The following is a 54,707-nucleotide window of genomic DNA, read 5'->3' as shown; positions in this document are numbered from 1 at the left end:
ACTGCAGTTCGGCGCGCCACCGAATCACCGAACCGAAGCAGAGGGGTCCGGTTTCGGCCAGTTGTGCTGTTCATGTATACGCGCATTCACATCTTCGGAATGCTGGCCGCACATACTGTCGGATCTATGGCAAGGAGAAGGTCATGCGTCGAATCGCAGCCATCGGCACCGGAGCGGCACTGCTCATGGGAGCGGGGCTGATCGCCGCGCCGTCAGCCTCGGCGATCTCCTACTGCGTCACCAACCAGGGCCAGAACTGGGGCTCTGTCAACTGCCAGACCAGCGCCCCGAAGAACCACTGGCAACTCGTCCTGATCTGTGAAAGCGACAGCGTCAAGGGCATCCGGCAGACGATCAACGGCCGCTGGCACACCGGCGACGGCTCCGACATCCTGTACTGTTCCACGGGCTACAGCGCCGCCCTCACCAACGTCAACAGCGACAACTGACCGATGGGGGTGCGGGCCTGAGCGGCTTCCCGGGCGGTCAGCGATCGCGGGCCGGCGCGTCGCGCAGTCCCTCCTCGAAGGCCGAGTACGGGTACTGGTCGGTGCCGAATCCGGGCATTTCGAGCTTCTTGAGCTGCCCGCCGACGACGTGGGACACCAGCGGCACGGGCAGGGCGTCCGGCCAGAGGCCGGTCCGCTTGCCCTCGGAGAGGACCCGGCGGAACGCGCCGGTGGATCCCCGCAGGCTGCGGCCGTTCGCCTTCAGCTCCTCTGCGGCGCACTCGCCGTCGCCTTCGACGACCTGAAGCAGGATCTGCTGCGCCCGGGGCGGCAGGCGGTCGTAGTACGAGCGGGCCCGCTCCGGTGTCCAGCGGTCGTCGGGCAGCGCGGTCACGACGGCGTCCGGCATGGTGGCGAAGGCGAGCAGCTTCTCCAGCGCCTCGGGGGTCGGATTCTCCACGGTGATCGTGATCCTCATGGTGCAACACCCTTGCAGCCTCGGATCCTGAACACAAATAACCGTAGTAGATGTGTTGCAGACACGAAGGTCCCTTCGAATTGTCGAAGGGACCTTCAGTGCGGTTGTGGGGCCGCTCCGCGACGCTTCACGCGCGTCGAGCAGAGCCGGTGACCTCCCAAGCCGCCTCGATCATCCGGAAGATCTCGTCCACCGCGGCCTCCGGATCGGCCGCCTCGCGGGCCAGCGTGTAGGCGTCGATCGCGAACCTCGCGATCGCCCGGCAGGCCGTCGTGGTCTGCGGCAGGCCGAGGTCGGTGGCGATGGCCGTTGCCAGCGAGTCCGCGTGGCGCAGCCTCATCGACTCCTCGTACTCCCGCAGGGCGGGTGATTCCTCGATCATGCGCCAGATCGGGGCGGCGTCGTCCGCCGTGCAATGGAGCACCAGGGCGTGGACCTCGCGGCGCAGCGCGGGGATGAGCGGCTCGTGCGGCGTCCGGGCGGTGGCCGCCCGGGTGAGGCGCTGCTCGAAGTCGTCGTCCCGTTCGAACACCAGGGCCTCTTTCGAGGCGAAGTGGGAGAAGAGCGTGGTGACGGCCACGTCGGCCTCGGCGGCCACGTCCCGGATCCCCACCGCGTCGTACCCGCGCTCCAGGAAGAGCCGCAGGGCGGTGTCGGCGATCTTCTGGCGGGTCGCGGCCTTCTTGCGTTCGCGGCGTCCGGGCGGCACGGTCATGCGATCACGCTAGCAGATACATAGCTGGAACTGTTCCAAAACACTAACCGTTAGTGTTATCGTCGGCCGCATGAAGAACATGAAGAAGGTGAGCTTCGCCGAGTTCGGCGGACCGGACGTTCTGCAGCTCGTCGACGCCGAGCGGCCCCACCCGGGCCCCGGTCAGATCCGCATCGCCGTACGGGCGGCGGGCGTCAACCCCGTCGACTGGAGGATCCGCGAAGGCCAGATCCTCCAGGCCCATCCGATCGAGTTGCCCTCCGGCGTCGGGCAGGACGCCTCGGGGGTGGTGGACGAGGTCGGCGAGGGCGTCGAAGGGGTCGAGGCCGGCGACCACGTGTTCGGCGAGGGCTCGAGCACCTACGCCGAGTTCGCCGTGCTGTCGGCCTGGGCCCGAATGCCCGAAGGGCTGACGTTCGAAGAGGCGGCCGGCTACCCCTCCGTGGTGGAGACCGCGCTGCGGATCATCCGTCAGGTCGGCGTGCGGCCCGGGCAGACGCTGCTGGCCAGCGGCGCGTCCGGGGGAGTCGGCTCGGCGGTGCTGCAGATCGCCCGCGACCGCGGCATCACGGTGATCGGCACGGCCGGGGCCGCGAACCAGGACTACCTGCGCAGCCTGGGCGCCGTCGCCACGACGTACGGCGAGGGCTGGGTCGAGCGGGTGCGGCAGCTCGGCCGGGTCGACGCGGCGCTCGACCTGGCCGGTTCAGGTGTGATCCGCGAACTCGTCGAGCTGACGGGGGATCCGCAGAAGGTGATCTCCATCGCCGATCTCGGGGCGCCGCAGTTCGGCGTCCGGTTCTCCGGCGTGGCCGGGAGCATGCCGGAAGCGCTCGCCGAGGCCGTCGACCTCATCGCGCGGGGCAGGCTCCACATCCCGGTCGAGAAGTCGTACACGCTCGCCGAGGCCGCGGCGGCACACATCGACAGCCACGCCGGCCACACCCGCGGCCGCCGGGTCGTGCTCGTCTGAGCCGCCTTGTTCCCGGCCTGTGGGCAGCCGTCCGCGCGGTGCCGGACCGGGTCGCCCCGGATCGCACAGCTCACAGTTGCGCCTCCGCATCGGGAACTCGTGCAGCGCCCCTGCTGGCAACGCAGTTGACACAGGAACGCGACGACCGCCCGGCGGCGATTTGAAGGAGAGTGCCCACGGGCGGGGCCTGTCGGCCGCGTTCGCCGCCTTGTAGTCGTCCAGCGGGTTCCAGGTGACGAGGTCCCGCTGCAACTCGGATTCCGAGGGGCCGGTTACGACCTCTCGGTGCTCACGCTTGGGGGCGTGTCGCGCCATCGCTCTGTCCTCCTTCGCCGAGGGCGGCTGTGGGGCGGGTCGGCCCTCGGAACTCCCGCGACACCTGGGGCTTGCGCGCTTCGGCGTCGCGATCGCTACTCTGCGTCTATGTCCGCCGAGCCGTTCATCAACGACGACGACGATCATGATGCGTGCTGGATCTGCCCCAGCCTCCGGCTCCCCGCTGGGGCGTTCGATGTGCTCGAACGCCCCAGTAGGGATTACCCGTTCAACCCGGACGACGGCTTCCGGTACAGCCGGGAGGGAATCCCGGCCTGTGTGCACGGAGACCGCATCGGGCTGCTTCCCGGCCGGTACGCGAGTGCCGGCCAGGAGCTACCCGAGGGCTAGAAGGTGATGGCGTGCTCTCGCCCGCTGCGACCGAAGCCGATGGAGTTGTACTTCTCGGCGAGGATGGCCAGGCGGCGGTCCACCTCGGCCTTGTCGAGCCAGTAGCGGGTGGGCGGCTCGGTGCCCCACGCGGCCAGGTACGCCGCGTGGGTGTACTCGCCGCCGGTGTAGTCGGTGTGTTCCTGGTCGGTCTGGTGGATCAGCGTGAAGCCGGTCCGCTCGGCGATGCGGCCGAGCAGCTGCGGCTGCGCGATCATCGCGTGCGTCATCTCGTCCACGGGGACGGGCAAGGCCAGCTCGGCGTCGGTCTCGCTGCCGGTCAGCTCGTAGGCCGCCGCCTTGAGCGCGATGGCGCGCAGGCCCTCGGCGAACAGTGGAACCTTGTCGGTGTCGAGGTTCCACTGGCTGATGGTCGGGAACCCGGTGAAGCACTGCCAGTCACTGGAGTACTCCAGGGTCGCCGCCTCGAACGCCGAGAACTCGGGGTCCGCGGTGATGGCGGCCAGGATCTCGCGGGCGCGCTCGCCGACCTTGTCGGCCGCAGGCATGGTGCTGGTGGACATGCTGGTCCTCCTGCTGGGTGGTTGAGGCTGCCGCACGGGGATCTGCGGCAGGGCATCACGGCTGTTCGCAGGAGGCGGAGTTGGCACTAGGCTTCCGCTGCCACCCCGCGATGCCGTAGTCATGAAGTTACGTTCGGTGAATCCAGGGTGCGACGGACTGCCAGTACGAGTTACCCGGACGATCGAGGCCAAGGGGGCCCGGAATGGCTGCTCGGACACCACCGAGGCGCACCGAGACGCTGACTGGCAGTCAGTCCGCGCTCGTTCGGGTTCCCGAAGGGGTGATCTCCGGCTTCCTGCTCAAGGTCATCCGGGAGCAGATCCCGAGGACTCAGGACGAGTTGGCCGTGGACCTGGGCATCGACAAGAGCACTGTCCAGGGCTGGGAGTCCGGCCGTCGGCCACTCTCCTCCACCAGGGCCGGGAACCTGGTGGTGCTGCGCCGGAAACTGATCCTGCTCGGCGCGCCGACCGGGCTGGTGGACCTGATCAGCCTCGCGATGGACGCAGACTTCGTCCTCGGCGAGATACTGCGGTCCCGGCCCACGAGGGCCGAGGTTTTGAGGCATCCGCTGGCCGGGTGGGTGCTTACCCGGGACACCACGCACATGATCGGCTGGGCCATCAGCGGGGTTCTGCCCGGCGCGGTGGCCGCCGAGTTGAGCATCCCTGCCGCACGACGCGGGCCGGTCTCCACTGCGCCGCTCCTTGGGCAGGACGTGCGTTCGTGCTTCTTCGACAACCTCCGGCACACCGCCGACGTGGTGGAGGCCGGGGGTGAGGAGACCGCCCTTCTCCGGAGACAGGTCTGCTACCTGTCCTCCTACGACCGGGCGCGCGATGTGGCCGAGTGGTTCAGCGGGATGCGGCGCCGAGGCCGGATTCCCTCGGCCGGTTCGGGGTGGTCACCCCGCTGGGCCGAAGCGCGGTCGGTCGCGGCAGCACTGGCGCGACAAGGGGACCCCGAACTGCTCCGGGACTTCATCGCCCGCTCGATCACCGACAACGATGACTTCGAAGCCGCGAACCTGAACTACTGGGCTCACTGGCTCGGGCTCGACTCACGTCCCCAGACCAGTGATGACTTCATGGCCGAGCAGGACTGCCCGGCGTGGGACGCCTCCACGCTGCTGCGACAGCTCGCCATCCGGCTGGATCGCGCGGGCGAGTACACCGACCTGTACGTCCATTCGATCTGGGCACTCATGCTCACCCGACGCGGCCTGGCCGATGCGGACCCCCGGACAGCCCGCGAGCTGGCCGCACGAGTGCGCACGCTGCTTGACGGTGACGGCCTTTCGCGGCAGTCCCGTCGAGAGCTGGAGTCTGTGCACTACGGTCTGCGGGTAGGTGGGTCCAGCAACTACCGATCCGACAGCGAAGGACAGCTATGACGGACGACAAGCAGGCGAAGGGCACCGCGAGTTACCTGTTCGAGGCGGGCATGCTCAAGCGGGCGAAGCGCCAGGGCTGGTGGATCGCTGGAGTCAAAGACCCCGAGTCGGTCGCGGAGCACTCGTTCCGCACGGGCGTAGTCGGCGCGGTGCTCGCGATGATGGAGGGTGCCGACCCGGCCAAGGTCGCCCTGCTGTGTCTCTTCCACGACACCCAGGAGACCCGGGTCAGCGATATCCCGCACGTCAGCCGGCGCTACCTCACCGCCGTCTCGAACGAGCGAGTGACCGCTGACCAGGTCAGCGCCGCTCACCCGGCCGTCGTTGCCGGGGTCCAGGCCATCGTGGAGGAGTACGAGAACGCCGAGAGCTTGGAAGTCACCGTCGCCCATGACGCGGACAAGCTGGAGTGCCTGATCCAGGCCGTGGAGTACCGCGAGCAGGGGTACCAGAACGTCCAGCCGTGGATTGACAGCAGTCTCGGCAGCCTCAAGACCGAGTCGGCTCGCACCCTTGCGGAGGCCGCACTGACCATGACGTCCTTGGAGTGGCAGAGGATCCACCTCGGGTGACGCTGCAGACGTCCGTCTACTCGTAGCGGTGGCGGGAGATGGAGTAGCCGTTCTCCCTGATCTCCTCCATCTCCGACGCGAAGTCGTGGTCATCAAGGGCGAAGTCCAGGCGACGGTCGTGGCCGGCCCCGGCCCCGGCGACGCTCCAGCGGCTGGCGGAGATCCTGGGCCTGGCCCGCTTCATCGCCGAGGGGCTGCCGGCGATCTCGCACCGGGGCTGCCCGTTCATCAACTCCATCGCCGAACTGCCCGACCGCTCCGACCCGACACGGCAGGTCATCGAGGAGCACAAGGCCGGCCAGCTGCGCAGGCTGGTCGCCATGTGCGCCGAGGCCCGGCTGCCCGACCCGGCGCAGACCGCGGCCGAGATCACCTTCGTGCTCGAAGGGGCGCAGGTCTGCGCGCAGAACGGGAGCGTCGACCAGGCGGGGGAGCGCCTGATGAGGATCGTCGAGGGGATCGTGTCTAGAAGCTGAGCAGGCCGATGACGCGGCCGTCGTGGTCCACCACCGGCCACGCGTCCAGGCTGCGGGAGCGCATGGCGGCGGCCGCCGTGGTGGCGGGCATGTCGGCGGTGGCGAACGGGGCGCGGTCGAGGACGATGTCGCGCACCGGGGTGCGCTCGGTGTACCAGGACCGGGCCTGGAACGGCGCGAGGTGCAGGCGGGTCAGCAGCCCGGCGCAGCGGCCGTCGTCGTCGCGGACGAGCAGGTGGTCGCTGCCGGAGCTCTTCAGGATGTCCATCGCGGTGTCGACCATGACGTCGTCGCTGATCTGCAGTTCCGGGCGGCTCATGAGGTCGCCGACCGTGGCGGTGCTTGCGGGGTGTCCGGGGGCGATGGTCATGGGCGGGCTCCTTCGTGTCGCTTCCGCCGGGGTCGGCGGTGATCGGGGCACTGGCGGAGGGGCGGCTGACTGCGTACATCGGAGCGGACCGGGGTGCCGCGGAGGCCTGGGGGGCCCGGGGGCCCGGGGGGTTGCGCGGGCCCGGCCCGCACCGTGAGCCGGGCCCGCCGACGTGCTACGCGGCGAGGGTGGCGCGCCTGGGCGCCCGGCGACGGCCCGAGGAGCCCTGGTTGTCGCGGCCGGCGGCCGCGCGGGTGTCGCCGCCGGTGGGGGCGGGGCGTCCGCGGCGGCCGCGGTTCGTGGCCGCGCTGCGGCGCGGACGCTCGACGACGGGGTCGGCGATGACGACGGGCACGCCGGTGGGGACGCGGGCGCCGGTGATGCGGGTCAGGTCCTCGTCGCCGGCGAGGACCCTGGTGGTGACGGGGGTGATGCCGGCGGTGGTCATCAGCCGGGCCATCTGGCGGCGCTGGCTGGGCAGGACGAGGGTGACGACGGTGCCGGACTCGCCGGCCCGGGCGGTGCGGCCGCCCCGGTGGAGGTAGTCCTTGTGGTCGACCGGCGGGTCGAGGTTGACGACCAGGTCGAGGCCGTCGACGTGGATGCCCCGGGCGGCGACGTTGGTGGCGATCAGCGCGGTGACGTGGCCGGTGCGGAACTGCTCCAGGGTGCGGTTGCGCTGGGGCTGGGACTTGCCGCCGTGCAGGGCTGCGGCCTTGACCCCGTTGGCGAGCAGGTCCTCGACCAGCGCGTCGGCGCGGTCCCGGGTGTCGGTGAACATGATCACCCCGCCGTCGCGGGAGGCGATGTGGGCGATCGTGGCGTTCTTGTCGTGGTTCTGCACGTGCAGCACGTGGTGTTCCATGGTGCTGACCGCTGCCGCGGACGGGTCCACCGAGTGGGTGACCGGGTCCTTGAGGAAGTGCCGCACCAGGCGGTCGACGTTGCGGTCCAGGGTCGCGGAGAACAGCATGGTCTGGCCGCCTTCGGCGACCTGTTCGAGGAGCTCGGTGACCTGGGGCAGGAAGCCCATGTCGGCCATCTGGTCGGCCTCGTCCAGGACGGTGACGCCGACCCCGTCCAGCTGGCAGTCGCCGCGCTGGATCAGGTCCTTGAGTCGGCCGGGGGTGGCCACCACGACCTCGGCGCCCCGGTTCAGCACCTGGGCCTGGCGGCCGATCGACATCCCGCCGACCACGGTCGCCATCCGCAGCCGCACGGAGTGGGCGTAGGGGGTGAGCGCCTCGGTGACCTGCTGTGCGAGCTCACGGGTGGGGACCAGCACCAGGGCCAGCGGGCGGCGGGGTTCGGCCCGCTGCCCCGCGGTGCGGGCCAGGACGGCGAGGCCGAAGGCGATGGTCTTGCCGGAGCCGGTACGGCCCCGGCCGAGCACGTCGCGGCCGGCCAGCGAGTTGGGCAGCGTCGCGGCCTGGATGGGGAACGGCGAGGTGACGCCCTGGCGGGTCAGCGTCTTCAACAGGGCCGCGGGCATGTCGAGTTCGGCGAAGGACTCGACGGCCGGCAGGGCGGGAGTGGTGCTCACCGGCATCGCGAACTCGCCCTGCGGGGAGGAGTCCTGGCGGGGGCCCCGGCCGGAGGGGCGCCGGCCGCCGGCCGGACGGGAGCCGTAGAAGGAACCGCCGCCGGAGCGGGAGCCCGAGGCGGCGCGAGAGCCGGCGCCGGAGCGGGAGTTGGCGTTCTGGTACGAGGAGCGACTGGAGCGGTTCACGTGGAAACCTTCCTCAGGGCGGCGCGTCACGAGGAAGGTCCCGTGGCGCGGGGCGCCGACGGAGACCGCAAGGGAACGGGCCGGAAGTGTGACGGGCGGAGCGTGGACGGTAGAACCGTGCGGCACGTCGCCTACGGTCGGCGCTCACCCCGGAGGGGCGGGAGCGAACGGCCTCGAACCGTGAGTTGTCACGGCAGGGCACCGATCCGGACGCGGCGCTGTGAGTCTCGCGTGGGGGGGGATGGCCGCCGGTGGCGGAGCCAGGGGCCGAAACGGCCGGGAATGCGTCCGTGACGCAATGCCGAGGGGCCCGCACCGGGCATCGTGTACGCGGTGCGGGCCCCTCGCTGCTAGGCGGGTGCCGTGGCAGAAAAACTACAGCGGGCGAATGTTCTCGGCCTGCGGGCCCTTCTGGCCCTGCGTGACGTCGAACTCGACCTTCTGGCCCTCGAGCAGCTCACGGAAGCCGTTGGCGTTGATGTTCGAGTAGTGGGCGAAGACGTCCGGGCCGCCACCCTCCTGCTCGATGAAGCCGAAGCCCTTTTCCGCGTTGAACCACTTCACGGTGCCATTAGCCATAAAAATAATCTCCTTCAAAGGCTGTCCGAAGCCCGCACCATGCAGGCCTCGAGTCGCCGCGATGAGCACCCACCCGGGGAAGAGCCGGGAAACAAAAATGCGCCTGCAAAACATCAGCAGGCGCACACAAAGTCCATGGGAACCACTACTGCAACTCGTACGACTCTAGCAGGCTCGGGCCCGCCATGGGCGAATATGGCACCCCGGGTTTCACGGGAGCCTCCCCCGGGGCTGTCGGATTTCAGAAAAGACCGCCCTTGTGCTCTCCGGCGCCAACGGCAGGAAGTGTCAATTCTGCCGCCGCGGACGACCTCGGACGACGGACGCGGACGAGGGGTCCGGACCCGTGCGCGGCGGGCCTGCCACAAGGCTGTCGCAGGGTTGTGACACGGCGGGGCCCGTCTCCCAAGGAGTTCCTCATGACGCGCACGTAACGTCGCGCACGACATGGCGGAGAAGCGGGAGGCGATGGAGATGCGGAAACTGGGGCACGGAACGCGGCTGATCGGGGTGAGCGTGATAGCCGGGATCGTGGCGGCGGGCATAGCCCTGCCCGCGGTGGCGGCCGCCGGGCTCGGCGCCCAGTCGGCGGCCGACGACTTCCAGAACCTGCCCGACGACTTCAAGACCCCGCCGCTCTCACAGGCCTCGACGATCCTCGACGCGCAGGGCGGCACGATCGCCACCGTGTACGACCGCGACCGCACCGTCGTCCCGGCGGACCAGATGTCCCCGCTGGTGAAGACCGCACTCGTCGACATCGAGGACAACCGGTTCTACGAGCACGGCGCGATCGACCTCAAGGGCGTGCTGCGCGCCCTGGACAAGAACGCCACCTCCGGCGGCACCGCGCAGGGCGCGTCCACCCTGACCCAGCAGTACGTGAAGAACGTCTTCGTCGACGAGGCGGGCGACGACCCGCAGAAGGTGGCCGAGGCGCAGCGCCAGACGATCGGCCGCAAGATCCAGGAACTGAAGTACGCGATCAAGGTCGAGGAGACCCTGAGCAAGGACCAGATCCTCACCAACTACCTGAACATCACCTTCTTCGGCGAGAAGGCCTACGGCATCGAGTCGGCGGCGCGGCGCTACTTCGGCGTGCACGCCAAGGACCTCACCCTGCCGCAGGCCGCGCTGCTCGCCGGACTGGTGCAGTCGCCCACCGGCTACGACCCGACGGTCAACCCGACCGCGGCGAAGGACCGGCGCGACACCGTGCTGCGCAAGATGGCCGAGTACGGGCACATCACCAAGGAACAGGCCCAGCAGGCCATCGCGACCCCGCTCGGGCTCAACGTCCAGGCGCCGCAGCAGGGTTGCATCCTGGCCAAGCAGGGCGAGGGCTTCTTCTGCGACTACGTGCGCCAGACGGTGCTCACCGATCCGGCCTTCGGCAAGTCGGCGGCCGAACGGCAGGCGGTGTGGAAGCGCGGCGGCATCCAGATCCACACCACGCTCGACCCCAAGGCCCAGGCCTCGCTCTACGCCTCCGTCACCGCGCACGTGAACGCCGGCGACCAGGCGGCGACCGCGATGAGCATCGTCGAGCCGGGCACCGGCAAGATCCTCGCGATGGGTCAGAGCCGCCCGTACGGCGTCGACGGCAAGCAGCACCAGACCCAGATCAACTACAACGTCGGCAAGGCCATGGGCGGCGGGCTCGGCTTCCCGACCGGCTCGACGTTCAAACCGATCGTCGCCGCGGCGGCCCTGGAGAACGGCATCTCGCCGAGCCAGAGCTACACCACCGACTACAGCATCCCGTGGCCGGCGATGACGGACTGCTCCGGTGGCCGGTTCCCCTCCGCCGGGCAGGTGCACAACGACAGCCAGAGCCTCACCGGCCAGTTCGACATGAAGACGGCCATGGCACAGTCGGTCAACACCTACTTCGCCAAGCTGGAGGGCGACGCCGGGCTGTGCAACGTCGCCCGGATGACCAACGAGCTCGGCATCACCCAGCAGGCGGGCGGCGAGAAGCTCCAGGTCGTCCCGTCGATGACGCTCGGCAGCAACGACCTGACCCCGCTGGAGATGGCCGGCGTCTACGCGGCCTTCGCCGCCCACGGCACCTACTGCGCACCGACCGCCATCGCCTCGGTGACCGGCCCCGACGGCAAGCAGCTCGCGGTGCCGCAGGCGAACTGCTCCGCCGTGATGTCGACCACGACCGCCGACACCGTCACCGCGATGCTCAAGGGCGTCGTCGAGGACGGCACCGGCCAGACCGCCGGCCTCAGCAGCCGCGACAGCGCCGGCAAGACCGGCACCACCGACGCGAGCCGCCAGGTCTGGTTCGTCGGCTACACCCCCGAGATGGCCGGCGCCACCGTCGTCAGCGACACCGACAACCCCAAGCCCCTGGACGGCCAGCGCATCGGCGGCACCGTCGTGGGCCAGGCCTTCGGCGGCACCCTGGCCGGCCCGATCTGGCGCGACGCCATGAACGGCGCCCTCGCCGACACGCCGGCGGGCACCTTCACCCCGGTGCAGCTGCCGTAGCTGCGCGGGACGAGCGGTGCACCGGGATCCGGGGTCGCGCCGACGGAACTCGGCGCGGCCCCGGAGCCCGGCGGCTGGGGGCTGGGGGGCCGGGGCCGCTCAGCGGCCGTGTCCCTCCAGCGGCTCGCCGGACAGGCGCTGCGCCAGGTAGACCGGCAGGACGGCCAGGACGATCAGCACCGAGGCCACGACATCCACCACCGGGCCCTGGTTGGGCCGGGCCAGGTTCTCGAAGATCCACAGCGGCAGCGTCCGGGTGCCGGGGCCCGCGGTGAAGGTGGTCACCACGATCTCGTCGAAGGAGAGCGCGAAGGCCAGCAGCGCCCCGGCGAGCAGCGCGCTGCGCACGGCCGGCAGCGTCACGTACCAGAAGGTCTGGAAGGTGTCCGCCCCGAGGTCCGCCGACGCCTCCTCGACCGACGGCGCGATGCGCCGCAGCCGCGCCGATACGTTGTTGAACACCACCACGATGCAGAAGGTGGCGTGCCCGACGACCACGGTGAACAGGCCGAAGCCCACCCCGAGCGGGGTCAGCACGGTGCGGAACGCGGCGTTGAGCGCGATGCCGGTGACGATGCCGGGCAGGGCGATCGGCAGGATCAGCAGGAAGGAGACCGACTGCCGGCCGAAGAACCGGTACCGGGTCGCGGCGAAGGCCGCCATCGTGCCCAGGACCAGCGCCACCCCGGTGGCTCCGAGCCCGGCCTTCAGCGACGTGGCCAGCGCCTCGCGCAGCCCGGTCTCCTGCCAGGCGGCCGTCCACCAGCGGGTGCTGAAGCCGGACGGCGGCCAGGCGAAGGAGCGCGAGGCGTTGAAGGAGTTCACCAGGACCAGCAGCAGCGGGGCGTAGACGACGGCGAACCCCAGGGCCGTCGCCGTCCGGAGCAGGATCCGGGCACCGCGGGAGAGTTGCATCAGGGCCTCGGCCTCACAGACTGTCCAGCGCGCCGGTGCGGCGCACGGCGAGCAGGTAGCCCACGATCAGCAGCACCGGGACGCAGGACACCGCGGCAGCCAGGGGCAGGTTCAGCGTCACGTTGGACGCGATGACGTTGCCGAGCATGGACGTGGTGCCGCCGACGATCTGCACCGTCAGGTAGTCGCCCAGGCTCAGCGAGAAGGTGAAGACCGACCCGGCGATGAGCGCCGGCCTGGCCAGCGGCAGCACCACCGTGCGCAGGGTCCGCCAGGGGCCGGCGCCGAGGTCCGCCGCGGCGGCGAGCAGGCTGTCGGGCAGCTGCCCGAACGCGGTGCACAGCGGCAGCACCATGTAGGGCAGCCACAGGTACGCGAGCACCATGACCACCGCCGGCACGCCGAAGCCGGGGGAGTGCCCGCCGAAGGGGGCGGTGACCCAGTCCAGGACACCGCCGTGGCTGAGCATCACCCACCAGGCGTAGGCCTTGACCAGGTAGCCGGCCCACAACGGCGTCAGCACCGCCACCAGCAGCAGGCGCCGGCTCCCGGGCCGGGCCACCCGGGCGATGAAGAAGGCCATCGGGAGGGCGACCACCGCGTCGATCACCGTCACCGACACCGCGATGCCCAGCGTGCGCACGGCGACCGTCCGGTACTGCGGATCGGTCAGCAGCGACCGGAAGTTGTCGAGCGTCCAGTGCTGTTCGACGGCGGAGGTGAACGCGTTGGTGGTCCAGAACGCGGACAGCAGCAGGACCGCCAGCGAGCCGAGGTACGCCAGCACCAGCCAGGTCATCGGCGCCGCCAGCAGCGCCGCGAGCCGCAGACCGGGGCGCCGGTCCAGCAGCCCGGCCAGCCGGCGCATCGGGGTGCGTGTCGGAGCGCGCGTGGGGGTGTGCGCCGGGGTGCGTGCCGCGGCGGGGGCGCTCACGAGCTCTTGATCCCGTTCCAGGCGGTGACCCACTGGGCGTACGCGGTGCAGTCGTCGCGGCCGCTGCCGTCGGCGCACTGCGCGGTGGGCGTGGTCCAGTAGTAGACGTCCTTCCACCAGTTCTCGTCGGTGGCGTGGTAGTCGGCGCAGAAGCCCGGCTTGTCGGTGATCTGCGCGCAGGCCTTGGAGTTGGCCGGGGCCTCGCCGAAGTACTCGGCGACCTGCGCGTTGGCCGACGGCGAGACGATGTAGTCCATCCACGCGTAGGCGCAGTTGGGGTGCTGGGCGTGCGCCGAGACCATCCAGGTGTCGGACCAGCCGGTGGAACCCTCGACGGGCAGGACCGCCTGCGTCTTCACCCTGCCGTCGGCGGCGACCGCCTGCTGGATCACCTCCCAGGTGGTGCCGATCAGGGCGTCGCCGGAGTCGAACGCCGCCTGCTCCTTGGTGTAGTCGTTCCAGTAGGAGCCGATCTGCTTCTTCTGGACCTTGAGCAGCGCCACCGCGGCGTCCAGTTGGGACGAGGTCAGGGCGTAGGGGTTCCTGATGCCGAGCTCGGGCTTGGTCCTCATCAGGTAGAGCGCGGCATCCGCGATGTAGATCGGACTGTCGTACGCGGTGAGATGCCCGGCATAGGGCGAGTCCGGGGTGAAGACCGCACCCCAGGAGGTCGGCGCGGGGGTGACCTTGTCGGTGTTGTACATCAGCAGGTTGGCGCCGCGCCCGTGCGGGATCCCGTACGGCACGTCCTTGACCGAGTTCCACGGGCGGTTCTTCAACCCGGGGTAGATGTCGGCGTAGTTGGGGACGAGCGCGGTGTTGACCGGGGCGACGTCGCCGCCCGCGATCAGGCGCAGCGTCGCGTCACCGGAGGCCGAGACGGTGTCGTACTGGCCGGTCTTCATCAGCGCGACCATCTCGTCCGAGGTGCCCGCCACCTTGAGGTTCACCTTGCAGCCGGTCTGCCGGGTGAACGGGGTGACCCAGTCGACGGCTTTGTTGTCCTGCCCGTACTCGACGTAGCCGGCCCAGGCGACGATGTTGACGGTGCCCTCGCCCGGGCCGAGGGACTTCTGCGCGGGGATGTCCGGTGCGGTGAACCCGCTGCCCGTGCCGCCGCTGCCACCGGAGTTCGACGCGCACGCCACGGGCAGCAGCAGGGCGGCCGCGGCCGCCAGGGCGCTCAGGGGGCGGCGGCGCAGGGTTCGGCGGTGTAGGGGGCGGGGGCGCGTGGTGCTCATGAACTCGATCGCTTTCGTCAAGGGTTGGGGGTCAGGAGTTGTCGAGGCGGACGGTGTGCTGTCGCCGCCAGGCCAGGAGGACGCTCGCCCCGCGGCGGCGGGAGACGTCGGCACCGGAGGCGTCGAGACCGGAGGCGTCGGTACTGGAGCCGTCGAGGCCGGAGCCGTCGAGGTTCTGTCGGACGGCCACCAGCCGGCCGCCCGCCGCCAGGTCGACCAGGAAGCGGGTCTGCGCGCCGGCGTAGACGACCTCGCCGATCGTCCCGGTGACGCCGTACTCGTCGGGCCCCGTCAGGTCGTCCGGCCGGGCGATGCGGATCTTCTCGGGGCGCACCGAATACGTCCCGGGCCGGCCGAAGACCTGCTCGGCGCAGGCGCCCCGGAGCAGGTTCGAGGTGCCGACGAAGCCCGCCACGAACGCGGTGGCCGGCCGCTCGTACACCTCGGCGGGAGTGCCGACCTGCTCGATCCGGCCGGCGTTGAGGACCGCGATCCGGTCGCTCATCGTGAGCGCCTCGTCCTGGTCGTGGGTGACGAGGACGAAGGTGATCCCGGCCTCGCGCTGGATCTGCTGGAGTTCGAGCTGCATCTCCAGCCGGAGCTTCAGGTCGAGGGCGCCGAGCGGCTCGTCGAGCAGCAGCACGGACGGGCGGTTGACCAGCGCCCGGGCCAGCGCGACCCGCTGGCGCTGCCCGCCGGAGAGTTCGGCCGGGCGCCGGTCACCGAAGGAGGGCAACCGCACGCTCGCCAGCGCCTCGGCCACCCGCGCGGCCCGCTCCGCCCGCGGCACCCGCTTGACCTTCAGCCCGTACTCGACGTTCTGCCACACCGACAGATGCGGAAAGAGGGCGTAATCCTGGAACACCGTGTTGACGTCGCGGTCGAACGCGGGCAAGCCGGTGACGTCGACCCCGCCCAGCAACACCCGGCCGGCGCTCGGCGCCTCGAAGCCCGCGATCATGCGCAGCACCGTCGTCTTGCCCGACCCGGACGGCCCGAGCATCGAGAAGAACTCGCCCGGCCTGACCTCCAGATCGATCCCGTCCACGGCGCTGACCACGCCGAACGCCTTGCTGACCCCGGACAACGCGACCGCACCGGGTGCGGGCGGACGGCCGGCCGAGCGGCCCGACGCACGCTCCGAAGGGTTGGGGGAGGGGGTGGCGGATGGACTGGGAACTGGGCTGGATGTCATCCGCACCTCGGTCTCGCGATTTCTGCTGTCGGATCCGCGGGACTGCTGAATCCTCTGAATCTTCGACTGAAGCAGAAAAGCCACCGGCCCGGGTGGTGGCGGCCCACCGGCCTCGGGGGCCGTCAGCGCGATGACGGTGACGTGGCGGTGGCATGGCGGTGGCGTGCCGGTGACTGTCAGCCCGATGACGGCGAGGTCCGGCACCTTCGAGAGGTCCGGCCTCGTCTCCCCGCACCTCCCCTCTATCGCCCGAATTCACGTTCACGTCCAAGGAGCGCACATGACGATCACCATCCGACCGGGAAGCACCGTGATGTTCACTGGCGACTCGATCACCGACTGCCAACGGCAGCAGAGTGAAGATGGTCTCGGGCACGGCTACCCGCTGCGCGTCGCGGGCGAGTGGGGACTCCGGTACCCGGACCGGCCCGTGACCTGGCTGAACACCGGGAACGCGGGCGACAAGGTGATGGACCTCGAAGCCCGCTGGCACACCGACGTACTCGACGCCCGCCCGGACGTGCTGTCGATCCTCGTCGGAGTCAACGACATGGGCTGGCACACGCTGGACCCGGCGGGGCGCGTGATCCCCGCGGACGAGTTCGAATCGGGCTACGACCGCCTGCTCGCGCCCCTCGCCGCGGCAGGCACGCAGCTGATCCTCATCGAGCCGTTCCTCCTGCCGATCCACGGCGTCATCGAGGCCGGCGCCGCCCTCATCGGAGAGCACCAACGGCAGCAGTGGCGCACCGACCTGGACCCCAAGATCCAGGCCGTGCGCAAGCTCGCCCGCACCTACGGCGCACACCTGCTCGCCGCCGACGGCATGTTCGCCGAACTCGCCACCACGGCCGGCCCGGAGCACTGGTCCGAGGACGGCGTCCACCCGACGCCCGCCGGCCACGCCGCCCTTGCGGCAGCCTGGCTACGCCTGGTCGCCTGACCGGGCCCGCGCCCACCCGCGCCTCGGCGACCATCCGCTACCCATCTGGTGAGGAAGCTCAGTCGTCGAAGACCTCCACCACGGGCCGTCCCAGGTCGTAGGCGCCCCAGCCCGGGTCCCCGGTGCCGGCGAACGAGACCCAGGCACCGTGGACCCGGGCCGCGAGCCCCGCCGGGGCGGGTTCGGGGCCGAGCAGCCCGGTCTCCCCGTGCAGCCACGGTTCGTCGGCGACGTCGAACACGAAGGGCAGTTCGACGGTGTGGGCGGCGCCGAGCCGCCCGCCCAGGGCCGTCGAGCGGTACCCGAACGAGTAGCGGTGCGTACGGCCGCCCGAGATCCGGGCGTGGGCCTGCGCCAGACGTTCCGTACCGGCCTCGAACAGGGCCTGCCCGAGCACGGCGGAGCGCAACTCGCCCGGTGTCATGCCCGGCCGGGCCGCGCGGTGCGCGGCGAGGGCGGCCTCCGGGTCCGCGTGCACCCGGGCGGCGACGGCGAGCACGTCGGCGTCCGTGGTGGACTCCAGACCGCCCTGTGGGACGACGTAGAGGTGCCCCTCCTCGGTGTTGGTGCCGATGAGCAGATCGACGTCGGCGGCCGGGCCGTCGGCGAGGGCGTCGGCGGGCTGCGCCGACAGGACCAGGCTGAACGGGCTGAGCCCGGCCAGCGGGTCCGAAGCTGTGCCGGTCCGCAGGTCCAGGCCGGCCAGCGCGGGCAGGACCGCCACGAAACGCTCGTCCGGGACCAGGGCGAACGCCTCCACGGTCGGCTCGACGCCCAGCGCGCCCGCCACCGCGGCGGTGACCCGCTGCGCCTGCTCCGGCGTGAACGCGCCGCAGCCGTTGCCGCTCTGGACGATCGCCCGCCGGAACAGACCGGCGGCCGCCGGAGCCGCGAGCAGCGCGCCGACGAGCGTGGCGCCCGCGGACTGGCCGAAGACCGTGACGTTCCCCGGGTCGCCACCGAAGGCCGCCACCGAGCCCCGCACCCACCTGAGCGCGGCGAGCACGTCGAGCAGCCCGCGGTTGGCCGGAGCACCCGCCAGCTCCAGGAACCCCGGCACGCCGAGGCGGTAGTTCACCGTCACGAGGACGACGCCGTCGCGGGCGAACGCGCCGCCGTCGTAGAGCGCCGCCCGGTTCGAGCCGGTGACGAACCCGCCGCCGTGCACGAAGACCATCACGGGGCGCCTGCCCCCGTCGGCGGCCGGCGTGTGGACGTCGACGGTCAGGTACTCCTCGCCGGGCACCCAGCCCGGCCCGAAGTAGGGGCTCATGTCGAGCCGGCCGAAGTCGCGGGCCGGCTGGGGAGCGGTCGGCGAGGGCCTGCTGCCGTCACGGACACCCGACCAGCCCGGGTGCGGCACGGGCGCGGCGAACCGGCCGGCACCGACCGGCGCCGCCGCGTACGGGAGGGCGCGGAAGCGCTCGCCGGACTCGTCACGGACGCCGCGCACTGCGCCCGCCGGGGTTTCGACGACCGGATCTGCCTGTCGGGGCACGGGATGACTTCCTCTCTGGAAGGGAACGAAGGGGACATCGATCGGGGGATCTCCGGACAGGACGCCAGGGGATCAGGGCGCCGCGAGACAGGACCAGGAGATCAGGACGTCAGGAGATCCGGGAGAAACCCGCCCACTCCTTGACCGCGAACTTCGACCCGCTGCGCGCGACCTCCAGCGCCCCCCGGCCGCCGAAGTGCGCCGGGAGGACGAGCGCGTTGCTCTCGGCGGCGCGGCCGAGCAGCTTGCGCCGGGTCGCGCGGGACTCCGCCGGGTCCTCGCAGAAACAGGAATTGGTCTCCGGCTCCGCGATCTGCAACGCGGTGTGCACCAGGTCCCCGACGAACAAGGCCTGGTCGCCGCCGGACTCCAGGGTGAGCACGGACGAGCCGGGAGTGTGCCCGGGGGCGAGATCGAGCCGCAGATTCCCGTCGATCCGGTACGTCCCCTCCCACAGGTGTGCCAGCCCCGCCGCGTGGACCGGCGCGACGCTGTCCTCGAACACGTTCTGGTTCCCGCGGCCGAACACACTCTTGTGCCTGTTGGCCGGGTCCCAGAACTCGAAGTCCCGCCGGGGCATCAGATACGTGGCGTTCGGGAAGGTCGGCACCCAGTCCCGGCCGTCCAGGCGGGTGTTCCAGCCCACGTGATCGATGTGCAGATGGGTGTTGACCACGACGTCGACGTCCTCGGGCCGCACCCCGGCGGCGGCGAGGTTGTCGAGGTAGCCCGTGTCCAGGCGACTCCACACCGGTGCGTAGGGGCGGTCCTTGTGGTTGCCCGCGCCGGTGTCCACGAGGATCGTGCGCCCCTCGCTGCGCAGCAGCCAGGTCTGGATCGCCGTACGGCACTCGCCCGTCTCCGGGTCCCAGAAGTCGGGCACCAGCCAGTCGCGGTGCTCGTCCCACGAGCCGTCGGGGCTGTCCGGGAAGAACTGGCCCGGCGCCAGCCCGGCCGAGCCGTAGAACTCCTTGACGCGGGTGACGGTGACGTCGCCCAGGGTGATCTGTTCGGGGTCCTGGCCCATGCTCTGATCCATGTGCTGATCCATGCTCTGGTTCACGTTCTGATCCATGCGGTCCGTCCTCGGGTCCGGGGCGCTCGGCCGAACGGGCGGCCGACTGAGACCGATCCTGGACACCCGGACGGGCACCAACCACTCCCGGCTTGTCCTACCCCTCGCAGGGTGTGGCAGGGAGCGGGCCGCCCACCGAATACTGGGGTGATGAACGGACCAGGCCCACTCGGTGCCTTCCTCCAAGCCCGTCGGGCGCAGCTGCGGCCCGAGGACGTCGGCCTGCGCGACCTTGGACCCCGCAGACGGGTGGCCGGGCTCCGGCGCGAAGAACTGGCCCAACTCGCCGGCGTCAGCGTCTCCTACTACACCCGGCTGGAACAGGGCCTGTCCCGCGGGGCCTCCGCCGAAGTCCTCGACGCCATCGCCGGCGCCCTCCTGCTCGACACCCACGAGCGCGCCCACCTCGACCGGCTCGCCGACACCGCCCGCCACACGCCCCGGCCACGCCGTCCACGGCCCGAGAAACTCGCCGACGAAACCCGGGACCTCCTCCGCGCCGTCGACGGCGTCCCCGCGATCGTGCTCGGCCGCCGCACCGACGTCCTCGCCTGGAACACCCTCGGACACGCCCTGCTGGCCGGCCACCTCGACGTCCTCAGCCCGGACGACCCGGCCCGACGCCCGAACATGAGCCGGATGCTCTTCCTCGACCTGCACTGCCGGGAGCTGTACGCGGACTGGGGACGCAAGGCGCGCGCGGTGGTCGGCAACCTGCGCATCGCCGTCGGCAGACATCCGGAGGACGCGCTGCTCGCGGGTCTGATCGGCGAACTGACCATGAAAAGCCCGGAGTTCGTCGCCCTGTGGGCAGACCACCGCGTGGTGCCGTGCGACGCCTCGTCCTACGAGCTGCACCACCCCGTCATCGGCACGGTCACGGTGACCCAGCAGACCCTGTCCATCGCCCGCTCACCGGACCAGTCGCTCATCGTGTGCACCACCCCCGCCAACTCCCCCTCCGAGCAAGCCCTCACCCTCCTCCGCCAGGCAGCCGCCAGCCGGGCGTGGCACGCCTGGGGCGCTGGCGCTCCCCAGGCGTAGGCCGGGCAAGCGCCGCGGCCCCGGGCCTGCGGTAACGGCGCCGCCCCGGCCTCCGCTGCGCGGGGCGCAGAGGGGCTCGCGGTCTTCCCCGAAGCGTCCGTGATCTCCCAAGCCTCCAGCACCGACACGGCCAGGCAGAAGCGGGCCCGCAAGCGCTCGCGTAAGGCCGATGGCACGAGAAGCGGACCTCGAAGGCGCGCAACGACCTGAAGCCCTCCTGCGAGCGATGGCAAGAGTTCACCAACCGCCACCCTCGGCGACAGCAAGAGACATCACCGGGAGGCCGACGCCCGCACGAGGACGCCGACCGTGAACAGAGTGGAGCAATCCCCGCGAGCGCAGGGCCGATGTGCTGTCGAGGAACACCGGCGTAGGGCCTGGAGAGCAATCCCCGCGAGCGCGGGGCCGATCGAGCGGACGGGGCTCGTCCTGCAGCCCCTGCGGAGCAACCCCCGCGAGCGCGGGGCCGATGCGTCGCTGGCGTCCGTCGTGCGGTGGTCACGGGAGCAACCCCCGCGAGCGCGGGGCCGATCGCGTAGGCGAACGAAACGCCGATGCTTGCCTGGAGCAACCCCCGCGAGCGCTGGGCCGATTCGCTCCGCTCGTGCTGCCACAGGGTCTGTGGAGAGCAACCCCCGCGAGCGCGGGGCCGATTGCTCATCGAGGGCCGGGCGTGGCTCGCCCGCGGAGCAACCCCCGCGAGCGCGGGGCCGATCGGACCGCCCGCCGTAACCAGTGGGGCGACACCGAGCAACCCCCGCGAGCGCGGGGCCGATGGCGGATGCCGGTCCATCCGGATATCCGGACGCGAGCAACCCCCGCGAGCGCGGGGCCGATACCGGATGGGCTCCGCTGGGAGTCGGGATGGTGGAGCAACCCCCGCGAGCGCGGGGCCGATCCAGGTGCGTCAGCGCGTGCCAGGCCGGAGACGGAGAAACCCCCGCGAGCGCGGGGTCGATGTGGAGGGGTTGGTTGGCCCCATCCGTCCCAAAGAGCAACCCCCGCGAGCGCGGGGCCGATGAGTAACGGCGGGCCAACTTCCGGACCGAGGCGGAGCAACCCCCGCGAGCGCGGGGCCGATTCCCGGGCGGCGCGGGTGAGGTAGGCGGCGAGGGAGCAACCCCCGCGAGCGCGGGGCCGATTTCGGCGGCGTCCTGGGTGGTCCAGAGGGTGGGGAGCAACCCCCGCGAGCGCGGGGCCGATGTACGACGCCGGGTTCGGCCAGGTAGTGCATGGGAGCAACCCCCGCGAGCGCGGTGCCGATACTTCCTGACCTGCAGTGATTAGCGGGCGAGGGGCCTGATTGATTCAGTTCGATCGCTAGAGGCGCCGTCGAGCAGCCGATGCGTCGCTGCCATCTCTCCTTGCCCCAGGGCTGGTTGTCAGTGTCGTTGCCTACGCTCTCGAAGCGTACTCGCACGTGGAGGTCAAGACGATGGCTGAGGATTGTTGGCAAGGGAAGATGATGCGAAAACAGAACCGCGACAGTCGACCGGCTCGCGGTAGCCCCCTCGGGGAGCCAAGCGGCATGGTCCTGCGACGGCCTCCCGGAGGCCGCCGGGCAGGGCCCCGGCGCCTCCGAGGGGCGAGGTCAGTGGTCGATCGAGTCGATCAGCTCGCGGGCGCCGTTGCGGATCAAGGTGGCGGCGACCCCCACGCCGAGCGCTTCCGGGCTGAGCTGGCCGGCCGATTGGCGGGCTTCCAGCACGGTGGCGCCGTCCGGGGAGAAGACCATCGCGCGAAGGCCCAGGTGCCCGTCCTCGAAGGCGCGGGCGAACCCGGCGATCGGGCTGTTGCAGTGCCCGCGCAGGGCGTTGAGCAGGGCCCGCTCGGCGGTGATTTCCCGCGTCGTGGCGCGGTCGCCGAGTGGGGTGAGGAGGTCGATCAGGTCGGCGTCATCCTCGCGGCACTGCAAGCCGAGCACGGCTGCCCCCAGTGGCGGGCACATCTGCTCGACGGTCAGGACCTCGCTGACCCGGTGTTGTTCACCGATGCGCTCCAGCCCGGAGGCGGCCAGCACCAGGGCATCGACCTCCCCGGCGTCCAGGACCGCCAGCCGCAGGTTCGCCGTCCCCCTGATCGGCACCAGGTCCAGGTGGGGGTGGCTGCGGGTGAGCTGGGCGACACGCCGCACCGCCGAGGTGGCGACCCGGGTGCCGGGCGGCAGCTGGTCGAGGGTGAGGCCGCCCGGGTGGATCAGGGCGTCACAGATGTTCGCCCGCTCGGGGTGGGCCGCGAAGACGGTGCCCGGGGTGACCAGCGGGTCGCCTGCTACGTCCTTCATGCAGTGCACCGCGAGGTCGCACACCCCGCTCAGCAGGGCTTCCTCGATGTCGCAGGTGAAGGCGCCCTTGTCGTGCAGTTCGGCCTGTTCGCCGGGCTCGCGGTCGCCGGCCGCGACGAACGGCACCAGCTTGGTGGTCACGTCGGGGTGGAGTGCGGCCAGGTCGGCCCGGACGCTTGCAACCTGGGCTAGCGACATGGCCGAGGCGCGGGCGCCGATGCGGATCGTGCGGCGGGTGGACGGCATTCGATCTCTCCAATCACGACTCCGACAAACCGTCGGAAAAAGGTAGGCCCGTGTTCGAGTAGCATGCGGTCAACATCTCTTCAGGTGCCGGGAGTTCGGGAATGCGGACGCTGATTGTCGGATCGCGGGCCAGTCACCTCGCGCGAGCGCAGGTCAGGGAGTTCCTGGCGCCGTTGCGGGACCGCTTCCCCGACGTCGAGTTCCGGCACCAGGTGATCCTTGAAGGCGGTGACCGGGACCGGAAGACGGCCCTGTCGCAGGTGTCGGCCCACTCGGGCGGCTCCGCGTTCTCCACCGAGCAGGAAGCCGCGCTGGTGCGGGGCGAGGTGGACGTGATCGTCCACTCGTTGAAAGACCTGCCGACCAGCAACCCGCCCGGCCTGGTGCTGCTGCCCCCGCCTGGCCGTGAGGACGTGCGGGATGCGTTGTGCGGCTCGACGCTGGCCGACCTGCCGCAGGGTGGCCGGGTCGGCACGTCGGCGGCCCGTCGGATCGCCCAGCTGCTGCACGTCCGCCCGGACCTGGTCTTCGTGCCGATCCGCGGAAACGTGCCGCCCCGGCTGAACAAGCTCAAGACGATGAACCTCGACGGCGTCGTTCTGGCGGCGGCCGGGCTGGTGCGACTCGGCTTGGACGGCGCGATCGGCGAGTTGCTGCCGCTTGACCAGTTCCCCCCGAGCCCCGGTCAGGGGGCGCTCGGGATCCAGATCCGCGAGGACAACGAGCTGGCCCGCGAAATTCTGGCCGACACCGGCGACCTGGTAGTGGACGCGGAGGTTCGGGCCGAGCGGGCAATGCTCGGCGAACTGCACGGCGGGTGCTCGGTTCCGGTCGGCGCCTACGCGAAGGCCGCTGGCGACACGCTGTCGCTGCACGCGCAGGTCACCTCCCTGGACGGGACGAACCAGGTCGAGGCCAGCTTCTCCGGCCCCGTCTCGGAGCCGGAGAAGCTGGGCATCCAGGTGGCCGGCCTTCTCCTGGACCAGGGCGCCGAGGCGATCCTGTCGGAGATCCGCCCGGCCGCTTAGCCGGCCAGCAGCCGCGCGAGGTCAGCAGCGGCATAGGTGATGATCCGCTCGGCACCCGAGCGCTTGAGCATCATGAACAGCTCCAGCAGCGGGCGGAAGTCCCGCCGCCCGGTGCCCGGATCGAGCGGGGCGAGCCGGGTGTACTCGCCGGAGACGGAGAACGGCATCAGCGGCGCCGCGGTCTTCTGCTTGAGGGTGGTGAGCACATCCACCGAGAGCATCCCTGGTTCCAGCAGCAGCATGTCGGCCCCCTCGCCGACGAAAGCCAGACCGGTGTCCACCGCGGTTTCCGGCTGGCGCGGGCTGATCTGGAACGGTCGGTGGGCACCGGAGGCCGGGGTGGCCCGCATGGTGGCCCGGTAGCCCTCGTAGAGGGCGGAGTCGAAGATCAGATGGGGCATGGTCGCCACGTCGCGGTGGCCGTTCTCGTCCAGGGCTTGGCGCACGCAGGAGGTGGTGCCCCGGACCATCGCGGCCGGTCCCACGATGTCGGCGCCGGCCTCGGCCTGGATGACGGCCTGGGCGGCGATCATCGCTGCTGTGCGGTCCAGGTCGATCCGGCCAGCGCTGGTCAGGTGGCATTCGCCGGTGTCGGTGTGGCCGCACAGACAGTTCTCGGTCATCACCGCGATGCCCGGCTCGGCGTCCTTTGCGGCTTGGATGGCCCGCACCATCAGGCTGTCGGGTGCGACGGCGCCGGACGCCTCGGCGTCGCGATGCAGGCTGTTGGCGAACACCTTCACCGAGCGGACGCCCAGGGAGGCCAGGTCACGCACCGTCTGCGGGATCTCGGCGACCGTGACGGTCGGCATCGGCCGGTCGGCGTCCTCGCTGTCCTCGCGGACCAGTAGGACCATCGACAGGTCGGCCGCCGTGAGCGAGGGGCCCTCCAGGAAGCTGCGGACGGCCGCCCGGCCGTGCAACCGGGCGGGGTCCGTGATCGCTGTGCTGTGCTGGGTGGTGGTCATGTCGTCCTCTCGATCATGGCTGTGGGCAAGGGCGTCAGCGGGTGCCGGTGCCGGTGCCGGTGCCGGTGCCGGTGGCGGCCAGGGCGGGCGGGTGAATCGGCGGGCGGCGGTGGCCCGATAGGCGGCGGGCCACTGCGCGGGCCGCCCTGCGGGGGTGGACGAGGAGCTGGCGGCGGGTGAGCGGCTGCTCGGGCAGGGCCACCTCGGCCCAGACCTTCTTGCCGCGTACGGTGTGTTCGGCCCCGTGGGCGAGGGCCAGGCGCTCGACCAGGAAGATGCCCCGGCCGGCCTCTGCGTCCGGGCCCGAGACCTGGTGGCGGGGCAGGGCCCGCGAGCCGTCGTAGACCTCGATGATCAGGCGGCGCAGGTCGAGGTTGGCGTGCACCCCGACGGTGAGCATCGCTCCGCTGGTGTGCCGCACCGCGTTGGTGACGAGTTCCGAGATCACGGTGTCCAGGGCCAGGCGGCTGTCGTTGTCCGTGCGGACCCCCCACTGTTTGATCAGCCGGCCGAGCCGCTGGCGGCTCATGGGGACGGAGACGGGATCGCGGACCAGGAAGAAGCTGCTGTTGCACACGCGCATGTCGAAGGAACCCTTCGGGGCGTCAGGCCGGAGCTGGGGGCTTGGGGGTGCCGTGCGGAGGGAAGGGCCTGATCTCGCCCGATCTCTACTCGGCTGGTACACAGTCAACTACAGTCCGTAGTGGTGCCGGTGGTGCCAGCAGGGGGTGCATTTCTCGCACGGGGGGCCGCTTTGGGGGGCCAGGATTGGGCACCAGTCAGTCAAAGGCTTGGGGGACGGGCATGATGGCACCAGACGGCATCGGCGCCGTGCTGAGGCGGATCCGGGAGACCGCCGAACTCACCCGCGACGAGCAGGCCCTGCTCTTACAGGACGCTCAAGGCGGCACGTGGTTCGACCCGGAGAACCTGAAGCGCTGGGAGACCGAGCGACGTCTGCCCACCCCGAGGTGGCACCAACTGCTGGCCGACGGGTACGGGCTCTCGGTGGAGGAGGTCACCCGAGCAGTGGCCACCTCGCGGCGCTGGCGCAGGCTCCACCAGCAGCCGGTCGAAGACGAAGGAGAGGAGGGTACGGCGGTGAATCGACGACAGTTTCTCGGCGCGGCGGCACTGGCGACAGGTGTCGCCGCGCTGCCCGGCATCGCGGAGGCGCGAGAGGGGATCGACGCCGGACTGTCCGGCTCCGACGCTGGCGACCTCGCCTACCTCGACGGGGCGTTCGAACGCCACCGCGGCGGCTACCACGGTCGGGCGCCCGGGGCCGTGCTGACACAGATGCGCCAGGACCTCGGTCTCCTGCAAGACGTCCTCAGCCGCCCGCACCCCGCCGGCACCCGTACCGACCTGGCCCGCACCGCGGCTGGGATCACCGGACTGGTTGCGATCATCCAGCACGACCGGGGTGACCAGCGCGACTCCCACGGCTGGTTCGCCACCGCCGAGAAGGCCGCCCGCGAGTCCGGTGATCGGCACATGCTGGCCTGGGTCCTGGCCCGGCACGCGATGGTCCCGCTGAACTACGGCGCCCCGAACGCTGCCGCGAACCTGGCTATCTGCGCTCGTCGCGAGGCAGGCCGAACCCCCACGGCCGCCGCAGCTCTGGCCGCCGCCGTCACCGCGCGCGCCCTGGCCTCCATCGGTGACCACCGAGGGGCCCTTCGCGCGGTCGCGGACGCCCGTAACATCGCCGAACACCTAAACTCCGCGCAGGCCGCCGACACCTGGTTCGGCTACCCGCTCCAGAAGCACCACGTCCACCTGTCCCAGGCGTTCACGCTGATGGGCCGCACCCGCGAGGCGAACGCCGAACAGGAGGCAGCCCTCGCCCTCACCAAATCGCCGTCCGTCATGACCCGGGCCCTGCTGACCATGGACGCCGCGACCTGCCTGAGCATGGACGGCGACCCGGCCGCCGCCGCTGACATGGCCGTTGGGGTCTGGCAGCAGCTGCCAGCAGCGTTCCGGGACGGGCTGGTCCGGTCCCGCGCCGAGGCCCTTCACCGCACCCTCGCCGGCCTCGCCCACGACCGACTCGGCGAAGCTCTCGCCAGCTGACCGACCCGGATCCGGTGGGGGCGGGCGCCGGAGGAGCCCCCACCGGGGCTCCCGCGCGGCCGGAAGCCCAACACCTCCGATGGAAGGACACTCGCGCCACCGTTCGGCCAGACGCAGCGAAACGGGCGCGGCACCGCCGCATCGGCCGAAGGCCGATGCACCACCTGCGGCGGGCAGCTGAGAGGACGCCAGCCGCATACCGTGTGAGAGATGCTGGCCGCCCCCAAGAACAGCCGCTCCGCATCCCCCGATTCGCGGGTCTCAGCCCAACCGCTCTCCAGCCGGGTCATCATGACTGCATGCAAGTTGAAGCGATATCAGCGCTTGCAGCATCAGGGGCCGCGATCCTCGGGGTGCCCGCTGCCTTGATCGTCGGCCTGCGGCAGACTCGCGCTGCCCAGCGGACTGCCGAGGTCGCCTCGCAGGCGGCCCACGATGAATGGCGCGGCAACACGCGACGAGAAGCCGCGATCACGTTCGTCCTTGCGGGGGAACAGCAGCTGGAGACGATCAGGGTTCTTAAGATCGCTGAGAAGACATTTGATTTGGACGAGGTCGCGCAAATGTGGCGGGAGCTGCTGAATGCTCTGGCTCTGGTGCGGATCGAGGGTCCGGAACCGTTCTCAGCGAAGGCTTCCCAAGCCTGGAAGACCTTGAACTCGGTCACGCTCGACGTGGTTAGCGCCCATAGGCGTCTAACTCCCGTGCTGTTATTGCGATCTGCGGCTGCCCAGGGAGACCAAGCCGCGAAGATGGTCCTGAAAGAAATCAACCGCCCTCGGGAAAATCCCGTGCCCGCAGCAGTCTGGGCGGCACTGAGGGAGAGTCAGCTGTTCTCTCCTAAAGAGAACCTCAGTGCTGGCTCGGCGTGCTAGGTGGGACGGCCCTGGACCGCGGCCGGTGGTCTCCTTTGGCGACTCGTACGCCCAGTTCCGCAGGGAACTTGTTGAATTCAGCGACTCAATTCACGAACAGTTTGACGCGCCCACGCCTATTTTGTCGTCTCGTTGGGCCAGCATCATCCGGCGAAGGAGTGAGCACGGCGAACTGCTGTGGTCGTCTGAGTGGGAGGTCGCGGAGCAACCCCCGCGAGCGCGGGGCCGATGGATGCACCGTCGCCCTGCGCCACTACGCCCAGGAGCAACCCCCGCGAGCGCGGGGCCGATATCTCGGTGCCGTGCGCCCGGATGTAGTCCTTGGAGCAACCCCCGCGAGCGCGGGGCCGATCGCCGTCGCACAGGTACAGCGCCGCCGCCATCGGAGCAACCCCCGCGAGCGCGGGGCCGATCCGCCGCCGGACGACATCCCGGCGGAGTTGGAGGAGCAACCCCCGCGAGCGCGGGGCCGATACTTCCTGACCTGCGGTGATTAGCGGTCGAGGGGCCTGGTTGATTCAGTTCGATTGATAGAGGCCTAGTCGAACAGTCGATGCGTTGTTGCCATCTCTCGTTGCCCCAGTGCTGGTTGTCAATGCTGTGGCCTACCTCTCGAAGCGTACTCTCACGTGGAGGTTGAGAGCATGGTTGATGACCCGTTGGCAGTGGTATCCGCCCGAGGTCAGGAGCTGGTTGGGCGCGTTGTGAGGTAAGTTCGCCGGCCAGAGTGAGGGCGGCGGTCGATGCCGGGTACCGTCACGGTATGACGACCAGTGGCTTCGTTGTGGTGACGACGACCCATGACGACGAGACGAAGGCCCGTGAGCTCGCCTCGGCGGTGATCCGTGACCGCCTGGCCGCGTGTGCGCAGGTCTACCGCATCCAGTCCGTCTACTGGTGGGACGGCGCGGTGCAGGACTCCGCCGAGTGGCGGATCGACTTCAAGTCCCGGGCGAACCTGGCTGATCGGCTGTGCGCGCGCATCGTTGAGCTGCACTCCTACGACACACCGGAGGTCGTCGGGGTGCCGGTGATCACTGGATCGGCGGCCTACCTGGACTGGGTCGCCGCAGAGACGCGAAGCTGATCGGCAGTTACTCCAAGAAGGCCCGGATCTCGTCTCGAAAGGCCTGGGCCGCAGACGATGCCGGGAGCTGGTCGGCCAGTGCGGACAGCCGTACTCGACCCATGGTCGTCTCGGCTTCGAGCGCGGCGGCGAGGGCCCGACGGCCGACCTCGACGGCCTGGTCGACGGCACCCGCCGTGAGGTAGTCGGCCGCTACGTCTCCGAGCACTGCGACCCTGATCTTCCGATCGTCCTCGCCAGCGCGCTTGGCGGCCGAGCCCCGTCGGGGAGCAATCCCCGTCGCGAGCGCGGGGCCGACAGGACAAGCAGGTCGAGGCCCACCAGGACCGGGAGCAATCCCCGCGAGCGCGGGGCCGATACTCTCTTGACCTGCCTAAGCAGGTTCTCTATGGAGCAACCCCCGCGAGCGCGGGGCCGATGAGGCCTCCGCGACCCACGCCGCGACCGCACAGGAGCAACCCCCGCGAGCGCGGGGCGATTCCTCGTAGGCCTCGTGGACCTGAGTGTCCATCGAGCAACCCCCGCGAGCGCGGGGCCGAGGGACCACTGCCCGCCCCAGCCGCGGGCGGTCAGGAGCAATCCCCGCGAGCGCGGGGCCGAGCAGGTCAGGGCGACCCGCTCGGGGCCGCCGGTCACCGACACCGAGCAATCCCCGCGAGCGCGGGGCCGAGGCTTTCTGACCTGCGGTGATCAGCGGCCGAGGGGCCTGATTGATTCAGTTCGATCGGATGACAGCCCGACGGAGAGCTTATGTATGACCGTCATATTTCTTTGCTCCGAGGCCAGTTGTCAGTGCGGTGTCCTACGCTCTCGAAGCGTACCTGCACGTGGAGGTTGAGATGATGGTTGAGGATCGTTGGCAGTCGTACCCGCCCGAGGTCAGGGGCTGGCTGGGTGCGCTGTGGGGTAAGTCCGCTGGGCGGGCCGGGGGGACGGCCAACCTTCTGCTGTCGCACATGCTGGACACTGCGGCGGTGGCAGAGATCGTCTGGGACCGCTACCTGCCGCCGGTGACGCGGTGGCGTCTGGATGCTCTGGCGGGGGGAGTGGGTAAGGGGCGGCGCCTGTTCGCCTGGTTGTGCGGGATTCATGACTGCGGCAAGGCCACCCCGGCGTTTCAGCATCTCGACGCCGCCGGCGAGGCCGCGGTCCGTCAAGCGGGGCTCACCTGGGACAAGTACGCCGTGAAGGGCTCGTCTTGGCGGCATGACAAAGCCGGTGGCCGGGTGCTGAGGGCGCTGCTCACTGACGCGAAGTGGTCGCAGGAACAGGTCGGTTGGGTCTGGCCGCTGGTCGCCGGCCACCACGGGCTGATCCCGACGCTGGGGCAGCTGAGTCCGCCGAAGAAGAACGAAAAGCTGCAGGGCGGTAGCCGGTCTTGGAAGCTCGCGCAGTCGGCGTTGGTGGAGGTTTTCTCGCGGGAGCTCGGCTATGAGGGGGAGTCGCCGCTGGCCGCGGTGGAGCCGGTGCTGGTGCCGAGCCGTGCGGCGCAGCTTCAGCTGTCCGGCTTCGTGGTGATGGCGGACTGGATCGCCAGCGACGAGCGGCACTTCACGGGTGTGTCCGACCTGGCGAAGGTGTCGATGCCTCAGGCGCGGCAGCGGGCTGCGGCGGCGTGGTCGAGGCTCGAACTGCGCGGTGGATGGGGAGTGTTGGCGGTGCCCGGTCCGGAGACGTTCCGGGACCGGTTCGGCCACGGGACCAGGCCTTCGCAGGAGTTGGTCCTCGACGTGGTGCGCCGGATGGGCGGGCCCGGGCTGGTGATCGTCGAGGCGCCGATGGGGGAGGGGAAGACGAAGGCGGCGCTGGCGGCGGCCGAGCTGATGGCAGCGCGTCACGGTGCGGACGGGGCGTTCCTGGGCATGCCGACCCAGGCGACGGCGGACCCGATGTTCACCCAGGTCAGGTCGTGGCTGCGCGAGGTCGGCGATGGGCTGGAGGGCCAGGTCGCGCTGCTGCACGGCAAGCGGATGTTCAACAAGGAGTGGCGCGGCCTGCTGGAGGGCGCGGGGGAGTGGGGGCAGGACGCCGACGACCGCTTCTCGTCAGTGGGGGAAGACGAGTTCGGCATGCAGACCGACTGCTTCGACGGTTGCGCGGACGGGGAGCGCAGAGCCCCCGCCGAGTGGTTTCTCGGCCGTCGCCGAGGGTTGCTGAGCCCGTTCGCGGTCGGCACCATCGATCAGCTCCTGTACGCCGCGACCCGTACCAAGCACGTGATGCTGCGGATGGCCGGGCTGGTGGGCAAGGTCGTGATCCTCGACGAGGTCCACGCCGCCGATGTCTACATGTCGCAGTTCCTGCTGGAGGGCCTGTGGTGGCTCGGGCAGGCCGGTGTGCCGGTGGTGCTGCTCTCGGCGACGCTGCCGCCGGAGCAGCGGCGCCGCTTGGTCGCGGCCTATCTGGCCGGTACGCGGTCGGCGGAGGCCTCGGCGGCGCTGGAGCTTCCCGAGCCGGAGGGCTATCCGAGCGTCACGGCGGCCTGGGCGGGGCCGGACGGGCGGCCGGAATTGTTGGTGGAGAGCACCGCATCCTGGCGTGAGGACCTTCAGGTGCGGGTCGAGGTGCTCGACGAGCCTCCGACGCGGGCCGACGCCCAAGTCGCGCAGGATGACGCCGTGGTCGACTATCTGAGGGAGCGGCTGGTCGACGGCGGGTGCGTCCTGGTCATCCGGAACACCGTGGCCCGCGCCCAGTCGACGTTCGAGGCCCTCCAGAAGGAGTTCGGCGCCGATGTCCGGCTCCTGCACGGGCGCCTGCACGCCGGCCACCGGGCGGACCGTACGCAGGAGGTGCTGAAGCTCCTCGGACCGCCGACCGAGGGGTCCGGGCGTCCCGGCAGGCTGATCGTCGTCGCGACCCAGCTCGCCGAGCAGTCCTTCGACGTCGACGCCGATCTGTTGATCACCGACCTCGCTCCGATGGACCTGCTCCTCCAGCGCATCGGACGCCTCCACCGCCACGGCGGTGTGCAGCGTCCCCGCCGGCTGTCCCGGCCCACCGTGGCCATCACCGGCGTGCACCTCGACGTTGACGGCGCGCCTCAGATCCTGCGCGACTCCGAAGGGATCTACGGCCGCTACCTCCTGCTGCGCACGGCCGCCGAGGTCGAGCGGACGGCGAAGGCCGACGCAGGCGCGTGGAGCATCCCCGGCCAGGTGCCGGAGCTGGTCGCCCGGGTCTACGGCACCGATCCCGTCGTGCCGGTGGAGTGGGGCGGGGCCGAGGCGCAGGCGCGGCAGGACTGGGAGAAGCGGCAGGCCAAACGCCGCGAAGAGGCCGCCCAGTACGTCCTGACCCGCTCCGGGGAACACGGATCGCAGACTCTGGCCGGTCTGCACTACGGCGCCCACGGCACGCTGGCAGAGGGACAGTTCGAGGCACTCGTCCGGGACGGGGACCGGAGCGTGGAGGTCGTGCTGGTGCGCCGCACCGGGGAGGACTTCCACGCGATGACAGGACGCAAGCTCGGCCCCAACGGGACGGTCGCGGCCGAGATGGTGGACGACGTGCTCTCCGGGACGGTGCGCCTGCCCACCAAACTGACAAACGTGGCCGAGCAGGCGCTCGGTCCGCTGTCGGGCTGGCGCGACCATCCATGGCTGCGATACAGCCTGGCCCTCGAACTCGACGAGCACGGTGCCGCAGCCCTCGGTGACTTCCGGCTGCGCTACGACGACCTGCTCGGCCTCGTGGTGAGCGGAGGGCCCCAGCGCGCCCCAGTAGCGATAAAGGTGAGGGGGTGAGTCGGACAGAAGTCGACCCACCCCCTCAACCCCGCGACCGCGGGGCCGACTTGCGGCCTGCCTGGGCCGAAAAACACGGCCACGGGCCATCCCCGCGCACCCAAGCAGGCGGGGCCGGGGGCAATTCAAGCATTCACCCCACAACAGGCATCCGCCGGTGCCACGATGAACCAGCAACAAGCTAAACATGGCTAGTTGGGAGATCAGCGCGTGCCTGGGTACAACCTTGTCGACGAACCGTGGCTGACGGTACGACCCGTCGGTGGCGGGCCTCCCGTGCAGGTGGGGATCGCCGAGGCCCTGGCCCGGGCCCACGAGTTCGAGGGCCTCGTCGTCGAGTTCTCCACGCAGCTCCCGGCCGTCCTGCGTCAGGTCCTGCTGCCCGTCGTCGCCGACGCCACCAGCGCGCCCCAGAACCCCGGGGAGAAGGGCGAGCGGCTCACCCGGGAGGGCGGCGGGTTCACGGAGGACGAGCTGGGCAGCCTGGAGACCTACCTCGCCGATCACCGGGCGAAGTTCGAGCTCTTCGACTCCGCCGCCCCGTTCGGGCAGGTCGCCGGGCTGCGTACCGCCAAGGACGAGACGAAGGGCTCCGCCGCCCTGGTGGCGACCGCGGCGAGCGGCAACAACGTCCCGCTGTTCGGCACCCGTACCGACGCGGATCCGCTCGACCTGACGCCGGCCCAGGCCGCCCACTGGCTCGTGCACGCCCACTGCTGGGACACCGCGGCGATCAAGACCGGCGTCGTCGGCGACGACCAGGTCAAGGCGGGCAAGACGACCGGGAACCCCACCGGCCCGCTCGGCCAGCTAGGCGTCATCGTCCCCACCGGGTGCACCCTGTACGAGACCCTCCTGCTGAACCTTCCGCTCACCCCGCCCGTCAACCTCGGCCTCCCGCAGTGGAAACGCGGCCCGCACGGCCCCGCCTGGCAGCCCCGCGCTGCCGAAGGCCTCCTCGACCTGTGGACCTGGCAGGCCCGGCGGATCCGTCTCATCCCGCACCAGGACGAGTCCGGGCAGCTGAAGGTGGCCCGGGTCGTCATCAGCGCGGGGGACCGGCTGATGCCCATGCCCGAGCAGGAGCCGCATACCGCCTGGACCTTCACCGCCCCCGCCAAGAAGTCCGCCTCCGCCCTGCCCGAGCGCAGGCCGCGCCGCCACACCCAGGGCAAGGCCGCCTGGCGCGGCCTGGAGGCCCTTCTCACGCCCACCCGGCAGGGCCCCGACGGCGGCTTCGAGACCAGCATCCTGCTCGACCAGATCAGCGCCCTGCAAGAAGACGGCCTACTCCCCGCCGACTACCCGCTGCAGGTCGAGACCTTCGGCATGGTCTACGGCACCCAGTCCGCGATCGTCGAGGACGTCATCCACGACGCCATCCCCCTGCCGCTGCTCGCCCTCCAGCAGGACAGCGAAGCCCAACTGCTGCTCCTGGACGTCGCCGAGCAGGCGGAACGGCTCGCCCAGGCCGTCAGCAACCTCTCCGCCGACCTGCGCCGGGCCGCCGGAACGGACCCCATTCCCTGGGACAAGGGCCAGCGACCGGGCGAACTCCTCCTGCACACCCTCGACCCCCTGGTGCGTCGCCTGCTCGCCGGCGTTCGCACCGCCGGCGCAGACGACGAGGCCCTGGAGCGGGGCCGGCTCGCATGGGAACAACTCGCCCACCGCCAGGCGTGGGACGCGGCGAACACGCTCCTGCTGGCCGCACCCGCCACGACCTTCGGCGGCCGCACGATCAGCCAGGGCGGCAAGGCGGGCAAGACGCAGACCTACAGGCTCGGCACCGCGGGCGCCAACTTCCGGAGCCGGCTCGACGAGATCCTTCCCCGGTACGCCGACGCCGTACGGGAAGCGGCCGCCGCCCGGGCGGCCGAGACCGGCCCCGCCCTCGACCACGACCCCGGAGCGGACTTTGACGACTGAGCACACCGGCGCCGCCGCTGAGCACACCACCCCCGCTGAGCACACCGGCGCTGCCGAGCGCACCACCGCCGCCGCCCGACGGCGCCGGTACTGGGACGAGTTCACCGGCCCCGACCACAACTGGCGGTACGACCCCCGCACCAAGCAACCACGCCGGCCGCCCGGCGAGGACCTGGCGGCCCTGCGCTCCGGCCTCGGGCGCCCCGTCATGGACAGCCCCAAGATGTGGCCGCTCTACAGCTGCGAGGTCAACGACGTCCTCGCGCTGCGCGACGAGGTCTCCGACGAGCAGAAGGCCGAGCACGCCGCGCTGGCCCTCTACGGCCTCCACCAGCAGAGCCAGTCCAAGCCGATGCACCGCCGTGGCGTCAAGCTCGGGGAGGCGCTGCGAGTGCTGCGCCGGAGCGGCAAGGTCAGCGAGGAGGCGCTCGACACCCGGGTCGCCCAACTCGCGGGCGCCACCAGCGTGTCCGCGCTGCTGGTCCACCTGCGGGGGCTGGTCACCCAACTGCGTTCCATCACGCAGCCGTTGGACTACGGCCACCTGATGGCCGACATCCAGGCCTGGCACAGCACCGACCGGCGCCCGCAGGTCCGCCTCAAGTGGGCGATCGGCTACCAGGCGTGGAAGGACAAGACGCCCACCGACTGAGTGCCCGACACATCCGGACCACCACCCCCGAGGAGAAGCGCATGACCGCCCGCCTCTACATCGACGTCCACATCCTGCAGACCGTCCCGCCGGCCAACCTCAACCGGGACGACAACGGCAACCCCAAGGAGGCGTACTTCGGCGGCAAGCGCCGCTCGCGTGTCTCCTCCCAGGCCTGGAAGCGAGCCACCCGCGTCCACTTCGCCGAGAGCCGCGACCGGCAGGACCTCGCCACCCGCACCAAGCGGATCGCCGCCCAACTGGCCAAGGGCATCGCCGAGCGCACCGGCGTCGAGGCCGAGGACGCGCAGCGGATCGCCGACGCCCTGATCAAGTCGACCGGGATCTCCGCCGGCAAGAAGGAGGGCGACACCGCTTATCTGCTCTTCTACGGGCGTCGCCAGCTGGACGGCATCGTCGACCTGGTCGCCGACACCGCCGTCGACCTCGCCGCCCTCGACGCCAAGGCCCTCGACGAGGCCGTCAAGGCCCTGCCGGTCAAGGAGCAGCTGCAGAGCGGCCACCCGGCCGACGTCGCGCTCTTCGGCCGGATGGTCGCCGACATCCCCGGCCTGAACGTCGACGCCGCCACCCAGGTGGCGCACGCGATCTCCACCCACGCCGCCGAACTCGAATTCGACTACTACACGGCCGTCGACGACGAGAACACCGCCGACGAGACCGGCGCCGGCATGATCGGCACCATCGGCTTCAACTCCGCCACCCTCTACCGCTACGCGACCGTGGGTCTGCACCAGCTGCGCGGCAACCTCGGCGACGACAAGGCCGCCGTAGACGCTGTCGACCTGTTCGTCGACTCCTTCGCCCGTTCCATGCCCACCGGCTACGGCAACTCCTTCGCGCACCGCACCCGCCCCAGCCTGGTGGCCGTCGTGGTCCGCGCCGACCAGCCCGTGAACCTCGTGTCCGCGTACGAGAACCCCGTCCCGGCGAGCCGGGGCATCGTCGCCGAGTCCGCGCGCCGCCTCGCCAAGGAGTTCGCCACCGCCACCGAGCAGTGGGGAGACAGCCCGCTGTACGTCGGCATCTGCCACACCCTCGGCGCGGACACCGGCGCCGACGAGCCCGCGCAGCAGCTGGCGGAGGCCTTCGGCGCGAACCGCACCTTCGCCGAGCTGCGCGACGGCCTGCGCACCGCCCTCACCGAGCGGGTGAACGACAACTGATGCCCGCCGACCCGAGCCTCACCACCGCCCCCGCACCGGCCCCGGAACAGGAGGAGGACCAGGCGGTCCTCGTCCTGCGCCTGGCCGGGCCGCTCCAGTCCTGGGGCGACCGCAGCGCCTTCAACCGCCGCGACACCCCGCCCCAGCCGACCAAGTCCGGAGTCGTCGGCCTGCTCGCCGCCGCCGCCGGACTTCCCCGCGAGGCGGACATCACCGGCCTGGTCGGCCTGCGCCTGGGCGTGCGCATCGACCAGCCCGGTACGCTGCTGCGCGACTACCACACCGTCAGCGACTACCGGGGCCGCCCGCTGCCCCAGAGCGGCGTCAACGCCAAGGGCCTGCAGAAGCCGACCTCCCCGGCCAAGGACACCCACGTCACCCACCGCTACTACCTCCAGGACGCGGTGTTCGTCGCCGCCGTCCAGGGCCCGGCCGGCCTCGTCGCGACGCTCGCCGAGGCGATCCGCCGCCCCGCCTTCCCACTCGCGCTCGGCCGGCGCTCCTGCGTCCCCACCCAGCCGCTCGCCCTCGGCGCCGTGCGCGCCGGAGCCCTGGAGGACGTGCTGGCGGACGAGCCCTGGCAGGCGGGCACCGCCGTCCAGGCCGCCTACCGCCGACGGGCCGAACGCGGTCCGGACCCGTTCTCGCCGCACCGGATCGACCTGGCCGCAACCTTCGACGACCCGGCCGGCGACGACACCTTGCAGGACGTCCCGCGCTCCTTCGCGCCCCGCGACCGCGGCTTCACCACCCGGCGGATCCGCCACGCCTGGCTCAACGTCCCCACCGGCCTCGCCCCGTCCGGCCCGTTCGCCCCGTCCGCCGCGCCCACCGAGACCGTCCAACCGGCCACTGCGGCCGGCGGCCACGACCCGTTCGCCCTGCTGGGCTGGTGACCAGATGACCTACCTCTCCCGCGTCCGCATCAACCCCCTGCGCGCCGCCAGCCGCACCCTGCTCGCCAACCCCCGCGCCCTGCACGGCGCCGTCACGGCAGGCATCCCCGACCCCGCCGCCGGCGACCGGGTCCTCTGGCGCCTCGACGCCGACCACCCACGCCGCCCCACGCTGCTGGTCCTCACCCCCTCCAAGCCCGACTGGACCCACATCGTCGAACAGGCGGGCTGGCCCGACGCCGAAGGAGAGCACTACGCGGTCCGCGACTACAGCCCGCTGCTCGCCCAGCTCGCCGTCGGCCGCGAATTCGCGTTCCGCCTCAAGGCCAGCCCCGTCCAGAACACCGCCAAGCCCGTCAAAGCGAGCCCGCACCACACCAAGACCGCCGCCGAACTCCACCACCGCTCCTACCGGATGGCCCACCGCACCGCCGCCCAGCAGCTCACCTGGTTCCTCGAACGCACCCAGCGCTGGGGCTTCACCATCCCCGAGGCACGCACCGACAAGGCGGCACCGGGCCTCGAACCAGCAGCCCCGGACACCCCCGAAGAGGCGCAGCAGCCCGCACGGGAGGCCCGGATCACCGACCGCACCCGCAGCACCTTCACCAAGCCCGGCACCCGCAGCCCGGTCACCCTCACCACCGCCACCTTCGAAGGCCGGCTGCGCATCACCGACCCAGGGCTCTTCCAAGCCGCCCTCCTCGGCGGCATCGGCCCCTCCAAGGCCTACGGTTGCGGCCTGCTCACCGTCGCCCCGCTGCCGACCGGACACCACTGACCGATGGCCGACATCTGGTGGAAAGCCCACCCCCACGACCTGCACCGCCTCGCCGACCGAGTCTCCAGCGTGTACGTCGAGCGCAGCCACATCGACCGCGACGAGAACGCAGTCGTCGTCATCAACAAGCGCGAGACCGTCCGGGTCCCGGCCGCCATGGTCGCCGTGATGCTGCTCGGCCCGGGCACCCGCATCACCCACGGCGCCGTCAACCTGCTCGCCGACTCCGGCACCACCGTGTGCTGGGTCGGTGAGCAGGGCGTGCGGATGTACGCGGCCGGACTCGGCCCCAGCCGTGGCGCGGCCCTCCTCAACCGGCAGGCCTGGCTGGTCAGCCGCACCAAGGAACGCCTCGCCGTCGCCCGGACCATGTACCGCATGCGCTTCCCCGGCGAGGACGTCAGCACCGCGACCATGCAGCAGCTGCGCGGCGGCGAGGGCGCCCGTATCCGCAAGCTCTACCGGGCCGAGTCCCACCGAACGGGTGTTCCCTGGAACGGCCGGGTCTACAAGGCCGGCGATGCGTATGCCGCAGGCGACGACCTCAACCGGCTCCTGTCGGCCGCCAACGCCGCGCTCTACGGGATCTGCCATGCGGTCATCACCGGCCTGGGCGCCAGCCCCGGCCTCGGCTTCGTCCACACCGGCCTGGCCACCTCGTTCGTCCTCGACATCGCGGACCTCTACAAGGCCGAATACACCATCCCCCTCGCCTTCGACCTCGCCAAGCAGGGCCACACCGAGGAACGCGACGCCCGGCTCGGCCTGCGCGACCGCATCGCCGAGGACAAGCTGCTCGGCCGCATCGTCCGCGACGTCAAGGCGCTCCTCAGCCCGGACGGCACCGACATGCCGGACGTCGAGGTCAACGAGCTCTGGGACGAACGCGTCGGCACGGTCCAGGGCGGCGTCAACTGGGCCGAGACGGAAGGCACACCGACGCTCCCTGCCTCCGACCCGGGCATGGGAGACGAACACCTGGCCATCATCGGACCGGAGTTCACCCAGGACACGGACAGCCCATGACCGTCATCATTCTCATCGCCGCCCCCGAAGGCCTGCGCGGCCACCTCACCCGCTGGATGGTCGAAGTCAACGCCGGCGTCTTCGTCGGTACCCCCAGCCGCCGCATCCGCGACCGCCTCTGGGACCTCCTCGCCACCCGCATCGGCGACGGCCAAGCCGTCCTCGTCGAACCCGCCACCAACGAACAGGGCTGGACCGTCCGCACCGCCGGCAAGGACCGCTGGAAGCCCGTCGACTTCGACGGACTGATCCTCTCGGCCCGCTCCCGCCGATAGACTCGCAGGTCACGAAGCATCGGCCCCGCACGTGCGGGGATTGCTCCGAGTGGATCAGGCCGCCGAGGACGGACGCGGGATCGGCCCCGCACGTGCGGGGATTGCTCCGCTTACCGCAAGCTGGGATGTCGCGGAACCGCATCGGCCCCGCACGTGCGGGGATTGCTCCCTGAGCCTCGATCCCGCCGACGACACGGTCGAATCGGCCCCGCACGTGCGGGGATTGCTCTGTCGCAGAGGCTGCTGAGGCAATGTCAGAGCTGATCGGCCCCGCACGTGCGGGGATTGCTCCGACGCCGACAAGGCAGCCATCACCGCGATCGTGATCGGCCCCGCACGCGCGGGGATTGCTCCCCGTGGCGCTTCTGGGAAGGTTTCGGCGACGCATCGGCCCCGCAGGCGCGGGGGATGGGTTGGTTCAGGGGCGAAGTGTTCGGTGGAGGGCCTGTTTTCAGATGTGCGGTGCTCTGGGAGCATGGTGCGATGGATCATCGGCAGATAGTCAGTTCCGGATCGCCCCTCGAACCTCAGATCGGCTTTTCCCGGGCAGTCCGCAAGGGGTCACACGTTGTAGTCGCGGGGACTGCTCCCATCGGGGACGGTGGGACGACCGTGGGGAAGGGCGATGTGTACGCCCAGACGGTCAGGTGTCTGGACATTGCGGAGGCCGCGCTGAAGGAGGCGGGGGCGTCGTTGGGGGATGTTGTGCGGACCCGTCTCATGCTCACTGATGTGACGCGTTGGAAGGAGGCCGCGCGAGCGCACGGGGAGCGGTTCGCGTCGGTGCGTCCGGCCTGTACCGTCGTTGAGGTCTCACGTTTCATCGATCCCGAATGGCTCGTGGAAGTGGAGATCGACGCCGTCATCGACTGATTCCGGAAAGCGCTGGTCGCGGCCACACGTGGGTGGCGGCGACCAGCGCTGTGGTTTTCGTGGCGGTGGGTGTGCCGCGTGGTGTCAGGAGGCGGGGCGGTGGTGGCGGGTGTCGGCCAGGCCCTGCCAGCGTTCCGCGATGTCGGCGGTGCCTGCGGGGAGGTCGAACTGGTCGAGGATGCGCATGACGATGTGGTCGACGAGGTCGCTGATGCCGTTCGGGGTGTCGTAGAAGGCCGGCATCGGCGGGACGATGCGTACGCCCATCCGGGAGAGCGCGAGCATGTTCTCCAGGTGGATCTCGTTGAGGGGTGTCTCCCGGGGCACGAGGACCAGCGGGCGTCGTTCCTTGAGGGTGACGTCGGCGGCGCGGGTGATGAGGTTGTCGGCCATGCCGTGCCGGACGGCCGCGAGCGTCTTCATGCTGCACGGGACGATGGCCATGCCCGCGACCGGGTAGGAGCCGGAGGAGATGGTGGCGCCGAGGTCGCCGAACTTGTGTGTCACGTCGGCTAGTTCGGCGAATTGGCGGGCCTTGTAAGGCGTCTCCACCTCGATGGTGGATCGGGCCCAGGTGCTCAGGACGAGGTGGGTCTCCACCTGCGGTACCTCGCGCAGGACCTGTAGCAGGCGGACGGCGATCGGGGCGCCGGTGGCGCCGGTGACTCCGATGACGAGGCGGGTGGTGGGGGGTGCGGCGGAGGGTGTGGCGGACACGATGTGCTCCTGGCGTAAGCCGAAGGGGGAAGGGCCGGAGGGGGTGGGGGACTTGCCCGCCACCCCCGGCGGGTTACAGCGCCAGGACGCCCGCCCACCGTTCGCGCAGTTGCTCGCGGGTGGCCTGGTCGACGCGGTTGGCCGGCGGGTACCGGTCCTTCCACGCGAACGGCTTGCACGCGTCGATGAGCACGATGCCCATCGACAGGTCGCCGGCGGCGAGCTTGTCGGGTGCGAGCCGGGGGTCGATGGCGGTGGTGGGCGCGCGCAGGACCTGGATGGACTCGGTCGGGTGGACGCGGGTGAACATCGCCCACAGGACGTGGTTGATGTCGGTGATGTCGATGTCCTCGTCGACCACGACGAAGTACCGTTCCATACCGCCGGTGCGCTTGCGCCCGGCCGCCGCCAGCAGCGCGTGCATGGCGTCCCCCGCGCCGGTCTGCTCGATGGAGACGACCATCAGGAGCTGCCGGGCGTAGGCCCACACGCCCTTGACGTTCTGCACGCCGGACGCTTCCAGGTGGTCCCAGGTCAGCGACGCCGAGTAGAGCGGAACGGCCTGGTCGCCGGCCGGGATGGTCGGCAGCATCGGCGGGGCGCCCAGGATGATCGGGTCGTCGCGGTGCAGGATCCGGGTGACCCGGACGACGGTCTCCTGGCCCGAGTGCGTGTAGTACCCGGTCCACTCCCCGAAGGGGCCCTCCAGGACGGACTCCTCCTCGACCGGCGGCAGTTCGCCCTCGATCACGATCTCGGCGTGCGCCGGGATCGGGAGCTCGCTGCCCGGCGCGTACAGGACCTCGACGCCCTCCCCGCGCAGTCCGCCCGCGAGGTCGTACTCCGACATCCCGGACGGCGCGGCGATCGCGGCGGCGGTCGACAGGATCGGATCCTGCCCGACCACCACGGCGATCGGGCAGGTCCGGCCGCGTGCCCAGTACTTCTCGGCGATCGCCTTGGCGTGCCGGTTGCCGAGCATCCACAGCGACAACCGGTCGCGGCCCTGGACGCAGGCCCGGTAGGTGCCGACGTTGACCCAGCCGCTGTCGGGGTCACGGGTGATCACCATGCAGGCGGTGCCGATGTAGCGGCCGCCGTCCCCGTCGTGCCAGCGAGGGGTGGGGAAGATCCCGAGGTCCACGTCCTCACCGACCAGGACGTTCTCCAGGACCGGGCCGGTGGCGACCTCCACGGGTGGAACGGGCTCGATCCGCTTGCTGAGGTCCTTCCAGGCCCGCACGATGTCGAGCTTGGGGGTGTCGTGCGGCAGCCCGAGCGCCACCGCGGTGCGGGCGGGCGTCCCCATGAAGTTGGTGAACACCCGGTACCCCGCGGAGAATCCCGGAATGTTGTCGAACATCAGGGCGGGGCCTTCCCGCTCCGCGAGCAGTTCGGTGATGCCTCCGATGTCCAGGTCCCGGTCGGCGCCGTCGATCTGGAGGACTTCGTCCTTCCCGAGGGCCTCGGTCAGGTGGTCGATGTAATGCCGAAGATCACGAAATGCGCTCATCTGCCGTCGGGGAGCCGGGTGGTGTGCCCGGATCTCCCCTCCTCCTCTTCCTCGCGGGTGGCGGCCGAGCCTCGGCGCGGCCGTCACGGGGATCGCAGTTCCGCGCGGACAGATGCCGCGTCGGCCTGCGCACCGATGATCCGGATCGGCCGCGAGCGGGCGCAACGAGTCCGGACGCAGGTGCCGGATACCGCCCCGGGTAGGGTCTGGATCCGTGGAATCCCTCAATCTCCGACTGATCCACGCCCTGCAGATCGACGGGCGCGCCCCCCTGCGCCGGATCGCCTCGGTGCTGGGCGTCTCCGAGCAGGTCGTCGCCCGCCGCTACGCCGCGCTGTGCGAGAGCGCCGGGCTGCGCGTCATCGGCCGGCTCAACCCCCGGCCCGTCGGGCAGACCGTGTGGACGCTGCGGCTGCAGTCCGCCCCCGGCGCCTCGCTCGGCCTGGCCCGGGCCCTGGCCGCGCGGGAGGACACGCGGTGGGTCCAGCTCGCCTCGGGCGCCACCGAGATCATCTGCCACCTCGTGGCGCACCGGGACCGTGCCCAGGACGCGCCGGTGCAACTGCTCGACCGGCTCCCGGGGGTCACCTCGATCACCGCGCAGCGCGTGCTGCGGCTGCTCAAGGGCGGCCCGACCACCTGGGGTGCCCTGACCTGCGCGCTGGACCAGGCCCAGCGGGACGCGCTCGCCCCCGCGTTCCCGCCGCCTGCCTTCCCACCCCCGAGGCTCCCGCCTGCCGACGCCCGGCCGTCGTCGTCCTCGGCGCCGTCGCTGGAGCCCACTGAGCCCGCCGGGCTCACCGAGCTCACCGACCTCGACCACACGCTGCTCACCGCGCTGGCCCGCGACGGCCGCACGACGTACGCGGCGCTGGCCGCCGAGGCCCGCTGCCACGAGTCGACGGTGCGCCGCCGGATCGCCCACCTGCGCGCGGCCGGGGCGCTCTTCTTCGTCGTGGACGTCGACGAGCGGCTACTGGGCAGCCCGACCACCACCGCCATCTGGATGTCGGTGCGGCCCTCGCGCCTCGCCGCCGTCGGCGCAGCCCTGGCCGAACACCCCGAGGTCGCCTACGCCGCCGCCACCACGGGGCGGACCAACCTCCTCGCCGCCGTCCTCTGCCCCGACGACGAGTACCTGTACGACTACCTGACCGACCGTCTCGGCGCCCTCCCGGGCATCGACACGGTCGAGACCGCCCCGATCGTCCGGACCCTCAAACGCGTCGGCACCGTCGGCCGCCACCGCAACCGGCCGAGCAGCACCCGGCGCGGCTGAGGCCTCGCCCAGGAACGACGGTCGATGGGCGACAGCCGATGGTCGACGGGCACGCGTACATGCGGGACGATCCGCGCAACGACGAGCGACGGCGGAGAGTCCGATGATCACACAGGGCGCGAAGATCACGACACAATGCGCGGACTGCGGCGGTGTGCTGGTCCGCGACGTCGGCCAGTTCCTGGACCGCGGACGGCTGTGCTGGGGCACCGAGGCCTCCTGCCCGACCTGCCCCGCCGCCTGGTGCGAGGAGGACGGCGGCGGGCCGACACCCGAGGAGATCCGCCAGGCGCTACTGGCGGAGCACGGACCGGCGCGCCTTCACCTCGTACGGCCCGAGCTGAGTCTCGTCCCCGTGCTGCGAGCCCTGCGCGCGGCCCACGGGCTGCCGCTGGCGCAGGCGCGGGCGATGGCTGTCGAGCTGAAGACGGCCGGGCTGGCGGGCACGCTCGTCGAGGTGGAGTTCACCGCCGCCGCCCTCCGGGACCGCGCAGTCGCGGTGACCGTCGAGACGTCGGGCGGCTGACCTCCCGGCGAGTCGCCCAAACTAGCCAGAACGGCCTGGGCGGCCCCGATCGAACGGAGGCCGCCCAGGCCGTGATCTCCCGCGTCTCCCATTGGACCCCGGACCCGGGGCCGGGGCCGGGGGAGGAAGGAGAGGAACTGCTACTACCCCACCACCTGGACCTCGTCGGCCTGGAGCCCCTTCTGGCCCTGGACCGCCACGAAGGTCACCTTCTGGCCCTCAACCAGGGACTTGAAGCCTTCTCCCTGGATCGCCCGGAAGTGAACGAACAGGTCCGCTCCGGACTCCGGGGTGATGAAGCCGTAGCCCTTCTCGTCGTTGAACCACTTCACCGTGCCGTTCTGCCGCTCTGCCACAGCCACTCCTGTTTTCCGAAGATCGAGGATCTACGAGACGCAACATGCCGATCATGACAGGGCCGGGGTCTCGGCGGGGCCGTAACGCGAAGTTGGTCGGCCGCTGCGGTGAGTAGCCACCCGGACCGGTGACGGCACCACAGGTGCCGCCCGCGCCGGAGTCGCGGCAACCCGGGAACCCGGGAACCCGGCAACGCGGCAACTCGGGAACCCGGCAGCTCGGCAGCCGTCCACCGTCCAGCTGCGCAGACGTGATCGGGTAGCCCGGCGGGCCGGCCTGAGTACCCGTACTCAGGCCGGCCCGGCCGTGCCGCCGGAGCATGGGGGCATGCACCCAGCAGCAACACCGAGGATCGGCATCACCGCCGTCGGCTCCCACCTGCCGGCCCGCCGGCTCACCTCCCAGCAGCTCCAGGACGAGGTCACCGCCGGCGGCCGACTCGCCCTTCCGGAGCGGATGTTCGAGAAGGCGACCGGCATCCGCACCCGCCACTTCGCCGCCGACGGCGAGTACGCCTCCACCCTCGCGGTCGGCGCCGCCCGACGGGCCCTCGCCGCCCGCGCGCTGCGCCCGCAGGACGTGGACCTGCTGCTGTTCGCCTCCGCCACCCGGGACGTGTGCGAGCCCGCCACCGCCCACATCGTGCAGGCCGAACTCGGCACCAGGGCCCACGCGTTGGACGTCAGCAACGCCTGCAACAGCTTCCTCAACGGGATCGACCTGGCCCGCGCGATGATTCTGGCCGGCCGGGCCCGGCGTGCCCTGGTCGTCACCGGCGAGACGCCCAGTCGGGCCATGCTCCGCACGCCGTCCTCCCCGGCGGAGTTCCGGGACGGCTTCGCCGGCTACACCTTCGGCGACGCCGGGGCGGCCGTCGTCGTCGAGGCCGTGGAGCGGGGCGGGATCCTCGACGTCGGGACGGAGACGGCCTCCGAGCACTGGCCGGCCGGCGGCATCCCCGGCGGCGGCTCCCGCCACCCGCGCGGCGACGAGTACAGCTACTTCCGGGGCGGCGGCAAGGAACTGCGCGGCATCTTCGAGGAGATCGGCCCCGCCGCCCTGGCCCGGCTCGCCGCCCGCACCGGCCTCGGCTGGGACGACTACGCCCGGGTGCTGGTGCACCAGGTGACGATCCCCTACCTGGAACGCTTCGTCGAGCTGACCGGGGTGCCGGCCGGGAAGCTGGTCCTGACCGTGCCGGAACTCGGCAACGTCGCCAGTGCCACGCTGGGCGTGCAACTCGACCGAATACGCGGCACGTTGGCGCCCGGCGAGAAGGTGCTGCTGATCGGGCTCGGCGGCGGCGTCAGCCTCATGACGATGGTCTGGGAGGCCTCGTGAGGACCGACCTGTGGGTGGTGGTCCCCGCCTACCAGGAGGAGGCCCGGATCGAGGGCGTGCTGCGCGCCCTCGCCGCCCAGCGCGACCGTGACTTCACCCTGCTCGTCGCCGACAACGGCTCCACCGACGGCACCGTCGCCCTGGCCCGTGCCTTCGCGGCCCGCGCGCCGTTCCCGGTCGAGGTGGTGGTCGAGCCGGAGAAGGGCGTCGGCTCCGCGGTGGACACCGCCTTCCGGTACGCCATCGCCCACGGCGCCACCCTGCTCGCCCGCACCGACGCCGACTGCCTGCCCGAACCGGGCTGGACGGCCGCGGCCCGCGCAGGGCTGGTCGCCTCCGGCGGACTGGTCTGCGGCCGGGTCACCGCCCGCCACGACGAGCACGGCCCGGCCGGGCGCGCGGTGTTCCTGGCACTGGTCGCGCTCGGCGCCTTCTTCGGCCGGATCCGGCCCGCGCACCGCCGCCGACACGGCTACCTGACCCCGTACCGGATGCACGCGGGCAACAACATGGCGATCACCGCCGAGCTCTACCTCGCCGTCGGCGGCATGCCCCGGCGGCCCTCACCCACCGACCGGGCGTTCCTCAACAGGGTCCGCCGGCACACCACGGCGGTGGTGCGCCGCCGCGACATGGTGGTGCAGAACTCCACCCGGCGCATCCGCGCGTACGGCGTGCTGGGCACCGCGCGCTGGTACCTGGAGCGCGGCGCGGGGCCGCGCGCCGTCGACGTGCGTTGACAGCCCGCGCGCGCCCCGCTCCTCACCGACCCTTCCTCGACCGGACCCGCTCCGTTCGCTCCGCAGCCCGCCGAAGGACCCGCCATGCTCGACCGGCTCACCCACGCCCTGCGCACCGACCACCCCGACCGGCCCGCCGTCCTGCGCCACACCCGTCTGGGCACCGTCCGCCCGGTGATCCGCCGCGGCGAACTCGCCGACCTGGCCGACGGCTACGCCGCCGCGCTGCACGCCCGCGGCCTCGGCCCCGGCGACAGCGTCGGCGTCGCCGTCCGGCCCGGGCCGCGCGCACTGGCCGTCATGCTCGCCGCGCACCGGCTGGGCCTGCGCATCGCCGTCCTCGACCCGACCGCCGGGCCCGACGTGCTCGCCGCCCGGCTCACCCTGGCCCGCCCCGATCTCGTCCTCGCCGACGCCGCCGCCCAGGCGGTGGCCGGCTGGGCCGGGCCGCTCGCCCGCCGCGCGGACCTCGCCCTGCCCCGCCTCACCGCACTCGGGCCGGTCGCCACCCTCGGCCGCCGGCTGCCCGGCTGCGCGCCGCACCTGCGCCCTGCCGGCGCGACCCCGCCGCCCGCCCGGCCCGTCGGCGGCCCGGAAACGGACGCGGTGATCGTCTTCACCTCCGGCACCACCGCGCGCCCGCGCGCCGTCGTCCACACCCGGGACGGGCTGGCCGCCGGGCTGCGCACCGTCGCCGACCTGGTCGACCCGCGCCCCGGGACGGTCGTCCTCGGCGGGACGTTCTTCGTCCTCGTCCCGGCCCTCGCCGCCGGCGCCGCCGTCGTGCTGCCCGCCCGCCGCCCCGCCGCGCTCGGCCGCCAACTCGGCCGCCTCGACCCCGCCCACACCTACCTCACCCCACCGCAACTGCGCGCCGCCCTCGCCGCCGGGGCCCGCTTCACCGGCCGGGTCTGGACGGGCTCCGCCCCCGCCGACGCCGCCCTGCTGCGCCGGGTCAAGCAGTCCGGTGCCCACCAGGCCTGGAGCGTGTACGCGCTCACCGAACTGTTCCCGGCCGCCGCCGTCGAGGAGGCGGACAAGAGCGCCCACGACGGGGACGGCGACCTGGTCGGAGCCCCCCTGCCCGGCGTCCGCGCCCGGATCGCCACCGGCGGTGAACTGCTGCTCACCGGCCCGGGCGCCCGCCACCGCTACCTCGGCGAGGACCCCGACCCCTGGGTGCGCACCGGCGACCGCGCCGCCCTCACCCCCGACGGACGGATCGTCCTCGCCGGCCGCCTCAAGGACATGGTGCTGCGCCGCGCCGAGAACATCTACCCCGGCCTGTACGAACCGGCGCTGCACCTGCCGGGCGTCGAACTGGCCGTCCTGGTCGGCGTTCCGGCCGGGGACGGCGACGAGCGGCTGGTCGCCCTCGTCCAGCCGGCGCCGGGCACCGACCCGCGGCGCCTGCGCGAGGCCCTGCGCCGACCGCTCGACCGGATGGCGGCGGCCCGGCCGGACGCCGTCCTGTTCGGCGAGGTCCCGCTCGCGGGCCGCTCCCGCAAGCCGGACCGGGCGGCGGCCGCCGCGCACTGCGCACGGGAGCTGGCCCGGTGACCGACCCCATGGCCGACCCCGTGAACGCTTCGACGCCCGCGCCGATGACTGCATCGGCGCCCCCGCCCGCCGCCGCCCGCCGGGCCCGCCGCCGGGACCGTCGGGTCTACCTGCGCAGCCACCCCCTGCTTTTCGCCCTGCTCGCCGCCACCCGCCGCCGCCCGGTGGTCCGGCTCGGCCGCACCGTGCTGGTGCACGACACCGAGGCCTACCGCGAAGCGCTCACCAAGGTCCCGCTGGACCGCACCGCACCCGGCACCACCGGCGGCGCAGCATCCGAACTCACCGTCGGCGGACTGCTGTTCGACCAGGACGGCGCCGAACACCGCACCGCCCGCCGCGCCCTGGCCGGCGGCCTCGACACCGCCGCACAGCAACGGATCCGCCCGCACTGGCAGGCCGTGCTCGCGATGCGGGTCCCGGACCTTGCCGTCGGTGAGCTCGAACTCGTCGCACTGGCACGCGAGTTGGCCGGCGTCACGGCCGCCGCCCTGACCGGCGCGCAGTCCTGCCCGCACCGCCTCGCCCACGCCGCGGCCGAAGCCGCCGCCCACGCCGCCCGCGACCACCTCCCCGGCCCCCGCCGCCGCGGACCGGACGCGGCCGCCGCCACGGTCGCCGCCGCGGTCCGGCTCGCCGCCCTGCTGCCCGACGCGCCCGACGCGCGTGACGCCATGGTGGCCGTCGCCGCCGTGAACACCACCGTCGCCGCACTGCCCCGGGCCGTCGCCTGGTGCGCCGACGCCGGGCTCTGGCCGACCGTGAGCGAGACGACCGCACCCAGCCTCGCCGCCGAACTCCTGCGCCTGACCGCCCCGTCCCCGCTGCTGCCCCGGGTCGCCGCCGCCGACACCACCCTCGCCGGGCACCCCGTACGGGCCGGCGACCGGCTGGTCCTGGTCGCCCGCCACGCCGCCCGGGCCCACCGTCGCAGCCCGGCCGACGATCCCGCCGCCACCCAGGCCGTCTTCGGCGCCGGCCCGCACGCCTGCCCCGGGGCCGGCCTGGCCCGCACCCTGCTCGCCGACCTCCTCCTGGCGCTCGCCCCCCACCACCCGGTCGTCACCCGCGCCCGGGTCGACCGCCGCAGCGCCCTGCCCGGCTACGCCGAACTCACCGTCCGACGGGGAAGATCCTGATGCACCTCGCCATCACCGGCGCCACCGGCTTCTGCGGCGCCCACCTCGCCCGCACCGCCGCCGCCCTGGGCCTCGAAGTCTCCTGCCACGGCCGCCGCCCCGGCCCGGTCGGCCATCATCGCCGCTGGGACGCCGCCGAGGGCGAGCCCGACTTCACCGGCGCCGACCTCGTCGTCCACTGCGCCGCCGCCGTCGCCGACCTGCCCCCGGGCGATCCCGCCGAAGCCCACCAGTACGCCGTCAACGTCACCGGCACCGAACGCGTCCTGCGCGCGGCCGCCGGGCGTCCTCTGGTCCACGTGAGCAGCGCCAGCGTCTACGACCCGCGCACCGCCGCCCGCGCCGCCCCCGCTGCCACCGCCGTCACCGAGGACCACCCCACCGCCGACGGCCACCTCAACGCCTACGGCCGCACCAAGGCCGCCGCCGAACGCCTCGCCCTCACGGCCGGCGCCGTCGTCCTGCGCCCCCGCGCCGTCTACGGCCCCGGCGACCCCCACCTCGTCCCCCAACTGCTCGCCCGCGCCCGGCACGGCCTGCTCCCGCTGCCCGGCCGCGACATCCCGCTCAGCCTCACCGCCGTCGCCAACCTCACCGACGCCTGCCTGGCCGCCTTCGGCCTCACCGGCACCCCGCCCTGGCCGCCCGGCGCCTACAACATCGCCGACGCCACTCCCTACCGCCGTGACGACGCCCTGCGCCACGTCCTCGCCGCCCACCGCCTCCCCGCCCGCATCGCCCACCTCCCCGCACCCCTCGCCCGCCTCGCCGCCCGCACCACCCGCATCCCCGGACTCACCCCCTACACCGTCGACCTCCTCACCCGCAGCGTCGTCCTCGACCTCACCCGTGCCCGCACCCAGGGCTGGACCCCTACCCACACCCTCACCGACTACGACCCCTGACGCCGCCGTCCCGCTCCGTGCTGTCGACGGTCAGCAGCAGACGCGTCGGTGTCGGGCAGGTCGGACGGACCATCGGGTACGGGTCGGTGGCGCACCCCGCCACAAGCGTCGGTCCCGGCTCCCCGCGAGCGGGAGCCGGGACCGACGATTGTGGCGATGCGGGGTGCAGCCGACGCCGGGAGGCCCCAGCGTCCAGTGACCGGGCCCGCCCGCAAACCCCCTGGGGCGCTGCCTCCGTCGAGGAGGGTGACGTGGGTGTGGTGTGGAGGCCGGTCAGGGGCGGGAGAGACGGCTCCGTCGGGGGAGGCGGGCGATGAGGAGAGCCGCGCTTCGGGCCGTCAGGTAGCCGAAGGCGGACGGGATGAGGAGCTGAAGCAGCGTCGCCGCGACGGACGCGTGGCCGCCGAGGAGCATGGGGGTGAGTATGGGCGGTGCCGCCAGGACGGTCGCGGCCAGGGCCGCGTTCCCGGCCGTCCGGGCGGTGAAGGCCAGGGTGGCGCCGGTGGCGAGCGGGGCCCAGGTGCCGAAGCCGGAGGTGAGGATCCGTTCGGCGGACTCGCCGGTGATCGTGGCGCCGACGCCCAGGGCCGTGACCGCGGCGACGACCAGCCAGAGCCCGCTTCCGGTCCTGCGGGTCCGGTCCTGCGGGGCGACCAGCAGGACGAGGGTGTTGAGCACGACCAGCCCGAACCCCCGGGGGCCGAGACCGAGTTCGGCTGCGGTGCGGAAGTCCAGGTCGAGCAGCCCGAAGCGGCACATGGCGTAGAACAGCGGTGCCAGTACCAGCGACACCAGGGCCAGGGCCCGTGCGGCCGACCAGCGGCCGGCCGCGACGGCGCAGGCCGTCAGCACAGCGGGGACGAGCAGCGACATCGCCGCCAGGAGCGCGCCTCCCGCCGGGACTCCGGCGGGGAAGTCAGGGGACTCGGGGCTGATGGCGAGCTGCAGGTTCCGCCACAGGTGGGTCGCCGCGTACGTTCCGGCCAGCATCGCGGCGAGCGGCGCCGCGGTGGCGAACGCCCGGCCCGGCGGCCGGTGGGAGACCATGCCCAGCCGGAGCCGGGCCCCGTGCCCGGCGACGTCGGCCACCTCGCGCAGCCCCGCCGCGGAGCCGGAGCGGGAGATCCGGTGCCGGGCGAGGTCGGCGACCTCCGCGAGTGCGTCGGCGCCGTAGGAGGCCGGGTACAGCCGGAGGGCCCGTTGGAGCAGGCGCGTGTTCAAGGGGTGCTTCGAGGTCATGCCGTGCCTCCTGCGGGACGGATCCAGATCTGCGTCAGGCGCCGGTCGGCCTCGCGCAGTGCGGAGCGGAGGCGTTCGGCCTCTTCCCTGAGCGACTGTTCACCGTCCGGGGTGAGGGAGAACACGCGCCGGGGGCGGCCGTCCACCGTCTCCTCGCGCTCGACGCGGATCAGCCCCTCGGCCAGGAGCCGGTCGAGGGTGCCGTAGAGGCTGCCGGCGCCGAGCCGTACCCGGCCTTCGGAGATCGCGGCGACTTCGTCCCCGAGCGCGTAGCCGTGCCGGGGCCGGTCGGCGAGCGCGGTGAGGATCAGGAAGGTCGGCTCCTGCATGGAGCGTTTGTTCTTCACGTTCTCCACCATAGTACGGTGACCGTAGTGTCTGGCAAGGCCCCCGCGAAACGATGCGGACGTCGTTGTGGGTGGTGCCGAATAGTGTGCGGGGCATGGCTACTGTCAAGGAATCAGCACCTCCCAGGCCCATCGTCCCGGGCGATGTCGTCGCGGCGTTCTCCGAGTACCTCGGCGAGTGGACAGCGGCACAGATCACCAGTCTGGACCCGGACCACCAGCTCGCGGGCGTCCTGCACCTCGACTGGTCCGGTCCGGAGCCGGTGTCCGTGGCGGAGCTCGGCGACGTCGTGCCGCTCTGGGGTCCTCTCGGTCTGTCGCATTGCCACTACGAGTGGGTGCTCCCTCGGAGCTACAAGGTCATCGGGAGGCTGCCGCTGCTGCACGACCGGACGCCGAACAGCTACGCGTTCGGGTGGGGCATGGGGCTTGATCTGGCCCTGGCACGGCGCCGGCAGCAGGGCGACGAGTCGCAGTGGTCCGACCCGTGGGCGAAGCACATCACCGGCACCGAATTGAACGACCCTCTCCCCGGGACCGCAGATCCCGACGAGGAGACGCGTCGGCTGACGGTTCTGGCTGCGGGGTCGCTGGACTGTGCGCGGCTCGTCGAGCGGTATCCGGCGCTGACCGGCCTGACGCTCAGCGGGCCGGTGACCTTGTCATCCGCATCGAGCCTCAACGAGTTGACTTCGCTGAAGTGGCTCAGGCTCTCCGACGTCTTCGGGATGGTCGAGGCGGACTGCCTCCTGCCGGGGCGGGTTCCGGAACTGGAATCGTTGGAACTGGTCAGTGTCCCCGCGGAGTACGCGACGGCGATGAGGAGGCTCTGGCGGCCCGAGGAGCCCCAGGGCGTCTACGTCAGGGTCGCCAAGCCCCGGAAGCCCCAGTGGCTCGCCGAGAACCTCGACAATCCGCTCCGGAACTGGGACGACCGCGAGCAGATCAGCGCCGCGGTCTACAAGAAGGCGCTGGCGCAGTACCGGGCGACGCGGCGCGCGGTGCTGGCCGTGCTGGCCTCGGGGGAGTCGGCGGACGTTCTGACGCCCAGGCTCGTCGAGCTCGGGGAGCAGTTCGGCGAAGCCTTCAACGAACTCGACGCGCGTGCCGGATTCATCGAGACCATTGAGCGCGAGGAGCTCTACGACGCGCTCGACGCCATCATCACCGAGGCTGGGGCCGAGGCAGGGTCGGGAGCCGATCTGGCCTGGGCCGGCGAGGGGTTGATCGAGGGCTGCGAATCCGTCCGCGACTGGTAGGGCGCTGCCCGACCGCTCCGGGCCCGGGCCGGATCCCGAGCCTGGAGCGCTGCGACTCAGGCCGACGCGATTGCGCCGGCGAGCCTCACGGCCTCCAGTCTTCGGCGAGGAGCCCGAGGACGGCCTCGTCCGCGAACTCGCCGCACACCCAGGCGGAGCGGCGGAGTGTGCCCTCCAGGGTGAAGCCGGCCCGGCGGGCGGCCGCGATCATCGGGGTGTTGTCGGTGAGGGTCTCCAGTTGCAGCCGGTGCAGGCCGCGTACCGCGAAGCCGTACTGGCAGAGCACCCTGACCACGTCCGTGCCCAGGCCCCGGCCGCGCACGCCGGGGCGCAGGGCGATCCCGAGGTGGGCGGTGCGGTTGTGGGTGTCGATGCCCCAGAGCACGGCCTCCCCGGCCAACTCCCCTGTGGCCAGCTCGAGTACGGAGAAGCAGGCCGCTTCGTCCGAGGGCGGGGTCGGCGCGTAGGGGGATTCTGCCGCGCCCGGGGAGATGGGCCGCCAGGGGCGGGTGTCGGCCCGGGAGCGGGTGGCGACGTCGTCGTACAGCTCGGTCTGCAGAACGGCTACGTCACTCTCGTGGCGTGCTCGGAGGGCGATCTTGAGTCCTTGTATCATGTCACATTGTTACCAGGGCCGTGTCGGCCGCTCAACCGAATTGGACCCTCTCCGGCGCGTTGCACCGCCGCCGTCATCGGGACTGCCGGAGAGGGGAGTTCGGCCGAAGTCAGAGTGGCGGCAGGCGGCGGGCCAGGAGCTCCGCGCCGGTGCCGTTCAGGGTGCTGAACAGGACCGTCGTGCCGAGGGCGTCCACGCTGGGGGCGGTGGAGGCGCCGGGCCGTTGGCTGCCGTCGGCCGCCGTGCTGACGCGTTCGATCCGGCCGGTCCACAGGTCGCGGCGGAAGACGTCCGCGACGCCGTTGGTGTCGCCGGGGACGAGGGCGGCGGAGTCGGAGGCGAAGTAGACCCAGCGGTCGTCGGCGGTCATGACAGCGGGCTGGGAGTCGACGGCGGAGACCGTGGTCACCGTGCCCGTGCGCAGGTCGCGGGCGTAGAGGCGGACTTGGACGACGTCCTGCTCGCGCTCGAAGACGCGGAAGAGGGCGTAGCGCCCGTCGGGGCTGAGGCGCCCGGCCTTGGCGGCGTCGCGCAGGGTGCCGGAGGCGTCGATGCTGGCGCCCTGGATCCGGCCGGTGCGCGCGTCGTAGGTGTAGAGCGGGAAGAGCTGCCGTGCGGGCGGGGGCTTGGTGGCGGTCGTGGCCGTGGCCGTTGTGGCCGCCGTGGGCGCGGTCGGCAGCAGGTTGGTCGCCTTGGAGCGGAAGGCGACGGTCTGGCCGTCGGCGCTGAGCGAGGGCTCGACCGAGCCGCCGTCGGCGGGGGCGCCGGCGCGGCCGGTGCTGACCAGGCGAGTGGTGCCGGTTTGACGGTCCGTCAGATAGACGTTCTGGAGGCCTGGTTGGGTGCCGGGGGCGAGGTCGGGGCGGTCCGAGGTGTACGCGACGTACCGGCCGTCGGCGCTGATCGCCGGGTCGAGCGAGTTGCCG

53 protein-coding genes, 1 pseudogene and 3 CRISPR repeat arrays (1 of these 57 running past the window's edge) are annotated in these 54,707 nt (G+C 71.8%); of the genes and pseudogenes, 30 read left to right on the top strand and 24 right to left on the bottom strand.

The window, feature by feature from the left end:
- The first annotated feature begins 143 nt into the window (after window positions 1-143).
- On the top strand, window positions 144-449 hold the full coding sequence (locus OG556_RS37380) for a hypothetical protein (RefSeq protein ID WP_331744490.1): 306 nt from the start codon (window positions 144-146) through the stop codon (window positions 447-449).
- Window positions 450-486: 37 nt separating this feature from the next.
- Here the strand turns inward: OG556_RS37380 and OG556_RS37375 are convergent, their stop codons facing one another.
- Both OG556_RS37375 and OG556_RS37370 read right to left on the bottom strand, forming a co-directional pair.
- On the bottom strand, window positions 487-927 hold the full coding sequence (locus OG556_RS37375; protein WP_331744487.1) for a hypothetical protein: 441 nt from the start codon (window positions 925-927) through the stop codon (window positions 487-489).
- A 127-nt stretch (window positions 928-1,054) separates the two neighbouring features.
- Window positions 1,055-1,642: a helix-turn-helix domain-containing protein gene (locus tag OG556_RS37370; protein WP_331744484.1), complete on the bottom strand. Its 588-nt coding sequence runs from the start codon at window positions 1,640-1,642 to the stop codon at window positions 1,055-1,057.
- 79 nt (window positions 1,643-1,721) lie between these two features.
- Here OG556_RS37370 and OG556_RS37365 point away from each other — a divergent pair, with 79 nt between their 5' ends.
- Window positions 1,722-2,615, top strand: coding sequence for an NADP-dependent oxidoreductase (locus tag OG556_RS37365; protein ID WP_331745457.1), 894 nt, complete (start codon window positions 1,722-1,724; stop codon window positions 2,613-2,615).
- Window positions 2,616-3,038: 423 nt separating this feature from the next.
- Window positions 3,039-3,281: a hypothetical protein gene (locus OG556_RS37360; RefSeq protein ID WP_371523112.1), complete on the top strand. Its 243-nt coding sequence runs from the start codon at window positions 3,039-3,041 to the stop codon at window positions 3,279-3,281.
- On the opposite strand, the gene OG556_RS37355 is transcribed toward OG556_RS37360, so the two are convergent.
- Window positions 3,278-3,844 (bottom strand): hypothetical protein, encoded by a 567-nt coding sequence (locus OG556_RS37355; RefSeq protein WP_331744481.1) that lies wholly within the window; start codon window positions 3,842-3,844, stop codon window positions 3,278-3,280. The two genes, OG556_RS37360 and OG556_RS37355, sit on opposite strands and share 4 nt — an antisense overlap.
- 203 nt (window positions 3,845-4,047) lie before the next feature.
- Here OG556_RS37355 and OG556_RS37350 point away from each other — a divergent pair, with 203 nt between their 5' ends.
- Both OG556_RS37350 and OG556_RS37345 read left to right on the top strand, forming a co-directional pair.
- A complete protein-coding gene (locus OG556_RS37350; RefSeq protein WP_371523111.1) occupies window positions 4,048-5,238 on the top strand; it encodes a helix-turn-helix domain-containing protein in 1,191 nt (396 codons plus the stop codon).
- Window positions 5,235-5,810: an HD domain-containing protein gene (locus OG556_RS37345; RefSeq protein WP_331744475.1), complete on the top strand. Its 576-nt coding sequence runs from the start codon at window positions 5,235-5,237 to the stop codon at window positions 5,808-5,810. The genes OG556_RS37350 and OG556_RS37345 overlap by 4 nt, the downstream gene beginning before the upstream one ends.
- A gap of 16 nt (window positions 5,811-5,826) precedes the next feature.
- On the opposite strand, the gene OG556_RS37340 is transcribed toward OG556_RS37345, so the two are convergent.
- On the bottom strand, window positions 5,827-6,039 hold the full coding sequence (locus OG556_RS37340; protein ID WP_331744472.1) for a hypothetical protein: 213 nt from the start codon (window positions 6,037-6,039) through the stop codon (window positions 5,827-5,829).
- Here OG556_RS37340 and OG556_RS37335 point away from each other — a divergent pair.
- Window positions 5,969-6,286 (top strand): annotated as a pseudogene (locus OG556_RS37335) (TetR family transcriptional regulator C-terminal domain-containing protein); the annotation flags it as partial. The gene OG556_RS37340 and the pseudogene OG556_RS37335 sit on opposite strands and share 71 nt — an antisense overlap.
- Here OG556_RS37335 and OG556_RS37330 read toward each other — a convergent pair.
- The 3 genes from OG556_RS37330 to OG556_RS37320 all read right to left on the bottom strand — a co-directional run bounded on the left by OG556_RS37330 (window position 6,276) and on the right by OG556_RS37320 (window position 8,964).
- Complete coding sequence (locus OG556_RS37330) at window positions 6,276-6,656, bottom strand: CBS domain-containing protein (RefSeq protein ID WP_331744469.1); 381 nt, start codon at window positions 6,654-6,656, stop codon at window positions 6,276-6,278. The pseudogene OG556_RS37335 and the gene OG556_RS37330 sit on opposite strands and share 11 nt — an antisense overlap.
- Window positions 6,657-6,831: 175 nt before the next feature.
- Window positions 6,832-8,385 carry a DEAD/DEAH box helicase gene (locus OG556_RS37325; RefSeq protein WP_331744466.1) on the bottom strand — a complete coding sequence of 518 codons (1,554 nt, stop codon included), beginning with the start codon at window positions 8,383-8,385 and terminating at the stop codon, window positions 6,832-6,834.
- A gap of 375 nt (window positions 8,386-8,760) precedes the next feature.
- Window positions 8,761-8,964, bottom strand: a complete 204-nt coding sequence (locus OG556_RS37320) for a cold-shock protein (protein WP_030918248.1) — start codon at window positions 8,962-8,964, stop codon at window positions 8,761-8,763.
- Window positions 8,965-9,411: 447 nt separating this feature from the next.
- Between OG556_RS37320 and OG556_RS37315 the strand changes: the two genes are divergently transcribed.
- Window positions 9,412-11,466 (top strand): transglycosylase domain-containing protein, encoded by a 2,055-nt coding sequence (locus tag OG556_RS37315; protein ID WP_331744463.1) that lies wholly within the window; start codon window positions 9,412-9,414, stop codon window positions 11,464-11,466.
- Window positions 11,467-11,565: 99 nt separating this feature from the next.
- Here the strand turns inward: OG556_RS37315 and OG556_RS37310 are convergent, their stop codons facing one another.
- The 4 genes from OG556_RS37310 to OG556_RS37295 all read right to left on the bottom strand — a co-directional run bounded on the left by OG556_RS37310 (window position 11,566) and on the right by OG556_RS37295 (window position 15,751).
- Window positions 11,566-12,381 (bottom strand): ABC transporter permease, encoded by an 816-nt coding sequence (locus tag OG556_RS37310; protein WP_331744460.1) that lies wholly within the window; start codon window positions 12,379-12,381, stop codon window positions 11,566-11,568.
- A gap of 13 nt (window positions 12,382-12,394) precedes the next feature.
- Window positions 12,395-13,249: an ABC transporter permease gene (locus tag OG556_RS37305; protein ID WP_331745434.1), complete on the bottom strand. Its 855-nt coding sequence runs from the start codon at window positions 13,247-13,249 to the stop codon at window positions 12,395-12,397.
- Between the two features lie 62 nt (window positions 13,250-13,311).
- On the bottom strand, window positions 13,312-14,556 hold the full coding sequence (locus OG556_RS37300) for an ABC transporter substrate-binding protein (RefSeq protein ID WP_331744457.1): 1,245 nt from the start codon (window positions 14,554-14,556) through the stop codon (window positions 13,312-13,314).
- Window positions 14,557-14,587: 31 nt separating this feature from the next.
- On the bottom strand, window positions 14,588-15,751 hold the full coding sequence (locus OG556_RS37295; protein ID WP_371523110.1) for an ABC transporter ATP-binding protein: 1,164 nt from the start codon (window positions 15,749-15,751) through the stop codon (window positions 14,588-14,590).
- Between the two features lie 280 nt (window positions 15,752-16,031).
- Between OG556_RS37295 and OG556_RS37290 the strand changes: the two genes are divergently transcribed.
- Entirely contained in the window at window positions 16,032-16,694 is a 663-nt protein-coding gene (locus tag OG556_RS37290; protein ID WP_331744451.1) for a GDSL-type esterase/lipase family protein, read from the top strand.
- Between the two features lie 58 nt (window positions 16,695-16,752).
- Here the strand turns inward: OG556_RS37290 and OG556_RS37285 are convergent, their stop codons facing one another.
- The gene (locus OG556_RS37285; protein ID WP_331744448.1) at window positions 16,753-18,192 is read right to left on the bottom strand and encodes a carboxylesterase family protein; all 1,440 of its coding nucleotides are present in this window, start codon (window positions 18,190-18,192) and stop codon (window positions 16,753-16,755) included.
- Between the two features lie 109 nt (window positions 18,193-18,301).
- Complete coding sequence (locus tag OG556_RS37280) at window positions 18,302-19,219, bottom strand: MBL fold metallo-hydrolase (protein ID WP_331745432.1); 918 nt, start codon at window positions 19,217-19,219, stop codon at window positions 18,302-18,304.
- A 198-nt stretch (window positions 19,220-19,417) separates the two neighbouring features.
- On the opposite strand from OG556_RS37280, the gene OG556_RS37275 reads away from it, so the two are divergent.
- The gene (locus OG556_RS37275) at window positions 19,418-20,311 is read left to right on the top strand and encodes a helix-turn-helix transcriptional regulator (protein ID WP_331744445.1); all 894 of its coding nucleotides are present in this window, start codon (window positions 19,418-19,420) and stop codon (window positions 20,309-20,311) included.
- Between the two features lie 321 nt (window positions 20,312-20,632).
- Window positions 20,633-21,575: direct repeats of the CRISPR family, unit length 28 nt; unit sequence GAGCAACCCCCGCGAGCGCGGGGCCGAT.
- Between the two features lie 327 nt (window positions 21,576-21,902).
- On the opposite strand, the gene hemC (OG556_RS37270) is transcribed toward OG556_RS37275, so the two are convergent.
- The gene (gene hemC, locus OG556_RS37270; RefSeq protein ID WP_331744442.1) at window positions 21,903-22,841 is read right to left on the bottom strand and encodes a hydroxymethylbilane synthase; all 939 of its coding nucleotides are present in this window, start codon (window positions 22,839-22,841) and stop codon (window positions 21,903-21,905) included.
- Window positions 22,842-22,942: 101 nt separating this feature from the next.
- On the opposite strand from hemC (OG556_RS37270), the gene hemC (OG556_RS37265) reads away from it, so the two are divergent.
- Entirely contained in the window at window positions 22,943-23,869 is a 927-nt protein-coding gene (gene hemC, locus OG556_RS37265; protein ID WP_331744439.1) for a hydroxymethylbilane synthase, read from the top strand.
- Here the strand turns inward: hemC (OG556_RS37265) and OG556_RS37260 are convergent.
- On the bottom strand, window positions 23,866-24,837 hold the full coding sequence (locus tag OG556_RS37260) for a hypothetical protein (RefSeq protein WP_331744436.1): 972 nt from the start codon (window positions 24,835-24,837) through the stop codon (window positions 23,866-23,868). The genes hemC (OG556_RS37265) and OG556_RS37260 overlap by 4 nt on opposite strands.
- A gap of 34 nt (window positions 24,838-24,871) precedes the next feature.
- Window positions 24,872-25,420, bottom strand: a complete 549-nt coding sequence (locus tag OG556_RS37255) for an ATP-binding protein (protein WP_331744433.1) — start codon at window positions 25,418-25,420, stop codon at window positions 24,872-24,874.
- Between the two features lie 221 nt (window positions 25,421-25,641).
- Between OG556_RS37255 and OG556_RS37250 the strand changes: the two genes are divergently transcribed.
- The 3 genes from OG556_RS37250 (at window position 25,642) to cutA (ending at window position 28,878) form a co-directional block, all read left to right on the top strand.
- Window positions 25,642-26,916: a helix-turn-helix domain-containing protein gene (locus OG556_RS37250; protein ID WP_331744431.1), complete on the top strand. Its 1,275-nt coding sequence runs from the start codon at window positions 25,642-25,644 to the stop codon at window positions 26,914-26,916.
- A gap of 299 nt (window positions 26,917-27,215) precedes the next feature.
- Window positions 27,216-27,791, top strand: coding sequence for a hypothetical protein (locus OG556_RS37245; RefSeq protein ID WP_331744428.1), 576 nt, complete (start codon window positions 27,216-27,218; stop codon window positions 27,789-27,791).
- A 201-nt stretch (window positions 27,792-27,992) separates the two neighbouring features.
- Window positions 27,993-28,265: direct repeats of the CRISPR family, unit length 29 nt; unit sequence GGAGCAACCCCCGCGAGCGCGGGGCCGAT.
- 289 nt (window positions 28,266-28,554) lie between these two features.
- Complete coding sequence (gene cutA, locus OG556_RS37240) at window positions 28,555-28,878, top strand: divalent-cation tolerance protein CutA (RefSeq protein ID WP_331744426.1); 324 nt, start codon at window positions 28,555-28,557, stop codon at window positions 28,876-28,878.
- Between the two features lie 7 nt (window positions 28,879-28,885).
- On the opposite strand, the gene OG556_RS37235 is transcribed toward cutA, so the two are convergent.
- Window positions 28,886-29,086 (bottom strand): hypothetical protein, encoded by a 201-nt coding sequence (locus OG556_RS37235; RefSeq protein WP_331744424.1) that lies wholly within the window; start codon window positions 29,084-29,086, stop codon window positions 28,886-28,888.
- A gap of 631 nt (window positions 29,087-29,717) precedes the next feature.
- Between OG556_RS37235 and cas3 the strand changes: the two genes are divergently transcribed.
- From cas3 to OG556_RS37190, 9 genes are all read left to right on the top strand, one after another.
- On the top strand, window positions 29,718-32,624 hold the full coding sequence (gene cas3 / locus OG556_RS37230; RefSeq protein ID WP_331744422.1) for a CRISPR-associated helicase Cas3': 2,907 nt from the start codon (window positions 29,718-29,720) through the stop codon (window positions 32,622-32,624).
- A 210-nt stretch (window positions 32,625-32,834) separates the two neighbouring features.
- Window positions 32,835-34,553 carry a type I-E CRISPR-associated protein Cse1/CasA gene (gene casA, locus OG556_RS37225; protein WP_331744419.1) on the top strand — a complete coding sequence of 573 codons (1,719 nt, stop codon included), beginning with the start codon at window positions 32,835-32,837 and terminating at the stop codon, window positions 34,551-34,553.
- On the top strand, window positions 34,543-35,205 hold the full coding sequence (gene casB, locus OG556_RS37220; RefSeq protein ID WP_331744416.1) for a type I-E CRISPR-associated protein Cse2/CasB: 663 nt from the start codon (window positions 34,543-34,545) through the stop codon (window positions 35,203-35,205). Before casA ends, casB begins: the two co-directional genes overlap by 11 nt.
- Window positions 35,206-35,246: 41 nt before the next feature.
- Complete coding sequence (gene cas7e, locus OG556_RS37215; protein ID WP_331744414.1) at window positions 35,247-36,392, top strand: type I-E CRISPR-associated protein Cas7/Cse4/CasC; 1,146 nt, start codon at window positions 35,247-35,249, stop codon at window positions 36,390-36,392.
- A complete protein-coding gene (gene cas5e, locus OG556_RS37210; RefSeq protein WP_331744412.1) occupies window positions 36,392-37,288 on the top strand; it encodes a type I-E CRISPR-associated protein Cas5/CasD in 897 nt (298 codons plus the stop codon). The genes cas7e and cas5e overlap by 1 nt, the downstream gene beginning before the upstream one ends.
- A gap of 4 nt (window positions 37,289-37,292) precedes the next feature.
- Window positions 37,293-38,069 carry a type I-E CRISPR-associated protein Cas6/Cse3/CasE gene (cas6e, locus tag OG556_RS37205; protein ID WP_331744410.1) on the top strand — a complete coding sequence of 259 codons (777 nt, stop codon included), beginning with the start codon at window positions 37,293-37,295 and terminating at the stop codon, window positions 38,067-38,069.
- Between the two features lie 3 nt (window positions 38,070-38,072).
- The gene (cas1e, locus tag OG556_RS37200; RefSeq protein ID WP_331744409.1) at window positions 38,073-39,095 is read left to right on the top strand and encodes a type I-E CRISPR-associated endonuclease Cas1e; all 1,023 of its coding nucleotides are present in this window, start codon (window positions 38,073-38,075) and stop codon (window positions 39,093-39,095) included.
- Window positions 39,092-39,370 (top strand): type I-E CRISPR-associated endoribonuclease Cas2e, encoded by a 279-nt coding sequence (gene cas2e, locus OG556_RS37195; RefSeq protein WP_331744407.1) that lies wholly within the window; start codon window positions 39,092-39,094, stop codon window positions 39,368-39,370. Before cas1e ends, cas2e begins: the two co-directional genes overlap by 4 nt.
- Before the next feature lie 18 nt (window positions 39,371-39,388).
- Window positions 39,389-39,784: direct repeats of the CRISPR family, unit length 28 nt; unit sequence ATCGGCCCCGCACGTGCGGGGATTGCTC.
- 69 nt (window positions 39,785-39,853) lie between these two features.
- On the top strand, window positions 39,854-40,243 hold the full coding sequence (locus OG556_RS37190) for a RidA family protein (protein WP_331744406.1): 390 nt from the start codon (window positions 39,854-39,856) through the stop codon (window positions 40,241-40,243).
- Between the two features lie 84 nt (window positions 40,244-40,327).
- Here OG556_RS37190 and OG556_RS37185 read toward each other — a convergent pair whose 3' ends face one another.
- Together OG556_RS37185 and OG556_RS37180 are read right to left on the bottom strand one after the other, a co-directional pair.
- Window positions 40,328-40,960 carry a UbiX family flavin prenyltransferase gene (locus tag OG556_RS37185; RefSeq protein WP_331744405.1) on the bottom strand — a complete coding sequence of 211 codons (633 nt, stop codon included), beginning with the start codon at window positions 40,958-40,960 and terminating at the stop codon, window positions 40,328-40,330.
- Between the two features lie 73 nt (window positions 40,961-41,033).
- Window positions 41,034-42,473 (bottom strand): UbiD family decarboxylase, encoded by a 1,440-nt coding sequence (locus tag OG556_RS37180; RefSeq protein ID WP_331744404.1) that lies wholly within the window; start codon window positions 42,471-42,473, stop codon window positions 41,034-41,036.
- A gap of 214 nt (window positions 42,474-42,687) precedes the next feature.
- On the opposite strand from OG556_RS37180, the gene OG556_RS37175 reads away from it, so the two are divergent.
- Together OG556_RS37175 and OG556_RS37170 are read left to right on the top strand one after the other, a co-directional pair.
- The gene (locus OG556_RS37175; protein ID WP_331744401.1) at window positions 42,688-43,752 is read left to right on the top strand and encodes an Lrp/AsnC family transcriptional regulator; all 1,065 of its coding nucleotides are present in this window, start codon (window positions 42,688-42,690) and stop codon (window positions 43,750-43,752) included.
- Between the two features lie 103 nt (window positions 43,753-43,855).
- The gene (locus tag OG556_RS37170) at window positions 43,856-44,278 is read left to right on the top strand and encodes a hypothetical protein (RefSeq protein WP_331744399.1); all 423 of its coding nucleotides are present in this window, start codon (window positions 43,856-43,858) and stop codon (window positions 44,276-44,278) included.
- A 143-nt stretch (window positions 44,279-44,421) separates the two neighbouring features.
- Here the strand turns inward: OG556_RS37170 and OG556_RS37165 are convergent, their stop codons facing one another.
- Entirely contained in the window at window positions 44,422-44,634 is a 213-nt protein-coding gene (locus OG556_RS37165) for a cold-shock protein (RefSeq protein ID WP_331744396.1), read from the bottom strand.
- A gap of 328 nt (window positions 44,635-44,962) precedes the next feature.
- On the opposite strand from OG556_RS37165, the gene OG556_RS37160 reads away from it, so the two are divergent.
- The 5 genes from OG556_RS37160 (at window position 44,963) to OG556_RS37140 (ending at window position 50,320) form a co-directional block, all read left to right on the top strand.
- Window positions 44,963-45,976, top strand: coding sequence for a 3-oxoacyl-[acyl-carrier-protein] synthase III C-terminal domain-containing protein (locus OG556_RS37160; protein ID WP_331744392.1), 1,014 nt, complete (start codon window positions 44,963-44,965; stop codon window positions 45,974-45,976).
- Complete coding sequence (locus tag OG556_RS37155) at window positions 45,973-46,716, top strand: glycosyltransferase (RefSeq protein ID WP_331744388.1); 744 nt, start codon at window positions 45,973-45,975, stop codon at window positions 46,714-46,716. Before OG556_RS37160 ends, OG556_RS37155 begins: the two co-directional genes overlap by 4 nt.
- 84 nt (window positions 46,717-46,800) lie before the next feature.
- Window positions 46,801-48,276, top strand: a complete 1,476-nt coding sequence (locus OG556_RS37150) for a class I adenylate-forming enzyme family protein (protein WP_331744385.1) — start codon at window positions 46,801-46,803, stop codon at window positions 48,274-48,276.
- Complete coding sequence (locus tag OG556_RS37145; RefSeq protein ID WP_331744382.1) at window positions 48,273-49,415, top strand: cytochrome P450; 1,143 nt, start codon at window positions 48,273-48,275, stop codon at window positions 49,413-49,415. The genes OG556_RS37150 and OG556_RS37145 overlap by 4 nt, the downstream gene beginning before the upstream one ends.
- The gene (locus tag OG556_RS37140) at window positions 49,415-50,320 is read left to right on the top strand and encodes an NAD(P)-dependent oxidoreductase (protein ID WP_331744380.1); all 906 of its coding nucleotides are present in this window, start codon (window positions 49,415-49,417) and stop codon (window positions 50,318-50,320) included. Before OG556_RS37145 ends, OG556_RS37140 begins: the two co-directional genes overlap by 1 nt.
- 273 nt (window positions 50,321-50,593) lie before the next feature.
- Here the strand turns inward: OG556_RS37140 and OG556_RS37135 are convergent, their stop codons facing one another.
- Both OG556_RS37135 and OG556_RS37130 read right to left on the bottom strand, forming a co-directional pair.
- Complete coding sequence (locus tag OG556_RS37135) at window positions 50,594-51,559, bottom strand: hypothetical protein (protein WP_331744378.1); 966 nt, start codon at window positions 51,557-51,559, stop codon at window positions 50,594-50,596.
- A complete protein-coding gene (locus tag OG556_RS37130; protein WP_331745430.1) occupies window positions 51,556-51,888 on the bottom strand; it encodes a PadR family transcriptional regulator in 333 nt (110 codons plus the stop codon). Before OG556_RS37130 ends, OG556_RS37135 begins: the two co-directional genes overlap by 4 nt.
- Window positions 51,889-52,001: 113 nt before the next feature.
- Between OG556_RS37130 and OG556_RS37125 the strand changes: the two genes are divergently transcribed.
- The gene (locus tag OG556_RS37125) at window positions 52,002-53,165 is read left to right on the top strand and encodes a hypothetical protein (protein WP_331744376.1); all 1,164 of its coding nucleotides are present in this window, start codon (window positions 52,002-52,004) and stop codon (window positions 53,163-53,165) included.
- A gap of 85 nt (window positions 53,166-53,250) precedes the next feature.
- Here OG556_RS37125 and OG556_RS37120 read toward each other — a convergent pair whose 3' ends face one another.
- Both OG556_RS37120 and OG556_RS37115 read right to left on the bottom strand, forming a co-directional pair.
- On the bottom strand, window positions 53,251-53,781 hold the full coding sequence (locus OG556_RS37120; RefSeq protein ID WP_331744374.1) for a GNAT family protein: 531 nt from the start codon (window positions 53,779-53,781) through the stop codon (window positions 53,251-53,253).
- Between the two features lie 109 nt (window positions 53,782-53,890).
- Window positions 53,891-54,707 carry the 3' portion of a hypothetical protein gene (locus OG556_RS37115; RefSeq protein ID WP_331744371.1) on the bottom strand. Its footprint extends 506 nt past the window's final position, so the window shows 817 of its 1,323 coding nt (coding positions 507-1,323); its start codon lies beyond the right edge, outside the window; its stop codon occupies window positions 53,891-53,893.

The organism is Kitasatospora sp. NBC_01300 (assembly GCF_041435235.1).
Classification (GTDB): domain Bacteria; phylum Actinomycetota; class Actinomycetes; order Streptomycetales; family Streptomycetaceae; genus Kitasatospora.
Note: the sequence above shows the minus strand (reverse complement) of the source record. Positions and strands in the feature narration are given on the sequence as shown.

What these genes read in the sequence shown, in the direction of transcription:
- OG556_RS37190 (WP_331744406.1), top strand. Translation starts at nt 39,854, where the DNA reads ATGGATCATCGGCAGATAGTCAGTTCCGGATCGCCCCTCGAACCTCAG.
- cas5e (WP_331744412.1), top strand. Translation starts at nt 36,392, where the DNA reads ATGCCCGCCGACCCGAGCCTCACCACCGCCCCCGCACCGGCCCCGGAA.
- OG556_RS37315 (WP_331744463.1), top strand. Translation starts at nt 9,412, where the DNA reads ATGGCGGAGAAGCGGGAGGCGATGGAGATGCGGAAACTGGGGCACGGA.
- OG556_RS37370 (WP_331744484.1), bottom strand. Translation starts at nt 1,642, where the DNA reads ATGACCGTGCCGCCCGGACGCCGCGAACGCAAGAAGGCCGCGACCCGC.
- OG556_RS37330 (WP_331744469.1), bottom strand. Translation starts at nt 6,656, where the DNA reads ATGACCATCGCCCCCGGACACCCCGCAAGCACCGCCACGGTCGGCGAC.
- OG556_RS37130 (WP_331745430.1), bottom strand. Translation starts at nt 51,888, where the DNA reads ATGCAGGAGCCGACCTTCCTGATCCTCACCGCGCTCGCCGACCGGCCC.
- OG556_RS37120 (WP_331744374.1), bottom strand. Translation starts at nt 53,781, where the DNA reads ATGATACAAGGACTCAAGATCGCCCTCCGAGCACGCCACGAGAGTGAC.
- OG556_RS37140 (WP_331744380.1), top strand. Translation starts at nt 49,415, where the DNA reads ATGCACCTCGCCATCACCGGCGCCACCGGCTTCTGCGGCGCCCACCTC.
- cas1e (WP_331744409.1), top strand. Translation starts at nt 38,073, where the DNA reads ATGGCCGACATCTGGTGGAAAGCCCACCCCCACGACCTGCACCGCCTC.
- OG556_RS37300 (WP_331744457.1), bottom strand. Translation starts at nt 14,556, where the DNA reads ATGAGCACCACGCGCCCCCGCCCCCTACACCGCCGAACCCTGCGCCGC.
- cas6e (WP_331744410.1), top strand. Translation starts at nt 37,293, where the DNA reads ATGACCTACCTCTCCCGCGTCCGCATCAACCCCCTGCGCGCCGCCAGC.
- OG556_RS37290 (WP_331744451.1), top strand. Translation starts at nt 16,032, where the DNA reads ATGACGATCACCATCCGACCGGGAAGCACCGTGATGTTCACTGGCGAC.
- OG556_RS37150 (WP_331744385.1), top strand. Translation starts at nt 46,801, where the DNA reads ATGCTCGACCGGCTCACCCACGCCCTGCGCACCGACCACCCCGACCGG.
- OG556_RS37135 (WP_331744378.1), bottom strand. Translation starts at nt 51,559, where the DNA reads ATGACCTCGAAGCACCCCTTGAACACGCGCCTGCTCCAACGGGCCCTC.
- cas3 (WP_331744422.1), top strand. Translation starts at nt 29,718, where the DNA reads ATGATGGTTGAGGATCGTTGGCAGTCGTACCCGCCCGAGGTCAGGGGC.
- OG556_RS37350 (WP_371523111.1), top strand. Translation starts at nt 4,048, where the DNA reads ATGGCTGCTCGGACACCACCGAGGCGCACCGAGACGCTGACTGGCAGT.
- OG556_RS37125 (WP_331744376.1), top strand. Translation starts at nt 52,002, where the DNA reads ATGGCTACTGTCAAGGAATCAGCACCTCCCAGGCCCATCGTCCCGGGC.
- OG556_RS37250 (WP_331744431.1), top strand. Translation starts at nt 25,642, where the DNA reads ATGATGGCACCAGACGGCATCGGCGCCGTGCTGAGGCGGATCCGGGAG.
- OG556_RS37310 (WP_331744460.1), bottom strand. Translation starts at nt 12,381, where the DNA reads ATGCAACTCTCCCGCGGTGCCCGGATCCTGCTCCGGACGGCGACGGCC.
- OG556_RS37340 (WP_331744472.1), bottom strand. Translation starts at nt 6,039, where the DNA reads ATGAACGGGCAGCCCCGGTGCGAGATCGCCGGCAGCCCCTCGGCGATG.
- OG556_RS37365 (WP_331745457.1), top strand. Translation starts at nt 1,722, where the DNA reads ATGAAGAAGGTGAGCTTCGCCGAGTTCGGCGGACCGGACGTTCTGCAG.
- OG556_RS37160 (WP_331744392.1), top strand. Translation starts at nt 44,963, where the DNA reads ATGCACCCAGCAGCAACACCGAGGATCGGCATCACCGCCGTCGGCTCC.
- OG556_RS37245 (WP_331744428.1), top strand. Translation starts at nt 27,216, where the DNA reads ATGCAAGTTGAAGCGATATCAGCGCTTGCAGCATCAGGGGCCGCGATC.
- OG556_RS37295 (WP_371523110.1), bottom strand. Translation starts at nt 15,751, where the DNA reads ATGACATCCAGCCCAGTTCCCAGTCCATCCGCCACCCCCTCCCCCAAC.
- hemC (WP_331744439.1), top strand. Translation starts at nt 22,943, where the DNA reads ATGCGGACGCTGATTGTCGGATCGCGGGCCAGTCACCTCGCGCGAGCG.
- OG556_RS37380 (WP_331744490.1), top strand. Translation starts at nt 144, where the DNA reads ATGCGTCGAATCGCAGCCATCGGCACCGGAGCGGCACTGCTCATGGGA.
- OG556_RS37305 (WP_331745434.1), bottom strand. Translation starts at nt 13,249, where the DNA reads ATGCGCCGGCTGGCCGGGCTGCTGGACCGGCGCCCCGGTCTGCGGCTC.
- OG556_RS37355 (WP_331744481.1), bottom strand. Translation starts at nt 3,844, where the DNA reads ATGTCCACCAGCACCATGCCTGCGGCCGACAAGGTCGGCGAGCGCGCC.
- cas2e (WP_331744407.1), top strand. Translation starts at nt 39,092, where the DNA reads ATGACCGTCATCATTCTCATCGCCGCCCCCGAAGGCCTGCGCGGCCAC.
- OG556_RS37255 (WP_331744433.1), bottom strand. Translation starts at nt 25,420, where the DNA reads ATGCGCGTGTGCAACAGCAGCTTCTTCCTGGTCCGCGATCCCGTCTCC.
- OG556_RS37280 (WP_331745432.1), bottom strand. Translation starts at nt 19,219, where the DNA reads ATGGGCCAGGACCCCGAACAGATCACCCTGGGCGACGTCACCGTCACC.
- OG556_RS37320 (WP_030918248.1), bottom strand. Translation starts at nt 8,964, where the DNA reads ATGGCTAATGGCACCGTGAAGTGGTTCAACGCGGAAAAGGGCTTCGGC.
- OG556_RS37345 (WP_331744475.1), top strand. Translation starts at nt 5,235, where the DNA reads ATGACGGACGACAAGCAGGCGAAGGGCACCGCGAGTTACCTGTTCGAG.
- cas7e (WP_331744414.1), top strand. Translation starts at nt 35,247, where the DNA reads ATGACCGCCCGCCTCTACATCGACGTCCACATCCTGCAGACCGTCCCG.
- OG556_RS37180 (WP_331744404.1), bottom strand. Translation starts at nt 42,473, where the DNA reads ATGAGCGCATTTCGTGATCTTCGGCATTACATCGACCACCTGACCGAG.
- OG556_RS37260 (WP_331744436.1), bottom strand. Translation starts at nt 24,837, where the DNA reads ATGACCACCACCCAGCACAGCACAGCGATCACGGACCCCGCCCGGTTG.
- OG556_RS37170 (WP_331744399.1), top strand. Translation starts at nt 43,856, where the DNA reads ATGATCACACAGGGCGCGAAGATCACGACACAATGCGCGGACTGCGGC.
- OG556_RS37275 (WP_331744445.1), top strand. Translation starts at nt 19,418, where the DNA reads ATGAACGGACCAGGCCCACTCGGTGCCTTCCTCCAAGCCCGTCGGGCG.
- OG556_RS37360 (WP_371523112.1), top strand. Translation starts at nt 3,039, where the DNA reads ATGTCCGCCGAGCCGTTCATCAACGACGACGACGATCATGATGCGTGC.
- OG556_RS37375 (WP_331744487.1), bottom strand. Translation starts at nt 927, where the DNA reads ATGAGGATCACGATCACCGTGGAGAATCCGACCCCCGAGGCGCTGGAG.
- hemC (WP_331744442.1), bottom strand. Translation starts at nt 22,841, where the DNA reads ATGCCGTCCACCCGCCGCACGATCCGCATCGGCGCCCGCGCCTCGGCC.
- cutA (WP_331744426.1), top strand. Translation starts at nt 28,555, where the DNA reads ATGACGACCAGTGGCTTCGTTGTGGTGACGACGACCCATGACGACGAG.